Below are 57,671 nucleotides of genomic sequence, written 5' to 3' on the forward strand. Positions count from 1 at the left end.
GTTGTGGTGAGCAACAAACCAAACTCTGGTGCACCTGTAATTTTTGAAGACTTCCCTACCCATTACAATTTACTTGGGCATGTGGAGCAACTCACACAAAACGGAACCATTACCACAGATTTCACGCTGATTCGTCCAGGTTCATTGCACCAAGCCAATGGTGGTTTCTTAATCTTGGAAGCTGAACAACTCTTAGAACAGCCATATGCATGGCAAGGATTAAAACGTGCTTTAAAATCAGGTCAGCTCAAACTGTCATCTTTAGAACATATGCTGACTTTGACAGGAAGTATTTCTATAGAACCTGCTTCAATTCCACTCAACCTTAAAGTAGTTTTACTCGCTGAACCAGAAATATATTATGAAATTTTAGAAGTAGAACCTGAGTTAGGCAGTGTCTTTAAGATTCGTGCAGATTTTACTGATACCTTGCAACGAAATGATGACAATGAACAAGCCTACATGCAGTTGATTGCAGACTATGTTCAACAAGACAAGTTATTACCTTTTGATCGCTCAGCTTTGGCTGCTTTACTTACAGACTCTAGCCGTCAAGCAGAAGACCAAAGTTCTCTGTCATTACATGCATTGACTTTAGGAGATTTGATCCGTGAGTCACACCATCACGCTGCACAATCGGATGAAAAGCTCGTAACCTCACATCACATCAACACGGCACTCAAACATCGTCAGTATCGCTTAGGTTATTTAAGAGAACTATATTGGCAAGACCTTTCCCGTGGCACACAGCTGATTGAAACGCGTGGACATCGTTTAGGTCAAATCAATGCCTTATCTGTGATCCAATATGCGGATGTTGAATTTGGCTTACCATCACGTTTAACTGCTTCAGTATACCAAGGTGGTGGTGATATTCTTGATATTGAGCGTAGTGTTGAGTTAGGCGGCTCTTTACATGCAAAAGGCGTTTTGCTCATGTCCAGCTTCCTTAAAGCGCACTTTGGACGTGAACAAATCCTTCACTTCTCTGCGGCACTTGCCTTTGAGCAAAGTTATGGACAAGTCGATGGTGATAGCGCTACGGTTGCTGAGTTGTCAGCTTTAATCTCTGCAATTTGCCAATTGCCAATTGATCAATCTTGGGCAATTACAGGTTCAATGAACCAATTGGGTCAAGTACAACCTATCGGTGGGGTTAACGCAAAAATCGAAGGTTTCTTTGATGCATGTAAACTGCAAGGTTTGACTGGAAAGCAAGGCGTCATTATTCCACGTCAAAATATGCAACATTTAATGCTACGTCAAGACGTTATAGATGCAGTAAATCAAAATCAATTCCATATTCATGCCATAGACACGATTGATCAGGCATTGGAAATTTTAATGGCTCGTCCAGTCGGCAGTTTGGATAAAAAGGGACGCTATACCAAAGGTTCTATCTATGCTGCTGTGATGGCTCAACTTGAATATTGGCAAGCACTTGAGGATGGTGTTGAAATCGAAGAAAAACCAAAGAAAAAGAAAAAAAAGAAGGATAAAAAAGCCAAGAAAATTGAGATTGATCCTGCATTATTAACTGATGATGCCGCAGACCTTGTAACTCAGCAAAATAAATGCAAGTAAAACCCATACAAGCTAAGCTTGATGAACCCCCTAAATTGGGGCTTCATCTATTATCTTGCAACATTAGGCAATAAAAAAGCACCTTACGGTGCTTTCTTTGCATCAGTGGCTTATTTTGCTTCTGGTGCTGGGCTATATTGTTCAATCAATGGTTTTAATTCACCATTTTGGAACATTTCTAGCATGATATCGCTACCGCCAATCAACTCACCATTGATCCACAATTGTGGGAATGTAGGCCAATTTGCAATTTGTGGCAAAGTTGCACGAATATCTGGATTTTCCAAGATATTTACATAAGCAAATGGACGACCAATTTGGCTAAGTGCCTCTACTGCACGAGCAGAGAAACCACATTGTGGGAATTGTGGTGTACCTTTCATATAAAGAAGTACAGCATGTTTAGCAATTTGGTCGCGAATTAACGCTTCTGTATCACGCGCTTGTTCAGTCATTGATTAAATCCTCAACTCATCTGCCTGCATTATACCTAAATCCACAATAAAGAGTATGTCTAGACGATTATTTCCAATTTTATTTACATTTAGGCTTTAAATCTTCCGCATATTTTGGTTAGATAATCCTTTCTTTTCCCTCCTAACAGATAAGAGTTAGTCATGAACAACATTACCCTTGCTCCGGTACAAACTGATCAACCTTCACATTTGATGCCTGTATTCAGCCGTCAACCGATCAGCTTTGTTCGAGGGCGAGGTTCTTATCTTTATACTGAGGATGGAACTGAATATCTTGATGCATTAACAGGTATCGCTGTCTGTGGTCTTGGTCATGCACATCCTGTATTGGCTGAGGCAATCGCTGAACAAGCTGCAACACTTATCCATACCAGTAATATTTATGAAGTCCCTTGGCAAACAGCAGCTGCACAAAAGCTGGCTGAAGTTTCAGGTATGGAAGAAATCTTTTTCTCAAATAGTGGTGCTGAATCCAATGAAGGTGCAATTAAAATTGCGCGCAAATTTGGTCACTTACAAGGCATCGCCAATCCTAAAATTATTGTAGCAGATCATTCATTCCATGGTCGTACACTTGCCACACTCTCTGCAACAGGCAATAAGAAAGTACAAGAAGGTTTTGCACCTTTGGTTGATGGTTTCATTCGTGTACCTTTTGGAGATGTAGAAGCGATTGAAGAAGCAGCAATTAATCATCCTGATATTGTGGCAATTCTGGTTGAACCGATTCAAGGCGAAGGTGGTGTAAATACTGCCCCTCAAGGCTTTAGTTATCTTGAAGATATTCGTGCTATTTGTAACCAACACAATTGGTTAATGATGTTAGATGAAGTGCAGACTGGTAATGGTCGTACTGGTCAATATTTTGCTTATCAACACACCAATATTGTTCCTGATGTTTTAACTACGGCAAAAGGTCTAGGCAATGGCTTCCCGATTGGTGCAGTAATGACTCAAGGTCGTGGGGTTGGTGTTTTGACTGCTGGAAATCATGGTTCGACTTATAGTGGTACACATTTAGGTTCACGTATTGTGTATACCGTGATTGATTTAATCCAAAAAGAAAATATCATGTCCAATGTGAATGAAATTGGCACTTATTTGGTGGATCAGTTCCGCATTCAGCTTGCAGCACAAAATGTGATTGTCCGTGGTTTCGGTATGATGATTGGGATTGAACTTCCAAAAGACTGTGGTGAATTGGTGAATATTGCCCGTGATGAACATCATTTAATTATCAATGTGACTTCTGGCAATGTAGTTCGCTTATTACCTGCATTAAATATGAATCGCCAACAAGCTGATGACCTCCTACAACGCTTAGTTCCTGCAATTCAGAAATTTCTTGGATAAGACTGTTTTTAAATATCATTTAAGGAGATTAAGTTTATGATCTCCTTAAATCCAAATTTCAAATATAGAAAAGCCGCTTTAAAGCGGCTTTTTTATTCAAACTTATTAGAACTTGGGCTTTTAAGAAGCTTCTTGGAAAATTCTGCCACCAGGTAACTGGCTAAAATATTGTTTTAAAGCATCCAAACAGCGGTGAATTTTCATCGGTTGCTGTTCACGCTTTAAAGTAACTGCACTTAGCGTGAAAGTTGGTAGTTTCCATTCAGGAAGCACTTCAACCAAAGTACCGTTCATCAATTCTTTTTGTACATCTAAATAAAGAATACGTGCAATCCCATGTCCGTGTTGGCACAATGATTTTGCAACAAATACGTTATTTGTTTGAAGACGATGCTTCATTTCTAAATTTACAACTTCACCTGTTGCACTATGCTGAAATGAAAAATGTTGATAATTTTTCATAATATTCACAGGAATCAAATCATGATTCTGTAAATCTTCAGGTCGTGAAATGGGCACAGTCTGATTTAAGTAGCTTGGCGATGCGACTAAGATTTGATCTACTCTCGCAAGTGGCGTACAACTTAAATTATTCGCATCTTCCATTTTAGAAGACATACGAATTGCAATATCTATGCGTTCCTCGATTAAATCGATATATTGGTTATCCGCTTCAAAATGAACCATCAAACCACGATGCGCAGACATCCAATGTGATAATGCAGGCACAACATGTGTGGCACCTATTTCCGGGGTGGTCGCTATGCGCAAATCACCGACTAAATCGTCTCGCAACTCATTAATACGGATTTTTCCACGCTCAGCCGCAGCGAGCATTTCTTGACAGCTGTGGAAAAAAGCTTGACCAGCTTCAGTTAGACTCAGCTTTCGTGTAGAACGATGTAGAAGTGTAACTTCCATCTCTTGTTCTAAAGATCTAATTTGCTGACTAACCGCACTAGTTGTAATGCCAAGATCACGCGCGGCACCACTAAAAGAGCTTTTTTCAACAACACAAGCAAAGACACCCATTGCTCGAAGTTGATCTAACATAAATTTCCCTCTGAAATTATGAGCTGCTTCACATTTTTTATTTAAAGCAACTCATTGTATTATACGAAGAAAATTACATTTTGCATTAAAATATTTAATTTATTGGTAAAATATTTGCAGGATTGATAGGTTTTCCGTCCAAACGCACTTGGAATTCCAGCATTGTGCTTGTCGCACCAGAAGATCCCATCTCTGCAATCTTCTGTCCTGCGGTCACATTTTGACCACTTTTTACCAACATTTTACTATTATGTGCATATGCAGTAATGTAACCATCAATATGTTTCACCAAGACAAGGTTACCATATTCTTTCAATCCATCTGCAGCATAAACTACCTGTCCATCTGCTGCAGCAAAGATAGGATCGCCTTGATTTCCACCAAAACGCAATCCCTTAATATTATTCGCAAGATTATAACTTGCAATCACAGGTCCTGTAGACGGTTTAACCCATCTTAAACGAGTAGATTGTACTGTCGTTGTTGTTTGAGCTGGCACTGTTGTGACAGACGGTACTTTTGTTGTTACAGACGGTGATGTTGTCGTTTGCTGCGTCGGCAACTTAATGGTTTGGCGTTGAATTTGTGGCTCATTGTTTGTCAAAGCTTTGGTTGTTGAACGGTTAGCATTCGCCCCACCCTTTTTCAAACGCAATGACTGTCCAACATAAATTCGATATGGCGCAGCAATATCATTCATTTCAGCCACACTTAAATAACTCAAACCGTAACGCATAGCGATGCCGCTAAGCGTATCACCCGAACGTACAGTATAATAGTCTGGTGCAACTGCATAACGTGTTGGATTATTAATCTGTGGCTTCGATGCACAACCAGTAACAAGTATTGTAGAAGTAATGGCAACTGAGGATAAAATGATTTTTACCCATCGCTTAGGCATTTGAATATAAAGCTTTGATCGAGCCAAAAGCATTGATTTCCCTCTCTACAATCTTAAATTTAAAAATATTTGCTTAAGATTAGCAAAAAACACACTTATTTCACTGTTTCGCAGTGCTTTTTCACAAACTTATAACACTCACACATCAAAATGACTATGTGAGAGCTGAGATTGTAAAGTTTCCAAGATTCCATAGTTGGTCGCATCCATTTGAATCGGTGTGATACTGACAAAACCATTGGCGATAGCAAAAAAATCTGACTGGATATGCTGTAAGTTCTTTTTAGGGTCTGTAACCGCCTCGCCTGCCAACCCAATCCAATACACTTGACGACCACGCGGATCAACCTGACTGGTGATTGGTTTTGACTGTACCCGTCGCCCTTGATAGGTAATCTGAGCGCCCTGAATTTCAGCAACATCTGGGATATTAATATTTAAAATATGTCGCGGTGGTAGCTGTGGTAGTCCTTGAGCAATAAATGTGTAAACCCACTGTGCTGCTTGTGCATAATCATCAGCACGCTCATAAGCCCGAACATTGCTACCTGCTAATGACACCGCGATTGCAGGTAACGTCATCAAACGCCCCTCAAATGCAGCACCTACTGTTCCAGAATAAAGTACGTCATCTCCTAGATTCGCTCCGCTGTTGATACCACTGACCACCAAATCAAACTCAAAATCAAATAAACCATTCATTGATAAATAAACACAATCAGCAGGAGTGCCATTGACTGCCCACATATCTGGAGCAACTTGGATCGGACGTAATGGTCGATCTAAGGTTAAGGCGCTAGAATAACCGCTACGTTCACTTTCAGGTGCAACAATTACAACACGTCCTAGCGGTCTTAATGCTTTTGCTAAAGCTTGGATACCTGGTGCAAATACACCATCGTCATTGGCAATTAAAATATTCACTCAAAAACTTCTCTTAATAACAGTATTGATTCATGATTTCTTTATCTAACAATGTATCAATTCATTTTAAAACATACACTAAATTGTATAACACTCAATGCTTATGACTTAAAGTCTCCATTCCTACAAATCTGTTGTTAAAAAGAAATCCTTCTTGAAATTATAGACCAAGTCATTTGACGCTCTCACTTAAAGCAATTAATTTCTCAATCAGTTCATTTTAAAAATATCAAGTCTCGCCACATTCAGGTTATCAACTTATTCATATACATCTTCTAAAGGTTATCTTGATACCCTTTAATCAATTACCACCCTATTTCACATAAATTATGTCATGACTGTTGAGTAATTTAATACAAATTTATTCAGCAATTATATATAGTTAATCACTCAACTTTAAATTAAATTTGTGACTAAAAAGATGATTACACGTTCTCTTACTCGTACAATTTCTATTGCATTCATCACACTTTGCACACACACTGCATTTGCAGAAGGCTTAACCACTCAAGAGGCTGATCTCTTAGCCAAAGAAGATATTGCAGCTACACAGGTACTTGCTGAAGTCTGCCCGTCACTGATTGGAAATAATGCTACATTCCAAAGTAAGATTGATACATTAACTCAAACTTTATTGAAAGATTTATCTAAAACAACGACTTTAGATCAACTTAAACAAGATCCTGAATATCAATCAGTTTTTAAAGAAGCACAAGCAAATGCCAAAGAAGTAGACCAAGCCGAACACAAAGCTGTCTGTAATGATGTACTTGAACTCAAGCACTAAAAATAAAAATGAGGATAAGAGATGTTAAAAGCATTTTTTTAACATCTTTTTAAAATATTCTTTTGCGAAAAATTCAAATAAATCTACAACATCAATACATTTTATCTATATTTTTGACTGTTTTTACGTTTACTCTATGCCTCTTGTTAAGAGAAATAATTGATTAGGTCCATCATGCGTATGACTTTAAAAATGCTTACATTAAGCCTTGTTTCAGCCAGTGGTTTATTTATGACTCATGCTTTTGCAGCACCTAAAGACGCAGCTTCGCATGAACAGAATATTGAAGTCACACAACAACAAGTCTCTAAAGAAGAACTTGCCGCAATTTATGTACTTTCTGATATTTGCCCGAGCTTGATTAAAACTGATGCTGCATTTGAAAAAGGTTTCAATCACTTATTGAAAGATTACATGCCAAATGACAAGAACCCGAAAGAAACTTTAAAAACTTTAGCCAAACAAAAGGATTTTCAACGTGCTTTGAAAGAAGCCAAAGCTGATGCCAAGAAAGCTGGAGATACTGAAAATACTGCGATTTGTAACGACATTAGTCGCTACGGTGCATAATCGTGGTGCAATTTATTAGACAAATAATGAAATAGTTACAATAAGTAAGAAATAAGCCGACTTTCTGTATAGAAGTCGGCTTTGCTTTGTCCTAAAATGCTAGCCTGTTTGTGCTCATATAACGATTGGAACGACCTAGAATGACCCCAAAAAGCGCCATTGCTGCATTATTACTTTTACCTTCATTTTCTTATGCAGCAACCGTCTTAACAACTCCGCCAGAATTAAATAATAAATCTTACGTCTTAATGGACTATGAGACAGGTCAAATTCTTGCTTCGAAGAATGAAAATGAAAAACTAGCACCTGCTTCGATGACCAAAATGATGACCAGTTACATCATTGAGCAAAAACTCCTCAAAGGTGAACTGACTGAAAATGAAAAAGTTCGCATGAATGAGTCCGCTTGGTGTCGAGGAAGTAGCACTGAATCTTGTATGTATGTTCCGCTCAATGGTACTGCAACAGTTTTAGAAATGTTACGCGGTATTATTATCCAATCGGGTAATGATGCTTCCAAAGCGATGGCTGAACACATTTCTGGCAATGAAGGTTCATTTGCTTATGTCATGAACCAAGAAGCTAAACGTGTCGGCATGACCAATACTCACTTCATCAATGCAACAGGTATGCCTGCTGACGGTCATTACTCCACTGCAAAAGATATGGCTGTTTTAGCCAAACATATCATTCATGACAGCTCAAAATACTACCCAATTTATTCTGAAAAAGAATTTACCTTTAATGGTATCAAACAAGGTAACCGCAATGCCTTACTTTATACCGACCCAAGTGTGGATGGTTTAAAAACAGGTCACACCAATGAAGCTGGTTTCTGTTTAACCACTTCTTCTAAACGTGGTCCAATGCGTTTGATTTCTGTTATTTTTGGTGCCCCATCAATGAATGAGCGTGCCAATCAAACACGCTCACTGCTTTCTTGGGGATATTCAAACTTTGAAACTGTGAGTGTTCATCCTGCAAATCAAGTTCTTGCTAAAGCTAAAGTTTATTTTGGTAAAGAAAATGATGTACAAATTGGTTTAGCTGAAAACTTCAATGTGACTATGCCAAAAGGTCAGGCAAATGCGATCAAAACACAAGTCACAGTTCAACCAAACTTGAATGCACCATTAAAACAAGGTCAGGTTGTCGGTAAACTTACGGCAACATTGGATGGCAAAGTTATTGCTGAAAAACCTTTAGTAGCATTAAAAGCAGTGGAAGAAGCAGGTTTCTTCTCTCGATTGATTGATCACATCAAAATGTTCTTTAGCAACTTATTTTAATTTATTTGTGAAAGTCTAATTCAACTTTACTGATTAGACTAAAGCACAGGCATCCTGATCGAAGATTAGGATGCCTTTTTATTTTATACTGTGATGACGGTTTTTAAGTTTTAAGCTTTGATAAGGACGCCAACATGAAAAAGAATATTCGTACGTATTTACAACATCATCCTAAAATTGACTCGACCTGCTACATTGATGATTTATCTGTGATAATCGGTGAAGTCAGTTTAGCTGAAAATGTTTCGGTATGGCCTTTTGCTGTAATTCGTGGTGATGTTAACCGCATTAAAATTGGTCGAAATTCCAATGTGCAAGACCATTGCATGCTACACGTCAGCCATAAAAATGATGCAAAACCAAATGGCTCTCCATTGATCATTGGTGAAGATGTCACTATTGGACATCATGTAACCTTACATGGCTGTCAAATAGGCAATCGAGTTCTTGTTGGAATCAACAGTATTGTGCTGGATGATGTGATCATCGAAGATGACGTAATGATTGGTGCAGGCTCATTGGTTCCACCACGTAAACGCTTAGAAAGCGGCTATTTATATGTAGGCAGTCCTGTACAAAAAGTGCGCCCATTAACAGACAAAGAAAAAGAATTTTTACCTTATTCTGCAAGGCATTATGTGAAAGTAGCGAACAATTATATTGATGAATTGAATCAAAACTAAACCAAGCCTCATGCTTTATTAAAAGATTTATATTTTTAATAAAGCAAAATTTGAAATTTAATTGAGTGAGTATGATTGCTCTAGGCGTCTATTTAAAAGATTTCAAAATGAAAATAATATTCACAGTTGGATGGGTTATCACAATGATCACAGTAATGTTAAGTTGAGTATAAATAAGTTCTATTTTCTAAATGCTCTTTTAAGTTCCTGAAAACACTTGGCTAAAGTGCCCATCAATGACCTCTATTACTGGACAAAAATCGCTTAGAGACCGAGAACTAAAAATGAGAAAGATAGAAATCTTATTCGAAATAAGATCATACTATTCATCTGTGACTTCAATTTGTTCAAGATTTAAATCATCCCAAATCTGATGTTCAGATAAATAAATCCCAGCATCTTTAAAAAGATTATCCATATCCCTTAAAGCGCTTTGTTTTAAGCTAAGTTGATTCTCTAAAAAGCCAATCATAGTTTGTGTTTGTATGTGTAAAATACCTTATTTTGCCCTAACTATAAGCTCTACTTGCGCTAAAAATACTTCGTTTTCCAATTCACCAAGCCAATACTTTAGATATTTCATTTTTCCAAAAGCAGGAAATTCTTTGATATTTTTATGTGAAAAAGCATTTCCACCAACTCATAATCGGTTTTAAAAAATTTTAATTTATTACAAGTTTCAAATTTGTAAAGATCAAACTAAATGGGTTTTAATTTCAGCTAAATCAAGTGAAATTAAAACCCAATTTGATCAATATAAAGTGCTTATTCATTCACTTTATAGTATTTACTTAACTCTTCAAACACAGGCGCTTTCACATTATCTTTCACGATATAACGTTTAATTACACCCTGATCTGTATGAATTTCCATAAAGACATTTCCTGAGCCTCTGAAATCAACCATCATATTCACAGGAACTAAAACACTGTTACGTGAACGATTGGCTTTAAATGCAAAATCAATTTCAGTAGGTCCAATCACATTAAATGAATGACTTTTCACCCCATCACTAAATACAACTTTTTCAATATTATATTTGGTGTATGCGCTGTTTAAACTCAGTTTAACTTTTAGAATGTCTTTATGTGCTTCGTTCCATGCCACTGTCACAATCGGGCAAATTTCACTTGGCTGACAGATTAATAAGCCTTGAGTACCCACATTTGAATTCGCATTATTAGGATTTGAAGCACATCCTGCGATAAGCAATGCACTCAAAGGAATGTACCAAAGTTTCTTCATCATGTTTTTTATATCCTATTGGATGCCCAGAAATTGGAATGGTTGAGCGACCTTAAAAGAAGAATTAGCCTTACCTGCATACACTTTCGCTTGGTCAGCACCCAACTCAAGCTTTCTGGTTTGACCATCTTTAAAATCAATCTCCTTTAAGTCTACCCAAAAAACATTAGGTGATACAGCAGATTCAAAGAAATATAGTCCTCGTTTATGATCTACAACGGTTCGCCAGCGTGTAGACGAAATATTCGGCTCCTCTTCAGTATTGAGTCCAAAAGGAACTGAGGTATTACGGATCACACTAAATACGCTGGCTAATGAATGTTCCGGAGAGGCATTTTTAGGGATGGCATTGATATAAAACGATGCTCTTGCAAATCGATCTGCAGCACGATTTGTCCCTGGTAACATCGTTGTTCCACCAATCTGTTTCCAGTAAGTATTCAATGCAAGCTGTTGATCAAAGGTAGGAGAGTTCGTCATGACTTGATATTGACGATTATGATGAATGACTTGCTTACCGCCAATATATTCTATAATGGCGCTGTCACCAGTCGAATCAGAAATAGATAAATGTAGCGTTGCTAAACGTTTCTCTCCTGGCACTTGATCTGTGACAATCATGAATGGCTCTTTTTCTAAGGCTTGTATCGCTTCATTAACTGTTGCGTAGTTATCCAATACATACTGCGCCCATAGTGAAATACTGAGCGGTGGTTTTTTATTGTTTTTTACATCTGGATATTCCGACTCCACCAACCACAGCAAATTTGCCACCAACCCTTTTTCATTAACGCCATCAGTTGTAGAAATATCATACCCAGTAGCCACAACACTGCCATATTTCGATGTCCACTGAATTGACTTTGGTCCAGCCATTCCTGTGCGTTTAACATTATTCGGTAAAATCCATAGATTTGTTCCAACATCGCTTTTCCAATCCATCGAACGTGCTGTCATCACATCATTATTGCCAAGATACACAACACGAGTACATGCAGTTGCCACCTCAACAGCGACCAAAAGCCCTGCTGCAAACAACACTTTTTTTATTGCCTTATTCATGATTAAACCCTCTTAGAAAATTGGTAGATTGATCCCTATTACAGGACCTTGCTGACGAACATCCCAGTGAAAATTATTCGATTTATGATCTTGTTCAAAGTAACGATAGCCTGCGCGTAAATTGAAATTTCGATGAAAAACAGGAATCCGATAACCTAGATATGCATGTGCAACAGTGGTGTTTTCAGTGCCAACTGTGAATTCTGCTGCTAAATTCCAAGGCGAGTCAAAATTGTATTTAAATCGTGATCCCCAAAAAAACTCTGTCCACTTTGCATCTGCTGCCAGTGTTTGATTAAACGCTCCAAGTGTTGCTTCAGCCTGAGTTCGATGTAAACCAAGTGTAGGTTCTACAATAAACTTTGCCTGTTGCTGCGATGTTGTTTCGGTTGAGACATAGGCTTGATAATACACCTCATAACTACTTTGATTGAGCTTAGTGCTCAATGCGATGGGGATATTGATTGCGCTTTTTTCCTGAGATGTTTTAACATACTGATGATCTGCATAAAGCCCCCAGTTGCCTTTACTCAAATCCACATGTCCCATAAAGGATTGATCAAGCGCCTTGACTGTTTCTTTAAATGGCTGATCGATATCGTATTTTATTTTACCCTTTTGGATATTCCCATCCACATCAGCAGTAAATACATAGAGATTAAGATTAAGTTTTACAGGTCCTTGAAATGTATCTGAGAAAGTGTCAGCGAGTGTTGCTTGATTTAAAAGCAAACCGATCAAAAAAAATAAGTATTTGTTTGTTTTCATCAATACCCTCTTTATAGATATTTTTTATCATGTGTTTTAATAAGCATTGCGCTTAAATATGAACCTTAATCACATAAAAAATCAAGGGAATTAAGTATTAAAAAATAAATAATCGAATAAAATTTAGTTTATTCCCACTGACAATACTTTAAAATAAAAATATAAATTAACGACTTACAATAAAAAACTCATGAAAAATATTTTTTACCAACTATAACTCCCTAAAAATAAAATAACTTTTTAATTAATTTTTACAGTGAATTTATAAAATTAAACAATACTCTTGATGACATTCAATGTTCAGCTCATCTCGGTGCTTATATTGAAAAAAGTCATACATTACCCATCAATTGATTCGTCCAATTGGGGTGATATACTTTATCCCATTGCTCAAAGAAAAAGCCTTGAACATAGCCACCAAGCTGAAAATTTTGTAGAATAATGCTTTATCTCCCATGGTGCTGATTATGAGCTCTTGGTCTCCACATGTAACTGTCGCAACTGTTGTTGAAAACGATGGAAAATTCCTGTTTGTAGAAGAACATACAGAAGGTGTTAGTCATACTGTTTTTAACCAGCCTGCTGGACATGTAGAGCGCGATGAAACCATTATTCAAGCTGCTATACGTGAAACAATGGAAGAAACAGGATATGCGATTGAAGTTGATTCTCTAGTTGGCATCTATACCTACACTCCGCCCATGTTTCCAGATCGTACTTATTTTAGATTCTGCTTCTTAGCTCATGTCACAGAATACTTCCCTGATGCTCAACTTGATACTGGAATTGTTGGTCCGCAATGGATGAGCCTTGAAGAATTACTTGATTCTGCACGTGCCAGAAGCCCTCTTGTGATTAAAGCTGTACAAGACGCATTATCTGGGCAAAAATACCCACTTTCGCTCATCTATGAGCACCAAAACTCTCCTTTAATTTCAAACTTGGATGCCTAATCCTATGCAACAACGTGTCATCGTCGGTATGTCTGGTGGTGTAGATTCATCTGTTTCTGCTGCGCTTTTACTTCAACAAGGATATCAAGTTGAAGGTCTTTTCATGAAAAATTGGGAAGAAGATGATGGTACGGAATACTGCACAGCTATGGAAGATCTTGCTGATGCACAAGCGGTCTGTGACAAAATTGGCATCAAATTACATACTGCCAACTTTGCCATGGAATATTGGGATCGTGTTTTTGAACACTTTTTAGCGGAATATGCTGCTGGTCGTACCCCGAATCCAGATATTTTATGCAATAAAGAAATTAAATTTCGTGCCTTCCTCGACCACGCTGTAAGCTTAGGCGCTGATTTTATTGCGACTGGACATTATTGTCGTCGTGGAGAAACAGCGACCAACAGTAAAGGCGATCAATATGCACCTTTACTCCGTGGTGTAGATAATAATAAAGACCAAACTTATTTCCTGCATGCTGTTCATGGTCGTGAAATCAATAAAACATTGTTCCCTGTGGGTGAGATTGAAAAGCCTCAAGTCCGCAAGATTGCTGAAGAACTTGGTTTGGCAACTGCAAAGAAAAAAGATTCAACAGGTATTTGTTTCATTGGTGAACGTCGTTTTAATGACTTCTTAAAACAATATTTACCTGCACAACCGGGAAAAATTGTTTTAGATTCTGGAAAAGAGGTTGGTGATCATCACGGCTTAATGTACTATACGCTCGGTCAACGAGGCGGTATTGGTCTTGGTGGATTAAAAGGTGCCGAAGAAGGCGCTTGGTTTGTTCTACATAAGGACCTTGAAGGCAATCGTTTGGTGGTTGGTCAAGGTCATGAACATCCATTGATGCAAAGCACGATTTTATGGTCAGAAGCGATTGACTGGGTTGCTGGTGAGCAAGAGATTTCTGAATTAGGTTTCCGATGCACGGCAAAAACTCGATACCGTCAACCAGATCAAGCATGTACAATTTATAAAGACAGCAATACACCAAGTGGTGTACGTGTCGAATTTGATGAACCACAACGTGCCGTTACCCCGGGACAAAGTGTTGTTTTTTATGTTGATGAAGTTTGTCTAGGTGGTGGGGTGATTCATCATACCAATGCACCAAAACCAGACTTTATCGAGTCATGATTAAACATTATTTAAAGGAATTTAGGCATGGTTGAGTTGCCCTTTCAACAGCCTCAGACTTTGAATCAACGCCAAAATCGAGCTTTGGCGTTAGCGGCTGTGTTTCAAGCAACACAGCTGACCCATATGACGGCTATGACTGGTCGTCAAAGCATCGGGGAAAGTGGCAATTTTTATTTTGAACAATTAATTAAAGCCAGTCTCAATATACGCCCTTCAGACAATCAGTCTGGTCAAACCTTAGATTTTTTTAATCAATTGGCTGATATCTCTTTAGGTTTAAAGGCATTAGAAAGCAGCATCACTCAGCCCTTTTCCACCTCACCCAAATCCAGAATTCCCAAGTTAGCCAGTGCAAAACTGCCAATGTCATATGCAATGTCATTGTTAGCATTAGAAAAAAAAGTCTATAGCAACCCAAAATTCGTAGAAATTATTCATCAATCTCAGCAAAAAATTTTAAAACAGTTGTCCTTCTTCGATAATAACTACTTACACCCGAGTATTATTGCCAACTTAGCACAAGCATATGTCGACACTGCTGGTCAAATTAATCCAAGAATTTTGGTGCGGGGTAATGCAGAAGCATTTAAAGATACTGCACACACCAATCGTATTCGCGCAAGTTTATTTACAGGTTTACAGATGGCTCACCTATGGCGTCAATTAGGTGGTAGTTCATGGAATATGATCTTTAGCAAACGTAAACTTCTTCAAGATATTCAGGATCTTGCTCGATTACAATATCAGGTTGTGTAATTTGATATTGATCGAGTTTCGGTTTTACACAGGGTCATGTTGATATTTTATAGATGGTTTTAACATTGAGTATTTGTAAAATATAAATATGACCTATATTCCAAAGTTTAAGGAATCTTTATGAACGCTTTAACCGCACTTTCTCCATTAGATGGACGCTATGCAAGTAAATGTGATGCTTTGCGCCCTTTCCTCTCTGAGTTTGGTTTAATCCATGCTCGTGTGACTGTTGAAGTGCGTTGGTTGCAAGCGCTTGCAAACCGTCCTGAAATCACCGAAGTGCCTGCTTTCTCAACTGAAACAAACAATGCTTTAGACGCAATTGTGGCACAATTTTCTGAACAAGATGCAAATCGCATTAAAGAAATCGAGCGCACAACCAACCATGATGTAAAAGCAGTTGAATACTTCCTTAAAGAAAAAATTGCACATATTGATGAACTTAAAAATGCGGGCGAATTCATTCACTTTGCATGTACATCAGAAGACATCAACAACCTTTCTCATGCATTAATGCTAAAAAATGGTCGTGATGTTTTAGTGGCTTCAATGCAACAAATTGTTGATTCAATCGTAGATTTGGCTGAGAAACACGCTGAACAACCGATGTTGTCGCGTACCCATGGTCAAACAGCCAGCCCAACAACTTTGGGTAAAGAAATGGCGAATGTCGCATATCGTTTAGCGCGTCAGATCAAACAATTTAATCAAGTTGAATTGCTCGGTAAAATTAACGGTGCTGTAGGTAACTACAATGCACATTACTCTGCATATCCTGAAATCAACTGGCCTGCACATGCTCAAACTTTTGTTGAGTCATTAGGCTTAACATTCAACCCATATACAACCCAAATCGAACCTCACGATTATATTGCTGAATTATTTGATGCTTTACGTCGCTTCAACACAATTTTGATCGACTTTAACCGTGACGTATGGGGTTATATCTCACTCGGTTTCTTCAAACAACGTTTGAAAGAAGGTGAAGTTGGTTCTTCGACTATGCCACACAAAGTAAACCCGATTGATTTTGAAAACTCTGAAGGTAACTTAGGCATTGCAAATGCGGTATTGGCGCATTTGGGTGAAAAACTTCCTATTTCTCGCTGGCAGCGTGACCTTACTGACTCTACAGTGCTGCGTAACATGGGTGTTGGTTTAGCACAAAGCTTAATCGCATTTGAAGCATGCTTAAAAGGTATTGGTAAACTTGAATTAAATGCTGCTCGTTTAAATGAAGATCTTGATCATGCTCAAGAAGTATTGGCTGAACCAATTCAAACAGTTATGCGTCGTTATGCAGTTGAAAAACCTTATGAAAAATTAAAAGCATTGACGCGTGGTCAAGCAATGACACGCGATATGATGGTCAACTTTGTCAATGGTAATGAGCTTGAAGCTGTACCTGCTGCTGACCGTGCGCGTTTAGCTGAAATGACCCCAGCAACTTATACTGGTAATGCTGCTGATCAAGCGAAGCAAATTAAAGATCTCATCGCTAAAATCTAAGATTTGTAATCCTTTTTTTAGTCATAAAAATGCGAAGCTAAAGCTTCGCATTTTTTTGCATTTTGATTACAATGCGCATTAATAATTTTTAGAAAACAATATAATGATCTACCACTCTTTAACCCCAAAACATTGGCTAGTACTGGCAGTTCTAGCAATTGCCATTATTTTGGCAAGTATCAATCCATTAGAATATCCGTCCTACATGTTGCATCAAATTGGTACGGTGCTGATGTTGGTTGCTTTATTCTTCTGTTTAAAGAAAATTGGACTGAGTTTTTCCTCATTTCTACTCTATATCTTATTTCTGATCATTCATGTCATCGCTGCTCATTATCTGTATTCCTATGTACCGTATAATGATTGGTCAATCCAATATTTACACTTTGACCTTAACCAAGCCATGGGATGGTCACGCAATATGTTTGATCGCTTTGTACATTTTTTTTATGGCTTGTTTCTCTACCCATTTTTCTATCGCCTTTTCCAAGTCTGGCTACCAAATTTAAAACCAAGCGTTTTATTCATTCTGGTGATTCAATTTGTCATGGCAACCAGCTTATTTTATGAATGGATTGAATGGTGGTTGGCAATTGGTTTATCCCCAGAAGAAGCTGAAAACTATAATGGGCAACAAGGCGATGTTTGGGATGCACATAAAGACATGTTCTTAGCAACAATCGGTGCAATTATTACAGGATTGCTAAGTCTAAAAACCAACAAACAAAATTAAGATCACTTTTAAGACTGCATATATTCACCAAATGTTAACGGTTTGGTGAATATCAGTTAATCTAAGATTTATTTAGATTTTCTTTATTTGCCAAAATATCTGGCAAGCTTCTCTCGATCCAACCAATCACATAACTTATTTTTTCAGCGGCTTGTGCACCTAAAATCGTCAATTGATACTCAACCTTTGGCGGAACTTCTGGATAAACCGTACGTAAAATAAATCCATCTTGTTCCAATACCCGTAAAGTTTGTGCCAGCATTTTTTCACTAATACCTTCAATACGGTTGCGCAACTCACTAAATCGTTGCACACCATCACTTAAACACCGCAGAACTAACACAGACCACTTACTGGTTAAATGCTCCAATATTTCTCTAGATGGACATTCACTGGATAAAACTTGACCAATTAAATGACTTGAAGCATAGATGCTCATGAATTCTCTCCACACAGTAATTAGCTTACTTTTCGGTATGTACTTACATTTGGTAAGTTTAGTAACTATGATAATAGCATCAAGTTTAAAAAACATCCAACCCAAATCAATCAAAAGGTGAACTTTATGAAAATCGCAATTACAGGTGCTACAGGTCAACTTGGGCAATTGGTCATTCAGAGTTTAGTGAAACGCATCCCGGCAGAAAATATCGTGGCTTTAGTCCGTAACTTAGATAAAGCACAAGCACTTCAACAAATCGGTATCGAACTTCGCCAATTTGATTATGACCAACCAGACACATTGGTTCCTGCATTACAGGGCATTGATAAACTATTACTCATTTCAGCCAATGAAATTGGACGCCGTACACCGCAGCACAAAGCTGTGATTGATGCAGCAGTGATTGCCAAAGTCCCATATATTGCCTATACCAGCTTACTCAATGCAACGCATAGCCCATTGGGTTTAGCAGAAGAACATCGTGAAACTGAAGCGCTTATTTTAGCAAGCGGTTTGAGCTATACCCTGTTACGCAACAACTGGTATAACGAAAATTACTTAGCCAATGTGCAACATACCGCAGAAACAGGCACACTTTATGGCAGCGCTCAAGACGGCAAAATTAGTTCAGCGTCTCGACTCGATTATGCTGAAGCAGCAGCTAAAGTACTGAGTTCAACAGGTCATGAAAACAAAACCTATGAACTTGCTGGCTCAACCAGTTTTACACTTTCCGACTTGGCATCTTATATTGGTCAAGCGTCTGGCAAATCTGTTCAATACCAAAATATCAGTGCTGAGGACTATACACAAGCACTCACTACGGCTGGCTTACCAAGCGAATTAGTCAGTGTAATTGTCGATGCGGATGTCCAAACTGCACATGGTGCTATGTTCAGTACTCGTGAAGATTTAGAACAATTGATTGGTCGCAAAACCACCGATATTCAGTCTCAAGTGAAATCACTTTTTTAGCATCTATGCGTTTGCGATCTATTCGCACCTCCTGAACACGAGACAACCAATGCCACGATATTGAAGTAAATAAATATCGTGGCAAAACAATGCTATGGATGAATATTACGTACAGGTAGATCAATATTCATCTGTAAATCTGCGAATGATTGTCTTTTGGTGTTGTACATAGTTGCATCAAATGTCGCAATTTTTTGCATGGTCATCGGATCATTAATATTGAGCATCGGTTTTAGCTGATGTTTGACATATAAACTAATCAGCTCATTAAATTCCAAATAAACTGGACCATCAAACATGATTTTGATCGGTACTTGATAATGTCGCTTGATGTTGAAAGGTACAGAAAGTTTAATTGGAATGTCCAGTTTTAAAGGAAATTCAGGTAGCAGTTTATTTTGATAAACCAAATCAGTGGTTGTTTCTAATGGCATCACTGTTTCGATTTGGATTTGAGTCGAATAGTCTAAATCAACCTCAATCGGTGTGGTGACCACAAAACTTAAATTGGCTAAATATTTGCCATTTAAAGGTAAAGTTAATTCGCGATTGATATCTAGTGTTGTATCTAAAGCTCCTTTGGCATGAGTTTCTAAATAGTTACCCACATGAATTTTTGTAGGTAAAGATTCAGACAATTGAATTTGTGCCTGCTGAGCAGAAACTTGCATTGAGGTCTGAATGTTTAAATATAACCAGACACCGATTGCAACACATAATACGACAATGAGGAAACTGAATAATAACGTTTTAAGCGATTTAAATAACCACATATTCCAGATCAACCTAATTCAATGCTTCAGATTGAGTATGTTCACGCTCAGCTTGTCCAGCGGTCTGACGTGAAAGTTTTATACTGTTTAGCGGTATTTTTAATTGCCCTTTCTCAATTTTTACTGGCAAAGTATTTTGAACATCCACCGTGGCTTGCAATGCAGATTTGATTGGTACATTGAGGTGACCTTGAATCGGAATATTGGTTTTAAGCGTTGCGTCTAATGGAATATGCAAATTTTCTTTAAGTAAAACTTTAACAGGTGCATCAAATTTTAAATGTATGCTTTGATTCAACGGAACTTGTAAGTTAATGGGCACATCCATCTTCACCGGGATGGTACCTTTCAGAGGTAAAGTAATATCTTTTCCAAGAACCGTGACTTTCACTTTGGTATCAATCGGCATATCCTGATTGATTTTAATCACTTCATTCACAGGAATACTGGTTTCGATTGGTACTTGATTATCAAAGTAAACATGGGGCGTTAAAGTCTGAGTGATCGGTAAATTCAATTTTTCATGGATTGGAATTTCAGCATTCACTTTCCCTTTAACATCAACATTCAGGGCATCATGAATTTGTACTTTAGCTTGTAGCGGTTCTTTTAAATCAATACGGACAGCCTGATTTTCTAAAGGAATATAAATACTAAAATACTTAAACACCCAAATAGCAAGCATAACTCCACAAAGTGTAGCCACACAGATAAAGGCGATTCCTGCCATAATTTGCTTCAACTGCAAAATCCATTCCTTAATTTTTTATCTAATAGTTAGGGGCTGTGAACATTTCATAAATGGCTTGCGTTGTAGGTTAAAATTGAGCAGGCAAGGCATGAAATGAAGAGAATAGCGAGACTATTTTTAAGTTTCATAACGTAGCCTGAGATAATTTTAACCACAACCCGTCGGGACTAGCGTGTTTTTTGTCGCTTCGTCGTTACGAACTACTCATTTAGAATGACTAAATTTCGTATTTCGCGCCTAGAATCGCCTAAAAAACACACCTCGTCGCAAACATAGACGAATTGTCCACAGACCCTAGGGTTTATTTTAAATATTTATGTGAATAAATATGCTTTTTTATGTATAAAAGTCGAAGTAATTTGTTCGTTTAATAAACAAACAATCATTTTTATCTGCCTCTCTTATGCTTAGTTTAGCTCAAGCAACCAATAACATTGAACAATCGCAAGATTTTTCTTATATTCAACGCTGACCTGACTTTTCTGATGATTTTGTTTAAATTTGAGTGTTTTAAATTTCTTTTTAGCCGATTCTGAACTGAGATCAAAATATAAATATTCATTAAATTGCTGCGCTAGCCGCCCAAAACTAAATTCCATTTTGCGTATCGGTATACCAGCATAATTGACATTTTTGACTTGATATACACTGGAATCATAAACATTTTTATCGACATAGCTTGATTTTGTAGTATGACGCTTTAAGGGTTCAGTCAATTCATTATCATCATTATGAAAATCATATTGTTGTCGGATTGCGCAATTTTTCTCAAAGCGATCTTGTAATAAGGGGCGTAATTCTAAAGGCTTAGCATAAGTCACCTCAGTTAACAGCAATATCATGCTGAGTAATATCAGCTTTTTCATATTATTTTCCTTTAATGTAAATGACTGACTATGAAATCGCTTTTATTCAGCTGTATTTTTATCTGCCCAAGTGCAAATCGCGATACCCTTATTTTTGCCTTCTCCAACCATTACAAAATTTGCAGCTTTAGCATTTTGCTGTTTTTTCTTTTTAATTTCATTAAATTGTTGCTGTGCTGAAGCAGTTGGGAGATCGAAATGTAAATACTCCATTAAAGTCAATCCCCGCCCCCATACAAACTCAATTTTTGTGACAATCAGTCCCCGATAAGTCGTATTTTTTAAAGTAAGGATTCTACTCATATAGGCGTTTTGTTCATCAACTTCATCTTTAGCCACCTGATTCATTAATATTGGCAGAATTTCATCATCGCGAACATAATAATCAAATTGCTGGCGAACCTCACAATTTTGTTCAAAACGATCTTGCAATATTGGGGTTAAATCAAGGCTTGTTTGCGGGGTTGCATGGATTATTGTTGATAAATTCAGCAAAACCAAAGCGAAAATTGGTAAATTTTTATTCATTTTTAATATGCTCTAAATTTCGGTTAAAATCGTTTATTAGATTTAAACCAAGATAAATTTAGAATATAAAAAAAGGAGCTTCAGATGAAGCTCCTTTTTACTGAATATTACAAATTATGCATTTGTTTCAGCAGGTGCTTTTGGATAGCTTACACCACACATTTGTTCAGCAATACGTAATACTTGGCAGCTATAACCCACTTCGTTATCGTACCAAACATAAGCTGTTAAACGGTTACCTGATGTAATCGTCGCTTGTGCATCAAATACACCAGCAGTACGAGAACCAATAAAGTCAGAAGATACGACTTCAGTAGAGTTTGTATAGCCAATTTGACCTTGAAGGCTTGAGTTGATCGAGATTTGACGAATATATTCGTTTACTTCTTCACGATCTACTTCTTTCTCAAGTGTTAAGTTAAGAATAGCCAACGAAACGTTTGGTGTAGGTACACGTACTGAATTGCCTGTTAATTTACCTTGCAACTGAGGTAATGCTTTTGCAACAGCTTTTGCAGCACCAGTTTCAGTGATCACCATATTTAATGTTGCAGCACGACCACGACGATCTGCTTTATGGTAGTTATCAATCAAGTTCTGGTCATTAGTGAATGAGTGAACTGTTTCAACATGACCATTGATCACTTTGTATTTGTCTTCTAATACTTTCAAGACAGGTGTAATTGCGTTGGTGGTACAGCTTGCCGCTGAAATGATTTTATCTGAATCGATAATGTCATTTTGGTTCACACCAAATACAACGTTTTTCATATCACCTTTACCTGGAGCAGTAAGTACAACACGACCTACGCCTGGACATTTAAGATGTTGTGATAAACCATCGATATCACGCCATTTACCTGTGTTGTCAATCACAAGTGCATTATCTATACCATAAGCAGTGTAATCTACTTCAGCAGGGCTAGATGCATAGATCACTTTAATGAAGTTACCGTTGGCAATGATTGCTTCATTTTCTTCATCTACAGAAATTGTTCCTGCAAATGGACCATGAATTGAGTCACGGCGTAACAATGAAGCACGTTTTTCTAAATCACCATCAGATGATTTACGTACGACGATTGCTTTCAAGCTTAAACCACGACCAAGACCAGATTGGCTGATGATCAAACGCGCTAAAATACGACCGATACGACCAAAACCGTAAAGCACAACATCTTTCGGTTCAACTTGTGCCGGACGACCTTCTAAAGAGCGAACAGCTTGAGCAACAAATGCATCAACATCGCCACCCTTTTCTTTGTATTCAACAGCAAGTTTACCTAAATCAACTTCTGCTGAACCAATATTATCTAATTTTGCTAAAGCTTCTAAAATAGGAAACGTATGTACAACTGAAAGTTCAACATCCATCATACGCGTACGACGGTGAGCTTTAAGAATTTGAATTACTGAACGGTTCACTAAAGAACGACCGTAAACAGAAGTCACAATATTTTTTTCACGGTATAATTGACCGATTAATGCAATCATACGTTCCGCGATTTCTTCACGGTTTTTCCAGCGACCTTGGTGCTCTGCATGTAGGGCGATGATAGTGTCTTTGCTCACAGATACGTCCTCTATTTATGTATATCTAGACATGGATTTTTAAACCCCACGATTGTAATGGAATTCTCATTTAGTTGAAATCAATTCATGGTAGATTTTTATAATATTTTGTCATGTTAGATATTTTTATAAAAATTAAATATTGATATCTAAACTATAATTGAGATTTCTTTGTTTATAGATCTTTAACATAGTGTTACATGCATTTCATAACACGAATGAAAAACATCCAGCTGCTTCATTTCAAACACGATTAAGCACAGTTTTAACTGCTTTCCTTATCGAGCATTGACAGATCAACAGCCTATATTCAGTCGATATGATGGTTGGATAAACAGCGCTCAAGTATAAAATTAATCCATATACATGGATGCATGAAAAGCGTCAAAATCAAAATCTGCTAGATTCTCAGGAATTTTCATTAAAAAAGGGAAACGGATAATACCATTGTCCCCTGAAGGAAAAGCATAATGTCGTTCTAATTCACTTAAAGAAGTTAAGCTTTCAAATTCAATAAATACACTATATTTCGATAAACCTTTTGGAACGCTCAATACATCTAAGTATGTCTGCTTCTTAATCAGCAGTGCGGCATGTTTAGCTTGCAGAATGTCTTTTTCTACTTTTCCGCCTTTTACAATTTTCTTGAGCAAAGAGCCTTTCACTTGATTCTGTTCATATTTTAACTGTTGGATGTAGAGTTGTAATTCGTTGTAGTCTTTGGCTTGATCAAACATAATCTCTTGAAGCTTTTTTATCGGTTGTTGTGAACGTTCATGCATGACTTGCCATTCCTGTTTACTCATCGGAATAAAGATTTCGTCCTTACGTTTTTCCAAAAGCTTCAAATATGCCAGTAAACGATATTCAAATAACTGCACATGTGCATTAAAAAATAATGCTGGTTGCTCTTTAAAATCACGATAATGAGACAAAATCTCAGATAAAATACGATGAACACTCATAAACAAATATTCAAATTCTTCTAAATGCGATAAATCATTCTTCACTGCATTTCTTAACGGCATCAACACATTGGCAATCAACATTTGTTCAATGGTTTTAATATGATTTTGTGCCACGAGATCACTGTTTTTACCGACCATTCCCAGCGGTTGCATTAAAAATGGCAATAGCTTGGTTTCAGTAAAACTTTCAAACTCTTGTACAATCTCAATGACATCTCGATGAACTTGATGTTGGATCGTCACCATTTTTTGTATCAACTGATCTGTTTGCACGCGATATGCATTCTCACTGATCTGTTTTGGATCAATCACTAATCCTGTTAAATAGATTTGATTGTTATATTCAATATGTTCTTCAAACAAAAATCGACGAATTGAATATGGGTTTTGCTCAAAATGTTGTATTGGTGCTATCAAATAAATAAATTCAGAAGTATTCACAATATCGAATTTACGAATTTTCTGTTCGCTGACAATAAAATATTTAAAGAAGGGATGAGCAAATAAATTTGATGATTTGGTCAGTAAAGGTTTAAACCAATATCCTAATAATTGTTGCTTGATAAACACTTCGATAATAAAGCATTTGATTTGATTTACCGTTAAATCACGTACATTCGGATGAATGTGAATATTGAGATTTCGTACCAGCTTCGCCACATCTTGCAAAAAAACTCGGCGTATTAATAATTTTTCACGTTGCAAGCCAAGATGGTCATCGACTGGAATTAGATCAATCTGATGTAAAGTATTTTCAAGGTAATCTGCAATCTGTACACAATCAGTAATTTGTTCTAACCAATGGAGTGAGTTACTTAATTTATTGGCAATCGAACGCATGCGCTCATTGTCTAAACGATGCTTTAACGTTTCCAATGAGTTTGTAATTTTAAATTCAAAGGTATTTTCAGTTCTATTCCATTGTATCTCTTTAGGCTTTAAGATTTGACGATCAATTTCTTCGCGTACTTCAATATTAGCTTCATCAAAAATTTCGTACAACACCTTTGCCCAGTTCAAATCTGTACTCGGCTCAAGTTGCAAAAGGGTTGCCCGTATTTGATAGGGAATCATTGTTATATTCATCATCAATCAATATTCTTTTCTTTTTAAACATGTTTAAAGCACCAATATTGAGATATATTTAACATTTATTTTAATTTAAGTTCAAGGATTATCGTTTTTATATTTAAAGAATACCTGTTACTTCTTTCTTTTATCAAATTTTTTAATATTCAATTCCAAATTTTTTCGTTTCTTTCCTTGTTGATAAATATGCCAACTGCCTTCTAAAACCAAAACACCTACAGCGCACCAAATCGGGATATAAGTCAACCATTCATCTGCGGAAATAGACTCTCCTAAAGCCAATGAAGCCAATGCCAATAAAACGGGTTCTAAATAACTCAGTAAACCAAACAGCACCATAGCCAAATAACGACTGGCTAAAATATAACTCCCCAGACCAATAGCACTTAATGCACCTAGCCCAGCAACCACCAAAAATAAACTGGGCATTTCAATAAACTGTCCATAAGCATTCACTCCCATTTGAGTAAAATAGATGGCAACAGGTATGCAAATCAGGATGTCCCACCAAAACCCACCAAGATTATCCGTTTTGATTGCTTTTCGGATCAGAAAATACAGTGAATAACCCAAAGCAACACTGATGGTTTCCCATGCAATACTGCCCAAACGCCACAATTCATGACCTACCCCTAACACAGCAAATGCCACGGCAACCATTTGAAATTTTGATAACTTTTCTTTATAAAAAATACTACCCGCGAGAACCAAGACTAGAGGCAAAAGAAAGTATCCCAATGAAACTTGTAATCCTCGTCCATTCATCGGTCCCCATAGAAACAACCAAAGTTGGAAACAAGTCAACGCAGAAGTGATCAGCAGTAAGATCAATAACGCAGGTTGCTTCATCATACGCTGATAAATATTTCTGACGTGGGCAAAATCACCACTGAAAAACATAAATAAGGTTAGAAAAGGTAAGGTTGCAATGATTCGCCAACCAAATGTTTGTTGGCTATCTAAATCGCCTAATAATTTGGTATAAAAATACAATACTCCAAAGGTGACAGATGCCAATATAGACAATGCTACGCCCTTAAACATCTATCGCCTCTCGAAAATTCTCAAATAAATCTTTCAATAGTATAAACTTTTTTTCTTTCAAAATTATTTTGAATATTGCAATATTTTCTCAAATGAAGATTTGAAATAATCAAATATCAACAGACAAATTGCCAGCTTATGGAATTATTGTGAAACGTTCTGCTTGGTTCGAATAATATCTTTTAAATTAAAACCAACCGTTTGTGCATATCGTAGAAATTCAGTTACTTTGGTTTCATCAGGATGTGGATCACGTGACAATAACCATAAATATTTACGTTTAGGCTCTCCGACCAAAGCCATTTGATATTCTGGGTCTATTTTAAGCACCCAATAATCCCCTCTTCCCACGGGCATCCAGCGAATTGCCTCAGGAATAAAACTGACTTTAAACTTAGAGTTAAAGGGTTCATTACTGATAAAAGCTTCACCCAACGCACGCAATTCTTCGCCATTTTGATCAATACAGCGATTATCTACTGCAACATTGCCAAACTCATTGACGGTATAACGTGCAGTGACATCAGACTTACAGGCTTTTTGAAAATACATGGGTTTACGTGCAATTTCATACCATAACCCGAGATACTGACCTAGCTCTAATTTTGGAACAGCTGCCAATGTCGAATAATCCGCATACACTTTAGGATAAAAAAGAGTAGCAGAAATAATGCTGAACCCAATGATCATGTTTTTTAGCGTATAGGATTTGGGTAATATTTTGAATAATTGCACTTTATACCCTCAATCGTGGATTTTTACTATTTATTATAAAATAATCAGAAATGTAAACTTAGATTGTAGCTTTATGTATCCTATGTCCATATTAAAGCAACAATCTAAGTCAAATACAGCAATCACGTCTCAAACGAAATCACTTTAACATTCGCGCTTTTAAACGCACAATTTCGTCTCGTAAGCGTGCTGCTTGTTCAAATTGCAACTCTTTTGATGCTTTTAACATCTCTTTCTCAAGTTTAGTGATATGTTTAGTGAACAGTTTAGGGTCAGACAAAATATGACGTTCGTCCGCAGTTAAAGCATGTTGTTGCTCAACAATCGCATCATCAATTTGATCGTCAGTGAGCACCTCGCCGGTATCGATTTCTTTGATTGCTTGACGAACTGCACTGCGTGGAATAATGCCGTGTTTCTCATTAAATTGAATTTGTTTAGCTCTACGACGTTCAGTTTCATCTATGGCTTTCTGCATAGAGTCCGTCACACGATCTGCATACAAGATCGCTTTACCTTTGACATGTCTTGCTGCACGCCCAATGGTTTGGATCAGTGAACGTTCAGAACGTAAAAAACCTTCCTTATCTGCATCTAAAATCGCCACCAAAGAAACTTCTGGCATGTCCAAACCTTCACGTAGCAAGTTGATCCCCACGATCACATCATGTATGCCTGTACGTAATTCATGGATAATTTTCACTCGCTCAACCGTATCAATATCAGAATGCAAATACGCTACTTTTACGCCATATTCTTTTAGATATGAGGTCAAATCTTCTGCCATACGTTTGGTCAGTGTTGTCACCAACACTCGCTCATTCAGCTCTTTACGAATATTGATTTCGGAGAGTACATCATCGACTTGAGTTAAAACTGGACGTATCTCAATTTCTGGATCGACTAAACCTGTTGGACGAACCACCTGCTCGGCAACTTGGACTGATTTTTCCAGTTCATATTTTGCAGGTGTTGCGCTAACATAAATGGTCGTCGGAACAATACGCTCCCATTCCTCAAACTTCATTGGACGATTATCCAAGGCGCTTGGTAAGCGAAAACCATAATTAACCAAGTTTTCTTTTCGAGAACGGTCACCTTTGTACATCGCACCAATTTGAGGAACTGTCACATGTGACTCATCAATAATCAGTAAAGCATCATCTGGAATATAATCAAACAATGTTGGTGGTGCTTCACCTGCCGGACGACCAGACAAATGTCTTGAATAATTTTCAATCCCATTGGTATAGCCGAGTTGTTGCATCATTTCCAAGTCATAACGCGTACGTTGTTCGATCCGTTGTGCTTCTAACAACTTTTCATGCTCTTTAAAGAAAACCAAACGTTCTGCAAGTTCATCTCGTATCGTTCCAATAGCACGTTCAAGATTATCTTTTGGAGTGACATAGTGGCTTTTTGGATAAATCGTCACACGAGGGGCTTTACGTACCATTTTCCCGGTAATTGGATCAAACCAACGAATCGAATCGACTTCATCGTCAAACAGTTCAACACGGATGGCATGTTGGTCCGATTCGGCAGGGAAAATATCAATAATTTCACCACGAATACGGTAAGTACCTCGTAAAAACTCCAGCTCATTGCGTGTATATTGCATTTCGACAAGACGGCGAATAATGTCATCACGACTGATTCTGTCTCCTTGTACAATATGCAACAACATACTCATATAAGCATTGGGATCACCCAAACCATAGATGGCTGAAACTGAAGCCACAATAATGGCATCCCGTCGCTCTAACAGTGCACGTGTTGCTGAAAGACGCATTTGATCAATATGATCATTAATCGCTGAATCTTTTTCAATAAATGTGTCAGAAGAAGGCACATAAGCTTCGGGTTGATAATAATCATAATAACTGACGAAATATTCGACAGCATTATTGGGAAAAAATGCTTTAAATTCACCGTAAAGCTGGGCTGCAAGGGTCTTATTGTGCGCCATGATAATGGTTGGTCTTTGCGTCTGAGCAATCACATTTGCCATGGTATACGTTTTACCAGAACCAGTCACACCCAATAAAAGCTGATCATGAAAACCTTGATTTATCCCTGCAACTAATTTTTCGATCGCCTGCGGTTGATCACCAGCAGGCTGGTAGTTTGTAACAAGTTCAAAAGGTTGATGATCATTCACAATAATTCACTCTTTTAACCAAGAAGAAAGAAGCTCGTGCAGTTTAACAGAAACCGACTTGAGCAAAAGATTTACCTTAAGCTTAATGGGGTTTTTTACACAATATTCAACAAATACCTTGACCCTTTTTTATTTCGATAGCAACATGGAATTAAGCCGATTAAAGGATTGAAAAACATGACATATCACTACCATGATGAAAGCATTATCAAAACTTTACCTGAAGACACTGTATTTGTTTTCGGAAGTAATTTGGCAGGAACACATCAAGGTGGTGCTGCAAAAACAGCGCATTTATTTTTCGGGGCAACCAAAGGTGTGGGACGTGGTTGGGCAGGTCAGAGTTTTGCAATTCCAACCATGAATGAACATTTACAACAAATGCCGCTTTCACAAATTCAACACTATATTGATGATTTTAAAATATATGCTAAGAATCATCCAAAAATGAAGTATTTCATTACGTCTGTGGGATGTGGTGTTGCAGGTTATAAAGTTGAAGAAATCGCGCCCATGTTTAAGGGAATCGCGCGTAATGTGATTTTTCCAGTCTCATTCCGCCCTTTCGTTGAAAAGACATTACCCAAGCTGACGCAAAAATTGTTGCATAGTTTTATTACAGATCAGGTCATTTTTAGTGCTGATCCTGAGCAAGCAATAAAAAATTTAGATTTAACAGATGCAGAAAAAAGCCTAGCCACGATTATTTTAAACACGCCCATGTACCCAAATGACAGTAATGGACGTGATCGGATTTTTGAAATACAAGACATTCTTCACAATCTGCATGGCAAAATAATTGAATTCCAACCGAACTCTGAAGGTTCAATGATTATTGGTGGTGCGATTTTGGCATTATTAGAGCTTTATCATTTAAATGAAACAGATTTTATTGATGTATGGACAGGTCAACGCGTGATTGCAGCGCCTAAAGCAGAACATCATGCCAAGAAGTAAGTCAAGTATAGTGCATAGGATCACTTTTTCTTCACTTCACAATATATTTAGGTATTGCCATTTTACCGTATTATATTTAAGCTAAATTTATAAATAATAAAATGGAATAAGAATGGAGCAAATCGATTTAACGATTTTTAATTTGTCTCCCATTGCGATGTGGCTACAGGATTTTAGTGGCATCAAAAAGATTTTTGATGCCTGGGCTGCTGAAGGTATATCTGATATACAGCACTATTTAATCGAAGATCCTCAACGTTTAGTCCCCTGTCTAGCTGCAATTAAAACCATTAATGTCAATCAAAGTACACTCAATTTGTATGAAGCCCATAATTTAGAAGAAATTATAGAAAAATTTCCAGAAATGCATACTCAAGACACTGAGATGATGCATATTGAATTTTTTTCAGCATTGTGGAACAAACAAAAAAATTGCTCTATTCCAGTCATCAACTATACTTGTCAAGGTAAAAGAATCGATGTCCAGTTGAGAGCCAACATTTTGTCCGATGACAAGGATTGTTGGGATCGAGTGCTATTGACCACTGAGGATATTTCGCAATCACAAAATGCGCGACGTTTTGCTGAATCTTTATTTTTACATTCTCCAACCGCACTTTGGGTAAAAGACTATAGCAAGATCAAAACAATATTCGATCAACTCAAAGCCAATCATCTTACAGATTTAAAACGCTATATCGAAAAAAATCCTGATTTTTTATTTTTTTGTTTTAAAAACATCCAAACTGTAGGTGTCAATCAAGCTTTGCTTGATCTCTTTTGTGCCTATAATAAACAACAGTTTTGTCTGCATCTACATCGTATTTTTAAAGATCATCTTCAAAATTTTTCTCAACAACTATTATATTTATGGAATGGACAGCATCAAATTAAACGAGAATGTGAATATCAGTCGGTGCATGGTGATTTAATTCATGTTCAAGAACACTTCGTCATTTTCCCTGACTCACAACATAATTGGGATACCGTGCAAATTGCATTTACCGATTTAACTGAACGAAAAAAATTAGAAGATTATTTACACTATGCCAATCAACATGATCAATTGACCCAATTATATAACCGTACGTTTTTTAGTGAAGAAATCCAACGTTTACAATCCACAGCATTTCATTCACTTTCCTGCATTTATTTGGATATTAATGGATTAAAAAAAATCAATGATGTTCAAGGTCATCATATTGGAGACTTATTAATCCAAAGATTTGCAGAACTTTTAAAAACATCAACCATAAAAACCAATTATTCAGTATCTCGTATAGGCGGAGATGAGTTTGTGATTTTAATGCCTGAAGCAAATCAACGTGATATAGATAATCTCATAACCATAATTCAACAAAAATTATTGGCTGATCAATTAGCGTTTCCACACCATCCAATTCGTGTTGCATTTGGTTATGCAAGTATAAATCAGCAAGGTGATATCGCGGATTTATTAAAAAAAGCCGATCAAATGATGTATAAGGATAAACAATATTTTTATTTAAATCAGGTCAGTCGTCAGCATGATTTTAAATATTAAAAATACACTTTTACACTAATTGTCAGTAGATGGACAAAGTGAGTCAGTTATCACTATTTTTTAGAGATAATAAATAAATTACATTTTATTTTTGCTTATTATTTTACATCCTTAAATTTTAGGATATATTCCAAAACAATTAAATGACTTTTATAGCAAACGAGAATCTTGTAATGGCATTTTCCGATTCTTCTATTTTTGATATATCCCCCACACCTATGTGGTTAGAAGATTATAGTGCAATAAAAGAACAATTTAATCAGTGGAAAGATCAAGGGATTACAAATCTTCAAAGCTTTTTAGAAGCACATCCAGAACAAGTGACTCAATGCGCACATAAAATTAAAATTGTTAAAGTGAATCAAAAAACTTTACAGCTTTTTGAAGCAAAAAATCAAAAACATCTCTGTCAAAATTTAAATGTTATTTTCCAAAAAGAAATGTTTGATTCACATATCAAAGAGTTGGTTGCACTTTGGGAAGGTCAGACAGAGTTTTCCAGCACCACTGTAAATTATACGATTTCAGGAAAAAAGCTGGACATCAAACTACGTGGCGCGGTGATGCCTGGTTCAGAAGAGAGTTTAAATCAAGTTCTTATTACCACAGAAGATATTACAGACTATCAAAATGCCCGTCGTCTAGAAGAAAAAAATCGACAACTTGCAGAATCTCGCTTTATCTATTCACCTGCTTCATTATGGGTAGAGGATTTTAGTCGGGTCAAAATGCGTTTAGATCAGTTACGCCAAATCGGTATTGATGATTTTAGAACCTTTTTGGATGTACATACAGACTTTGTGAACCAATGTATTGAAGATATTATTTTACTGGATGTCAATCAAGCAACACTGGACTTATTTAAGGCTCCAGATAAAGAAACCTTATTTAAAAACTTAAACAAAGTCTTTGCCAAAGAAATTTACCAAACATTCCGAGAGCAGTTGATTGAATTGTGGAATGGTAAAATTCACCATCAACGTGAAGCGATCAATTACGCTTTAGATGGCTCGGTACGGAATGTATTGTTGCAATTTACTGTTTTCCCTGGTTATGAGGAAGACTGGAGTTTAGTTCAAGTCGCACTCACCGATATTACGGCGCGTAAAAAAGCAGAAAGTTATTTGGAATACCTAGGTAAACATGATGTATTGACCAAATTATTTAACCGTTCATTCTATACAGAAGAAATTAATCGTTTAGAACGCAATATATTGCGTCCGACCTCTGCAGTTTTCATCGATATGAATGGGTTAAAAGCCATTAATGATCAATTCGGTCATGATATTGGGGATGGTTTGTTACGCCGAATGGGCAATATTCTCAGTCGTACGATTGCCAATACCAGTTATACCGCATCCAGGATTGGCGGAGATGAATTTGTACTGCTCATGCCTGCAGCCAATGAGCAAATGGTTGAATCTATGATTATGACCATAGAGGAATTACTGAATATTGATAATCAGTACTACTCTTCACAGCCGATCAGCATTGCAATTGGTTATGCCACAACCAATGAAAATGAAAGTATTGATAATATGTTGAAGCGTGCGGATTTATTGATGTATCAAAAAAAGAAAAATTATTATGAATACGTCACTGAAATGCTCAATGAACAAAACTTAATATAAAACGGGAAAGCTTAGCCGAACCCCTCAACACCAGCTTGATATATCTAGGGTCTGTGGACAATTCGTCTATGTTTGCGACTAGGTGTGTTTTATAGGCGATTCTAGGCGCGAAATACGAAATTTAGTCATTCTAAGTGAGTAGTTCGTAACGACGAAGTGCCAAAAAACACGCTAGTCCCGAAGGGTTGTGGCTAAAATTATCTCAGGCTACGTTATGAAACTTAAAAATAGTCTCGCTATTCTCTTCATTTCATGCCTTGCCTGCTCAATTTTAACCTACAACGCAAGCCATTTATGAAATGTCCATAGACCCTAAAAATAATGCATAAAAATAGGTGCTTTATGCACCTACCTTTTCTATTCAAACTTTAACGTTTACCCATCGAACGACGTGTACCACGTGGAGGCATCCATGTACGGTCTGCATATTGCTCAGGTTTTGGGCGCACTTGATTGTGGGCAACATCATCTACATTTTCAATAGCTGATGGCATTGGAAAAGGTAAATTCACCAATGGCTTTTTTTTGGGAGTATTTTGGGTGCTCATGTGATTCACTCAATTTTAACTGGCTATATTGTACGTAAATTTTGCCCTTGATGCGAGTGATCTCCATTGCGCTTATTTATTTGTATTCTCTTGATACATTAATTTTTTGTTTTTCGTGAATATTTGGTCAATTTGCATAAATATTAAACGACCAAACCTTAAAATTTAGGCTATGATAATGTGCTTTTTATTTTTTAATCCCTATAAGAAGGAATAATGCCGTGGACGTACGTCTCTCTGATCGTGTAAATGCCATCAAACCGTCTCCAACGCTTGCTGTTACCAATAAAGCTGCTGAATTAAAGGCTGCTGGTAAAAATGTAATCGGATTGGGCGCAGGCGAACCAGATTTTGACACCCCACAACACATCAAAGATGCTGCAATTACAGCAATTAACAACGGTTTTACCAAATACACCGCTGTTGATGGTACCCCAGGCCTTAAAAAAGCGATTATTGCTAAATTAAAACGTGATAATAATCTTGATTATGCAGCAAACCAAATTTTGGTTTCGTGCGGTGGTAAACAGTCTTTCTTTAACTTGGCGCTGGCTTTGTTAAATAAAGGTGATGAAGTGATTATCCCTGCACCATATTGGGTTAGCTATCCTGACATGGTGATTATTGCAGAGGGTGTTCCTGTCATCGTGAAGTGTGGTGAAGAACAGCGCTTCAAGATCACCCCTGCTCAATTAGAAGCAGCGATTACTGATAAAACACGTTTGGTGGTTTTAAACAGTCCTTCAAACCCTACAGGGATGATCTATACTAAAGCTGAACTTGAAGCTTTGGCTGAAGTTTTACGCAAATACCCTGAAGTTTTTGTAGCATCAGATGATATGTATGAACCAATCCGTTGGGATGATGAGTTCTATAATATTGCAACAGTTGCACCTGATCTTTATGACCGTGTCATCGTGTTGAATGGTGTATCTAAAGCTTATGCAATGACTGGATGGCGTATTGGTTATGCTGCTGGTCCAGCAAAATTAATCGGTGCGATGAAGAAGATTCAATCACAATCAACATCTAACCCAACATCGATTTCACAAGTAGCTGCCGAGGCTGCATTAAATGGTCCTCAAGATGTTCTTGAGCCAATGATTGAAGCATTCAAACGTCGTCATGATCTTGTTGTTCAAGGTCTAAACGACATTCACGGCATCACATGTTTACCTGCTGACGGCGCATTCTATGCCTATGCAAACATTCGTCCTTTGATTCGTGCTAAGGGTCTAAAATCTTGCACTGAATTCTCTGCATGGTTACTTGAAGAAACTGGTGTTGCTGTTGTACCTGGCGATGCTTTTGGTTTAGGCGGGTATATGCGTATTTCATACGCAACTGCTGATGAAGTTCTAGTAGATGCGCTTGCACGTATCAAAAAAGCTGCTGATTCAATTGAAGGTATTGATGCTGCAATTGCTTCTATCGAAGCCGAAAAAGCAGCGCAATAGTCGGCTATTATCACTGTGATTTGATGTAAAAATGGGTGTATTGATACACCCATTTTTTTGTCTATTGCTCTATCTGTTGCAAATACCTTGTTGATCCATTAACGCGAATAAAGATTATTCCTGAAGCAGTAGTCCTGTCGTATTATCACCATCGTTACCTGTACCGTAATGTTCAATTCGTCTTTGATCAGGTTGTGGTGTATAGGTATTTGATAAAGCATAAACTTTTTCATGGTCAACCAATAATAAACCTGAAGTATTGTCACCATCGTTACCTGTACCATAATGTTCAATACGCGGTTCTTTGGTTCTTTGTTGCTTTGATGCCGGAACGAGTTTCATCGGCTGTTTCAGCAAAAGACCTGAGCTATTATCACCATCATTACCTGTACCAAAGTGATCAATTTTCATATTTTGCTCATGATGTTGTGATGCAAAACTAGAACTTGCAACACCACATAGACCAATAAAAACAAATTTGATCAAAGTTTTCATGTAATTCTCCTGTGATAATTCAATATTCATTCTAAAGATTGAAGTTATACAAAGAATGGTCATGAAAATTACAATTGCGACATACAAAGCGGGCTGCATACTTCTTGAATAATCATGATGTTGAGTCAAATTGCTGAAGTATGCAGCGTTACTTTTCCTTACTATCTAATCCATCCCCCGCCAAGCGCTTTATATAGCTGGATTTCATTGTTCAATTGTTCCAAACGCGTTTGGATTAACTGCTGCTGGGCAGCATATAAGGTACGCTCTAAATCTAAAACGACAAAGTAATTATCTTGACCTGCTTTAAATCTCAGCTTTGCCAATTGATATGCTTTCTCACTGGCATTCACACTTTGCTGCTGTGTTTTAATTTGCTCATCCAGTGTGGCTTGTCCTGCGAGGTGATCCGAGACTTCGCGAAATGCAGTTTGAATAGCTTTGTTATAATTCACTATTTCGATTCTTTTTAACACTTGAGCATGATTTAAATTAGCTCTATTCGCACCAGCATGAAAAATAGGTAAGCTAATCTTAGGAATAAAATTCCACATACCTGTTCCTGAATCAAACAGATCACTTAAACTTGAACTCGCAATACCGACTGAACCAGTTAACTGAATAGAAGGGAAAAATGCAGCACGTGCCACGCCAATATTGGCATTGGCACCTAAAAGCATATGTTCAGCCGCTCTAATATCTGGACGTCTCATCAATAAATCAGAAGGTAAGCCTGCGGAGATTTGCGAAAGCAATTTGCGGTCTGATAAATCTTTAGCTTGGTCAAGTTCTAACGCTATTGATTGAGACAAAGGCGTGCCCATCAATAAAATTAAAGCATTGCGATCTTGTGCAACCAATCTCACCATTTTTGACTGGTCAAATTGTGCCGCACGTAAGGACATTTCAGCCAAACTTAAATCAAATTGTGTGGCTTGACCATTTTTAACCAAAGCCTTAGTCAGCTCATAGGATTGTTGCTGTGCCTGAACTGTTGCACGTGTCAAACTCAACTGTTCATGGTTTGCCTGTAAGGTCATATATGCACGTGCAACTGCCGAAACTAAACTCATGTGTACCGCAGTTCGTGTTTCGTCTGAGGCTAGATAATTTTGTAATGCCTGTTCATTTAAATTTCTTAATCGTCCCCACAGATCAAGTTCCCATGCCACTGAACTTAACCCCAATTGATATATACGACGATTATAGGCAATATCTGACGGAAGCTTTTGAACTGTTGCATCAGCATTGGTGCTTAAATGTGGAAACAAGTCTGCACGTCGAATACGATATTGTGCTTCAAGTGCAGCAACATTTAGCGCAGCTATCTTCAGATCATGATTGTTCGCCAATGCATGTTCAATCAGTTGCTGTAGTAATGGATCCTTAAAAAAAGCCCGCCAGCCGATATCTAGAACATTCTCAGCATTCTTCGGATGTGTATATGTTTTTGGATACGCATCTCCTTGTGGATATTGCAACGCAATATCCACATTTGGACGTTCATATTTAGGAGCAAAAGAACAACCAGAAATCAGCACGATTAAAAAAGTAACAACCAACTGCTGATGAGGTATAAATCGATAACGTAAATATTGCTGTTGTATATGAAACTTGCTCATTACAATTTCTCCTCATTCGCTAAACGTGCCTTTTGTTCACGCGCTAAAATAAATTTCCGAATGACGACATAAAACACTGGGGTAAATAATAAACCGAATATAGTGACCCCAAGCATTCCAGAAAATACGGCGATTCCCATTGCATGACGCATTTCCGCACCTGCACCTGTGGCTAAAACAAGTGGGATAACGCCCGCGATAAAGGCAATCGAGGTCATTAAAATAGGACGTAATCGTAAGCGTGCCGCTTCCAAAACAGCGTCGAGTGGATCTAATCCCTCCTCTTCTTTGGTTCGGGCAAACTCAACAATCAAGATCGCATTTTTTGCAGCCAATCCTACCAACACAACGAAGCCAATTTGCGTAAAAATATTATTGTCACTGCCAGACAACCACACACCAACTATTGCAGACAATAGCGCCATAGGTGCAATAAGAAGTACTGCAAACGGCATAGACCAACTATTGTACTGAGCCGCCAAGATCAAAAAGGCTAAAATCACGGTTAGAGGGAAAATGTAGAGCGCCGTATTGCCTGCCATTTTTTCTTGATAGGTCAAATCTGTCCACTCATATGTCATGCCTTGCGGAAGTGTTTCCTTAACAATTTTTTCAATTGCATCTGCTGCCTGACCTGAAGAATATCCTGGCGCAGGGCTACCACTAATGTCTGCAGAGCGAAAACTGTTATAGTGCATCACACGGTCTGGTCCTGAGCTTCGGGTAATATTGACAAAAGTTGAAAGCGGAATCATCTCACCAGCACTATTTCTGACTTTAAGCTGTTCAAGATCTTGAGATTGCATACGGAATGGTGCATCTGCCTGTACAATCACTTTATAAGTGCGCCCAAAGCGATTGAAATCATTGACATAGATCGACCCCATATTGACTTGTAAAGTTTCAAAGATTTCATTTAAAGCCACACCTTGTGACTTGGCTTTGACTCGATCAATATCGACTTCAAGTTGTGGAGCATTTGCTTGGAAACTTGCCAACATGCCTACCAATTCAGGTGCTTGCGCAGCTTTTGCCATAATTTGTGCTTGAACCTGAGCCAATGCATTAAAACCATGTCCTGATCGATCTTCAATTTGTAACTTAAATCCGCCTGTAGAACCTAAACCTGGTACAGGTGGTGGTGGGAATATACCAACAAACCCGTCAGGAATTTGGCTAAATTTACCCATTAATTTGCCTGCAATGGCATTGGCAGACAAAGAAGGATCTTGTCGTTGTTCAAACGGGTCTAACATGGCAAACATGAGCGCTGAATTGGGAATATTGACAGGTCCATTCACCGATAATCCGGGGAATGCAACGACACTTTCAACACCAGGTTCATCTAAAGCAATCTGGGTCATTTTTTTCACCACAGCTTCAGTTCGATCAAGTGACGCCCCTGTTGGAAGCTGTGCAATCCCGACCAAGTAATATTTATCTTGCGCAGGGACAAAACCGTTTGGAACCTTATTAAAACCTAGCCAAGTTAGCGCTAAAAATCCTGCATAAAGAAACAGAATAATTGCACTCATACGCACACCCTTGCGTACAGACCAAACATAGCCATCTGATGCTTTATCAAAGAAACGGTTAAATCGCTTAAAGAACCATCCAAATAAAAACTCGATCAATCGTGATAAACGATCGCGTTTTGTTGTATCACCATGAGGTTTGAGCAGTATTCCTGCCAACGCTGGAGAAAGCGTCAACGAGTTAATCGCAGATAAAATGGTTGAAATTGCAATCGTTAAGGCAAATTGTCGATAAAACTCACCTTGTAAGCCTGTTAAAAATGCAGAAGGAATAAACACTGCTGATAAAACTGCAGTAATTGCCAAAATCGGTCCCGTGACTTCAGTCATTGCCTTGCGGGCAGCTTCTTTAGGTGCTTCGCCCCCGACAATATGCCGTTCTACATTTTCCACAACCACAATCGCATCATCGACCACAATACCGATGGACAACACCAAACCAAATAGGGTGAGTGTGTTCAATGTAAAGCCAAAATAATGCATTAATGCGAAAGTACCTACCAGTGAGACAGGGACTGCTACCAATGGAATGATTGAAGCACGCCATGTTTGTAGGAACACGATGACCACGATTACAACTAATGCAATCGCTTCTAAAAGCGTGATGATTACAGATTTTAGAGATGCACGGACAAAAATTGTTGGATCATAGGCAATTTTATATTCCATGCCTTGTGGAAAATTCTTTTGCATTTTTTCCATACTGCGATGAACCGCAGTGGATACATCCAAGGCGTTTGCCCCTGGGCTTTGAAAGATCTGTAAAGCCACCGCAGGTTTGCCATCTAATAGGCTTCGTAAAGAATATGCATCTGCACCCATTTCAATGCGTGCGACATCTTTTAGATAAGTAACCTGACCATTCTCACCTGTTTTTAGGATAATCTCGCCAAACTGCTCGGGTGTTGTCAAACGCCCCAAGGTATTCACGGTAAGCTGAAATGCTGCTGAAGCATGCGGTTGCTGCCCGACAGAACCGGCTGCCACCTGAACGTTTTGTTCCCGAATCGTTTTGACCACATCATTTGCTGTTAAACCACGATATGCAATTTTTTTAGGGTCAATCCAAACCCGCATTGCATATTCTCCCCCCCAAGCCACGACACTTCCCACGCCAGGCAAACGTGAAAGCTCATCACGTACATTTAAATTTGCGTAATTTGAAACATAGAGGTAGTCATGATATTTATTTTTCGATTGAAGATGGACCACCATCAAGATATCAGGAGAAACCTTTTGCGTGATTACTCCAATTCGTTGCACTTCAGGAGGTAGTCGAGGTAAGGCTCTTGATACCCTATTTTGTACCTGAATTTCTGCCAGATTGGGATCAGTTCCTTGCTTGAATGTTACGGTCAGCACCATTCGACCATCTGTAGCGGTTTGAGAATTCATATACAGCATGTTCTCAACACCATTAATTTCCTGTTCCAATGGTGAAGAAACAGTTTCTGCAATCACTTGTGGATTTGCACCTGGAAAACTCGTTGAAACTTGGACTGTAGGCGGCGTAACCGGAGGATATTCACTGAGCGGAAGTTTAAATAATGCTAAAGTTCCGACGATCAACATCAATACAGAAATGACGATTGCAAATATTGGTCTATCTACAAAAAAGTGAGGGAAATTTTTCATTATTTTTCTCCCTGATTCGCAACTTTAGCTTGTTGTGTATTGTCTTGCATAGGAACGATATTGGGGTTTACTTGCATTCCAGGTCCAACCAAACCTTTGAGAATGATTTTTTCACCAGATTTCAAACCTTGATCGATAATGCGAAGCCCATTAAACATTGCACCCAATTTGACAGGTCGATACTCAACTTTATTTCCAGCACCGAGTATCAAGACATAATTTTTATCCTGATCTGAACCGACTGCCTGATCATCTATTAAAATCGCTGGATAATTTGCACCTGTTGTTAACTGAATACGTGCAAACATTCCAGAGCTTAATTCACCTTGTTTGTTTTCTACTGAAGCTCTGACACGAATTGTTCCTGTGCGCTGGTCTACTTGGTTACTGATAAAATTTAATTGACCGAGATAAGGATGATTTTCGGTATTGGCTAATCCCATAGCGATGGGTAAATTAAGCAATCCCTGTTTGTTCTGCTCTTTTAACTTTAATAAGGTGGCTTCATCCAAATCAAAATATACGTACAAAGGGTTTACGGAAACAATGCTGGTCAACAAAGTCGTATTACTGGTATTGCCACCCGTGATTAAATTACCAGCAGTCACTAAAACGCGATCAACACGCCCTGATATGGGCGCTTTGATATTGGTATAAGACAAGTTAAGTTTTGCTTCATCTACAGCCGTATGTGCTTCTTGCACTTGAGCCTGACGATTGTTTTTTGTGGCTAGAGCGTCATCGTATATTTTTTTAGAAACCGCGCCACTGGCAAGCAATTGATTGGCACGATTAAAGTCTGCAATGGCTTGTTTATATTGGACATCAATCGCCTTTAATCGTGCTTGAGCAATGTCCAATGCCAATTGAAAAGGTTCAGGATCAATTTTAAAAAGTGTCTGACCTTTTTGGACATAACTTCCTTCTGGCACACTGACCCTTTCAATTACACCACCGATACGAGAACGTAACTCAACGCTTTGGGGAGCAGACAAATACCCCGTATATTCAGCAGTGGGTCTAAGTTCATGTGTAATCACTTCTGCGACTGGAACTGTAGGTGCTGGTGCTGCGGTTGCTGCCTGTGCTTGAGTTTTACTTTGTTGGTTTTGTGCATTATAAATGAGCCCCCCTGAGATCACAGCAGCGACTGCAATAGAGACTACGATCATTTTAGCTTTCATATTATGCCCCATTTCCTGAGATGCTACGGTGTATTCAAAACGTTGTTGTAGCGATAGCGGTCAGGTTAAAGCTTCCCATTACTGGAAAGTCAATAGGATTATTTAGCTATATTTAATGATTAGATAAGGATAAATAATAAAGAAAAAAATGCTGCAAAATTTTAAAAATTAACACCTATTATTTTTTCTAATTCGAAATTAAAACTTTAAAAATATCAAAATAGCGTTTTTATCAATTAAGTTTTGGTTGATGACTAAAAAGAATCAAGTTTTTTTCGACCATGAGATGTTCTCACGCTGCAAATAAAGCAGTGCTTTGTTTTTGCTTATATCCCCCGCTCAGCATGGCGACTTCCATGTCGTCTCAGGATAGAAAGGTGATCTATGATTCAAAAGTGCAAAACAAATGAAATCATCCAAGTCTTTAAAAACTTGTATAAAAAGCATAAAGTTCATTGCATATAAATGTTTGATATCAAAGCGTATGTATGAGTAATCAGGTGGTTTGATGATATATTAAATGATGGAAATCTAGTCTCAACTCAACCGATATGAATATGCTGTCGTGCTTTGATTTACTCAGAATTTTTTCCCTGTAAATAAAAGCTGGGAGCAAGACCTAATGAGCGTTTAAATGCGGCGGTAAAAGCACTACTGCTGCTATAGCCTAACTCCATTGCAACATGGGTAATGGGTTGACCCAACTCCATACGCATTAATGCATTCAATAAACATGCCTGTTGTCGCCAATGGCTAAAACTCATTCCTGTTTGTAGTCTAAAGATTCGAGTGAAATGGCGTCGACTCATCCCGACTTGTTTTGCAATTTGATCAAGATCTTTATCTAAACTGGGTGCTTTTAAAATCTCTAAACATAATGCGCTCAACCTTGCTTCTTGAGGCAAAGGTGCATTGAGCGGTAATTCAGGCATGATCGCAATTTCTTTAATCATTAATTGCATTAAATAATCATCTCTGCCATCCAGTTCATATTCCACAGGAATATCTATTGCCGCAGATAAAAGTTCATGCAGTAAGGGAGAAACATTAATGACCGCACAGTATTCTAACAACCCTGCTTTCTTAGCCACTTCTGGAACAATATAGGCACTGCGAGTTTTGGTGATGCCACGCATATGGACTTCGTGCTGTATACCATTGGGAATCCATAATGCACGACGGGGAGGAACAACCCAACTTCCAAGATCTGTATTGACCGTTAGTACCCCCGTAATTGCATATAAGCATTGCCCTCTTTTATGGCTATGACTGGGTAATATTGTACCGTCTGGGTAATCATTCCCTGTTGCCATAACAATACGCGCTGTATCTTCAGCATCACGCACCCGAATATTTCGCATGATTTTTCTCTTAAAAATGACCCGAACTCGATAGTTTATGTCCCAAATATGATTGTGGGTCAATGAAGCTTCAGTTTAGGATAAAAACACTCAGAAACAAAGCCTTTTATCGAATGCTGCAAGCATATAGAGCTTGTCGGAGAAATCATGCCAAGTCATAGCAATACCGTTGTCGAAACTCCATTTACCCAAGAAAAAATTCCGTCAGATGATTATCCGCAAAAGTTTGTATTGCGCATTGTCGGTGCCATCGCGATTGCCCATTTATTGAATGATTCTATTCAAGCCGTCGTTACAGCAAGCTACCCGATGTTAAAGGCAGAGTTTTCGCTCAGTTTTGCGCAAATCGGCTGGATTGCTTTGGTTTATCAAATTACTGCATCATTATTACAACCTTGGGTTGGCTTATATACTGACAAACATCCAAAACCGTATTTATTGCCAGCAGGTATGGGAGTCACCTTAGTCGGAATCGGTTTAATTGCTATCGCCAGCAACTTTCAAAGCTTATTGATCGCAGCAGCGCTGATTGGTGTTGGTTCATCAACATTTCACCCTGAAGCCTCACGTATTGCTCGTACTGCTTCAGGTGGTCGTTTTGGTACAGCACAATCGATGTTTCAAGTAGGGGGCAACACAGGATCAGCATTAGGTCCATTAGTGGCAGCAGCCGTGATCATCCCCAATGGTCAAGGAGCCATTGGGCTTTTTGTTGTTGTTGCTGCTTTAGCGATCTTTGTGTTGTTACGTGTGACTAAATGGTTGCTGCAACAAGCACCAGTACAAGGTGTTGCAAGTCAACAAAAAACCTCCAAACTCACCCGCCACCAAGTCATTCAAGCGATGTCGGTGATTTGTATTTTGATGTTTGCCAAATTTATTTATATTGCAGCCATTACCAATTATTTTACTTTCTATTTGATCGAACGCTTTAATGTTTCCATTCAAACCTCTCAACTGTATTTATTTATTTTTCTCGGTGCGGTCGCACTTGGAACATTTGTTGGAGGTCCTGTTGGTGATCGAATCGGAAGAAAATCTGTGGTCTGGGTTTCATTTTTAGGTGTTGCCCCATTTGCGCTCATGCTTCCTTATGTGGGTTTAACAGGAACAGCGGTACTCACCGTAATTATTGGCTTGGTGATGTCCTCTGCTTTTTCGGCTTTGGTGGTATATGCACAGGAAGCCGTTCCAGGGCGTGTCGGCATGATTGCAGGTTTAATGTTTGGTTTGATGTTCGGAATTGGTGGTGTAGGTGCTGCGGGACTGGGTCATTTAGCAGACACACATGGAATTGTCTGGGTCTATAAATTATGCTCATTTCTTCCTTTATTAGGATTTATGACTGCTTTACTGCCAAATACACAACAGAAATAAAGTAAATCTCATGATCAGTAAAGCAATGTCTTTACTGATCTTTTCTAAAAAACTACCCTTTCATCATAAAACTCAAGTTGCTTCTTTGCATTTTTTCATACTTATCAAAACTAAGGCTAACTTAGTTCCAAACTTACAATCGGCATGCTATAAAATATTGGTTTACTTTGCTGATCACAGCGACAAATGTTCAATTAAAAAATCCAGAAAAACACGTGTTTTAGCGGGTAAAGAACGGGTATTTGAATAGAGCAATTGAATATTTTGTACAGGCAAATCAAAATCAGGCAATAAACGAATCAATCGCTTTTGTTGCAAATCATCTTCAACCAACCACGCTGGGCAAATTGCAACGCCCATAGAAGCCAAAGCCATTTGATGAATCGCTTCAGCTGAATTAGATTCGTATTGGTACCTCACAGAGGGTAAAGCGTACTGTTCACCACCACGGTTTTGTAAAACATATTGGGTATCCTGCCAGTTTAATAAACTGTGTCCAATCCAAGGCACATGAGCTAAATCTGCAATCTGATTGACTGGATGATTTGCTAGAAACTCAGCAGTAGCAACTAAATAAATTGAGTATTCACCAATTTTTCGGGTTTTTAACGATGAATCTTTTAAGTTTCCAAGCCGAATGACTAAATCCAATTTTTCAGTCACTAAATCATCCAATGATGAGTTAAAAGTATATTGTAGTTGCAGCTTAGGATACTGTTGGCAAAACTTTCCCAATAGCGGCAAAATATATTTTTGCCCAAACTCGTTGGTCGAAGAAAATCTCAAAACACCTGCTACATTGGTTGCTAAATTTTGGCTACGTTCAAAAGCTTCATTAATCTGTAATTGAATTTGTTTGAAATCATCATAAAAATTTTTACCTATTTCAGTCAAAGCAATATTGCGAGTATTTCGGATTAACAAACTTGCATCTAACGACCGCTCCAAATGTTTGATATCAATACTGACCATTGATCGACTAAGCCCCAAAATTTCAGCAGCCTTGGTAAATGAACCAGAATCTACCACCTGTAAAAAGCTGGTAATTTGTTTGAGATTCTTCTGCATGGAATCAATCATTGTTTGAGATTATTAAACAATGATTTTACTGTGTATGCATCGACATTAAAAGGTTGGCATCGTACGCTCCATCGTCTTGGAGGTCGCTATGTCTTATCGTTATAAAATAGCAACAGTATTTTTACTTGGGTTTTTTATTGATTGCATCAATATTTTTATGTCAGCAATTGCGCTACCCAGTATAGCAACAATATTTTCAGTCACTCCGTCCATGACTGCATGGGTAAGCAATGCCTATATTCTTGGTTTAGTCTTGATCATGCCAATCAGTTTGTGGCTTTCAAGCCTAATGGGATACCGAAAACTACTCTGTTTTTCAATGTTATTGTTTTCGTTCAGTATTTGCTTCATTGGTTTTAGCACTTCCATTTACAGTTTAATTTTTTGGCGTTTCATCCAAGGAGTTTCAGGTGGATTATTGATTCCTGTTGGGCAGGCATTGGTATTTGGCTTATTCCCTAATCATGAACGGCAACGTATCTCAACCCTGATTATGGCGATTGCTTTAATTGCTCCTGCGTTTTCCCCAACACTAGGGGGAATCATTGTAGATACGTTCTCTTGGCGCTGGGTATTTTTTTCAAACCTCCCATTTTCATTACTGACCGCATGCCTAGCTTGGTACTGGGTAAGTGATGAGCAACATCAGTCCGATCAACACCCTGATTTTAAAGGCGTGATTCTCATCAATATCGGACTTTTATGTCTATTGTTGTCATTTTCATTCTATACAGATCTACATCATATTTTCTTTGCGATCACAAGCTTCGCAATTTCAGTCTTGATGCTTATTGTTTATTTGCGGCATTCAGCGCACTGTCATGCTCCCATTCTCAATCTGCAATTATTAAAGAATTGTAATTTACGGACAGCATTTATTGTCTATTATGCAGTACCTGGCATTTTTACTGGCGTGAATTTACTCAATATTTTTAATTTACAATTTAATCTTGGTTTTAATGCCAAACAAACAGGATTGTTTATGTTGCTCTATGCAACAGGTGCACTCGTCTGCATGACAAGTGGTGGGTTTCTCTATCATCGCTTTGGTAAAAAAACGTTGTTTGTCATCGGAATCACCCTGCATAGCTTAGGCATAGGACTGTTATTTTGGGTAAGCCATGCGACTGATTTAATTCTATTATTTTTTGCATATTTGCTGATGGGTATGGGGGGTGGACTAAGTGCCAATATCGCCCAAATCAGTTCACTTGAAGATTTTACTGGTCAAGATTTATTACAAGGAAGTGTGCTGTGGAACATCAATCGCCAAGTGGCTTTTAGCATAGGGACTGTAGTTCTTCTTTCTATCTTTAGTGTCTTGCCCATCTCAAATCGTTTATTGCATTACCAATATACTTTTCTCATCGCAGCACTTTTGTGCGCACTGTCTTTAATTTCAATTTTTAAGGAGAAAACTCATGTTTAAAACAATGAACGATGCGATCCAAAATGTGATTGACTTGCATATCTGGATTGAAGACGTTTTTAGTAATCCCAATGCTCAAGAAAGCTTAAAAAAGCTGTTAGCAAGTTTTGATCAAAATTTTAAAATGATTACGACTCAGGGACATTGTGTTAATTTAACTGAAATCACTGCATTATTTAACGAAAATGTAGGGAAAAAACCGTCTTTAAAAACCACACCCTTAAATATTACCCCATTATTTGAATTTGAAAATCATTACTGGATTCAATACCAAGAACATCAACAGTTTGATCAATTACATACATTAAGGATTTCCACAGTGTGTATCAAAATTGAAGATGATCAATGCTATTGGGTATATCTACATGAAACGCCAGTACAATTAACTTAATCATAAGTGGAGAGAATAACTGCTTATATTGACGATCAGTTTTAGCAAATGGTTTCAAATCAAAAAAATCCAAAACCCCCATTAGCAGACAATGGGACTATATGTCTATATAGTCCCGTTTTTAAAATCAAATCGTCATGCATTTACACATAGTTATAATGACTTTGTGCTTAACACGGCATCAAATAATCTGTGAAAATAACAAGATACAACATTTACCCTGCCGCCACTTCTTCGCTAATCCATTGCTGTAATTTGCGAGGTATATTTTTTGTGTTTTCATCAAAACCAAAATATTGCACACCATCATAAGAGCTCATCAAAGCCATAACTTTTCCTGTTTTGGTATTGACGGCGATCACAGCTTTGCTCGCGCCTGCCCCTTTAGGATCATAACCGCTACCAATTAGCCAATCACCCTCACGTTTCATTGCGCTTGATACCACCAACGATGTTTTAACTTTGCTGTATTCTTTGCCTGTCAGTTGTTGAAACTTCTTTTTCCAAGGTTCTGCCTGAATCACATCATAAGGTAGTTTTCCATCTGGTTTCGCCATACCGGCAGTGGCGACTGGGCGTGTACCACACTGTCTTTTGATTTCAGCTTCATAACCAATATTGCCAACTTCCTGCACATTGACACTGCGACCAGCCTTATCCGCACATTGTTCCCATTGTTGTAAGGTTTTTGCCTCAGCAAATAGTGGGATAGTTAACATGCCTGCAATTAAAAATTTAATCGTTTTCATCATTGATCCTTTATCTAGATTGTATTGTTTAATAACCTGACTTTTTCACAAGTTTTGGTGCTTCTGCTTTCTTGACAGAGATCAGTTTTGCAGTATCAAACCCCTCACTCTCACCCCTATATACGGCATAATCACCAACAGTCACCGTGGCATGCCCCGTGTAACCCTCATAACCTTGTTTAGACTTTTTATTAATTTTAAACGCATTGATGGCTTGACTAGACTGGGTAAAACAGAACCATCGTGAACGCTGATCGTTCGAAGTCCGTGGAATCAATTTATCCGAAGGTGCATAAGGATGAAAACAAACCACATCCCCTAAAACTTCATCTTCAAAATAATATGAATATTCGCCACTGACCGTGATTTGTCCTGTGTATTGATCAAACTCACCTGTACTATTCTTTAACTTTAGACCTTCTGCGTGTGCGATCAGCGGAAAGCTTAAAATAGCTGCCAGTAAAATTTTTTTGATTTTCATCCTGTTGTCCTTGAACAAGTGATTTATTTTCAGCACAAGTAGCTGATCTATCATGAAATTATCTAAAGCATTGTTCCATTTTTTTTGATGCGATGTTTTCTGAATCATTCAGCCCAAATCCAATCATCTAAATGTATAAATCCGAACAAAACTCATCATGTTGAGATTATTGAGCATCTAATCTTTAAAATTATGTGAAACTGTTAAATACATAACTTAAAAAATTGAATGCGTTTTACATAAAAAATTTTCTATATACAGCGAATACTTGATCCTTTTTCTGTTGAAATAAATATCTATATTTTATCCAAGGTTCAAACTTAGCTTAAAACTTCTGCTTATTTTTCAGCAAGTACGCTTTTATTTATATCATTTTTTTGTAAATCTGATTTTGGTATTTCTCATATTGCCAAACATATGTGACATAATTAAAAAAATAAACACATGAAAAATAATTTAAAAAAATAGAATTATTGATCAAAAACTTTATTTCATATTTATTGAAATATTATGCAATACTGACACTAGTCTGTTGTGCAAAAATCAAATTATTTGATGCTATTTTGCTTAAACTTTCTGGGATTATAACAAAGATTCATCTATCAATATGCAAAAGGCTTATACGATGCAATTAGATAAAATCAATATAAAACAAATTCTTGGAATAACCACATTGATGCTACTTTTATCTGCATGTCAATCGAGCAGTGTCAATAAAGTTGTCAAAGACCTCCCCTCACCTCAAGGTCATTATCATGTTCAGGTACTTCAATGCCGCGCAAATGATGCGATGTTTGGTGGTGCAACACAAGTTCAAGTATCGGTACTAAAAAAGGGTGAAACTGAAAGATGTAGAGCTTTTATTCAGTCGATTAACCAGTTTTCAGTGAATACCATCGACTTTGGGCATCCCAATAATGCTTTAGAGTTAGAATGGTTGTCTGAAAATAAATTAAGAGCGTGGCATCGAAGTTTTGCTAAAAATCCAAACAAAAGCTTTATTGGACCTTATGTATATGAAAAAAGTGGTCGCTCATCTGTTGATGTTATTTTTTCACCAAAACCATAATCATATTTTTAAACTTGAAATGCATTAAGAGCACGGTTTTGCTTGATCTCATTTAGAGTAACCTGAGTTCGATAAAAATCCTTGATGAAATATGATACTCGGAAACGTCATCCGCAACTGTTCGAGGCAGGACTACTTTTATAAGATATTGTTTCTGCGACAGATTAAATGTATTACTATTGGTTGACGAGTTTTGCGGTGAGCAGCGATGTCGCTGCGCAAGATGGTTGCCTTGCGGAGCTTCGCTCCTCATGCCAAAACAACGTATGGCTAGCCACAGGCTGATCTAAAAATTGGATGAACACTCAGCAAGACTCCGCTGAGACTTATTTTTTTCAATAAGTTAAAGGTATGTTTGCGTCGAACTCACATTAGAGTATATTTTTCAAAGCTAACAAAGCTTTTTAATCAGTAGATCTTTTGCGAAAATCATTTTTTAATCATCCAATTGATTAATCCGGCTATCAAATTCATTCTTAAACCAAAGCGTTTACACCTATTTCTATACCACTCAGACAATATCCGAAACGTCTTTAATTTTGAATTAAGGGGCTGTACTAGATTAGCAATGTGCTAATCTAGTACAGCCACTTAAATTTTAAATAATAGACCTCTTGCACTAGTCAAAATTTAAGCAGATATGATTTTTGATTTATAAGGTATTAAATAAAACCTAAATGACTAAAAAACCTACTTTCGCAACAAGTCTAATAAAAATAATAAACTCAATTATTTGATTATCATCAGACTTTTAAATCTTTCGCACTTTATGTTTAAATTCACTCCTTATTTAAAAGCTATAACCAATATTTAAATTGATCCGATAACTCCATTGATCGCTTTTATCTGATGAGGCAGAAGTCCAGCCAGTTGCATTACCTGCGCCACCAACAACATTGGCATTTTTACCCCATAAGTAATCCGTCCAAACCAAAAATGGTGAAGCAATAAACATCATTCCCGTAGTATTCATCTGTGATGAAGCCCAATCACTCCGCTTTTTATCAAAATAACTATAGTCGTTATAGAAGCGGATTGCTTTTAATTGTCCAAAATTTTGAATGGGCAAAACATAGGCAAGGTTTAAACTTGCAACGGTTCCTTCTGAAGCAATGAAATAAGCGGGAGTTAAACCATTTCCTCCCATCAAAGTCATATCATTATTCACACCATCAGGATTTTCAGCATCATATTGATAATGAATCACTGAGCTTTGTAAATTAAAGCGTTTGTAATTGTTATCAGTATGCACACCCAACGCATAATACTGACCATTTTTATCCGTCAATTTATTGTGCAATTGCGCGAATGCACCTGAAACGCCAAACTCTTGCTGACCAAATGCTGTTTTTAGCTTGCGAACAATACGCGTATTAAATTGATGACGCTTTTCATTTTGATAATTTTTTTGTGTAGGGAAAGCATTATCGGCGAGATCATCATATGTGGCACTCTCTGGTGAATAACGCAAATTAGTTGCCAACATTTCAGGATAATATCCCAATTTAATATCCCAATCTGTGTTATGAAAATTCCAATTCATCCCTGGCGCACTGTTATTGCCATAACCTAAAAAGAAAGGGATATGGTTGAGCCAACCATTTTGAGTATAAGGATAAATGGTAAAAGGTTTATAGACAAAACCTGCCTCTAAACTCTTATTTTCATCAAAGTTATACCCAACATAAGCTTTCTCAATCGATCGTTTCTCTTGATCTTGAAAGATATAAGATGCATTGAGATAAGCATCATCAAATTTACCCGTAAGTGTAATTTTAAAAATGTCGAAATAGAGCTTACCAAAACCAACATTGGGACCATCCCAACTTTCATAACGATGATTAAAACGTATCACACCATCTAGCTTTAAGGTTTCACTTTGATCTTCGCTTTTCCACTCAAGCGCTGTGTTTTGGGCAAAAGTGTGAGACATATAACCTAAAGATAATACGGCAGATAACGTGACTATAGATGCATTTTTCATAGCTGATTCCTTCAATTTTTTACCAACGATCCTGTTGGTTTTCTTGTTTTACCTGTAAAACATAGTTTTTATTGATTTTTATGCAAAAAAAATAATCCTCCTTGTGAAATCAATGAACATCTGAATCTCTTGTGATAGCTTTTTCAGATGTTCATCTAAAAATTAATACAATTTCTTTTGTGGTGGTCCTGCAAAGTTCAGTGGTCCAATCGACTTCATATCCAGTTCAATCACACTTGGACCTTGAAAATCAACGGCTTGCTGAATGACTGTGTTAAATTCATCAGCACTGCCGACTTTCCAGCTTTTGACTCCCATTGCTTCTCCTAAAGCTTGATAGTCAGGGGTATGTAATTCATTAAAATATTGGCGTCCACCAAAGTAATTATTTTGGATACCTCGCATCACGCCATAACCACCATCATTCATGATCATCAGCACCATATTGGTATTTTCTTGTGCCATGGTGGCAATCTCACCGATACCCAACATCAAGCCGCCATCACCGACTAGACCAATCACTTTCTTGTCTGGATTGGCAATTGAAGCACCTATCGCAGTTGCTAGACCGAGACCAATGGCTCCTGCTAAAGAGTGAATATTGAGATTTGGTGCTTGTACTGGAAATAAACGGCTGCCCCAAGTACTGCCCGACATGGTGATATCTCGGACAAAAATACCATCTTGAGGTAATGCGGCACGTAAGTAATCACAAATCAGGGCATATTGATCTAACTGAGTACGTAAAGCATCTATTGCTGCCTGTTTTGCCTGAACAATGGCTTTATCGTATTCTGCATCTACTTTTGATACATCTGCTAAGCCAGCCACTACGCCTTGCAACACATGTTTAGCATCAGCACAGACAAAGTGACGTACAGTGTAATTACGCTGTTGTGCGACTGGATTAGCATCGATTTGGATAATATTGTCTGGAAACTGTACTGAATAAGTTTTCGTTTCATTACTGCGTAAACGCGAACCGACCACAACCAATAAATCAGCGTCTTTTAACAGTTGTTCAACTGCTGCTGAATTATGAAATGCTCCCAAACTACGAGGATGATCATCTGCCAATACACCACGTGCATGGGTAGACGACACAATAGGTATTCCCAAATCAGCAATGGCTTTAACTTCTTCCACACTTTTCAATGTCCCACCACCAATCCAAAATATCGGACGTTTGGCTTGTTTAACTTCCTGAACAATCAAATCGACCTCAACTTGTTCAGCCTGTGGTAATTCCAGGGCTTTTACTGGACCTAAGTTCAGTGGTAAATCGATTTCAGCCGCTTGTACATCTATAGGCAGTTCAACGCTGACAGGACCCATAGGTACAGTTGTTGCGACACGAATTGCTTCACGAATTACCCCTACAGCATTATCTGGACTGGTAATGCGGAATGCAGCTTTACTGGATGCTCGTAAAAAAGTCAGCTGATCTTTAGTTTCATGAATAAAACTGGCATCACGATCAAGATATTCACGTTCCACTTGCCCAGTAAGATGTAAAACTGGACTACCTGCATTCATTGCTTCGATCAATGATCCTACTGCATTTCCTGCCCCTGCGCCTGTACTGGTTAAGGCAACCCCTAAACCTTTAAAGCGAGCATGTCCATCTGCCATTGTCACCGCACCTGCTTCGCCACGAGCAGCGACAAAACGAATTTTTTCACGGCGTCCAACTGCATCAGCGATCGGTAAGTTGTGAATCGAGATAACACCGTAAATACTCTCGACTTGATGCGCCTCTAAAACTCGCGCGATTGCTTCACCTACATTTACACGTTCTGTCATTATTTGTTCCTCAAAAATTTTTTCATTCCATGAATAGATCAATCACACCAAGGATTTGGCTGTTCGCTTAATCCCATATAAATACTTTTTTGTTGCATATAAGACAAAATGCCTAAACGACCTTTTTCACGACCTATACCACTGTCTTTAAATCCGCCAAACGGTGCCGAAATCGAGAATTTTTTATAAGTATTGATCCAAACTGTCCCCACCTCTAAAGCACGAGCAATTTGCCACGCTTTACGATAATTTTCAGTCCAAATACCTGCGGCCAATCCAAAACAACTTGCATTGGCTTGGGTAATCAAATCAGCCTCATCGTCGTACTTGATGACGACTAACACGGGACCAAAAATCTCTTCCTGACAGGTTTGTGCAGCATTATCCAAACCCGTAATAATGGTCGGTAAGTAATAACTGCCTTTTGCCAACTCACCATCCGTCAACGCTTGACCACCTACTACGACTTGACCACCTTCTTGCTTGGCCAATTGGACATATGCATCCACAGATGCCAAATGCTTTTGATTAATTAAAGAACCGAGATGCACATCTGCAGTCTCAGGATGCCCTACACGTAAAGCTTTGGTAATTTCAATCAAGCGATTGAGAAACTGATCATAGATACTGCGATGAACAAATAACCGTGAACCTGCAATACACGCCTGTCCTGCCGAACTAAAAATACCGTAAGCCACCCCCTTAGCAGCCAATTCAATATCTGCATCTGGCAATACAATGGTCGGTGATTTGCCACCAAGTTCTAAAGAAGTGGTGATTAATTTCTCCGCAGCAAGATGTGCCAAATGACGACCCGTTGTTGTCCCCCCAGTAAATGAAATTTTACGTACCAATGGATGTTTTACGATTGCATCACCAATCACAGAACCACGCCCCACCAAAACGCTTAATAAGCCTTTGGGTAAGCCAGCTTGTTCAAAGATTTTGGCAAGTTCCAAAGCGATTAAAGAGGTTGCCTCTGCGGGTTTAAGAATGACTGCATTTCCAGCCGCTATTGCAGGGGCAAGTTTTTGCACCTCACTGGCGATCGGCGAATTCCACGGTGTGATCGCTGCAACAACACCCACAGGTTCATGCACACTCATGGTCATGAAATCTGCTGCACGTTGTGTTGTTAATTCATCATTTAACGTTTCACAAGCCGCCGCCACATAACGTGCTGTTGCAGCTGCACTCATGACCAAAGCACGCGTTTCAGTTAAAGGTTTACCATTGTCACGGGTTTGTAATTGGGCTAGTTCTTCGACACGTGCTTCAATGATCTCAGCCACTTTATATAAAATTCGTGCACGTTCATGCGGCATACTGTTGCGCCAACTTGGTTGTCGCCATGCTAAATCTGCTTTTTTGATTGCTTCATCAACATCATCCAAACTTGCAGTCGAAATTTCTGCATTTACAGATTGATCAGCTGGAAACACACTTTGGATAATATTGCCTTTGCCTAATCGCCATTCACCTGCGATATAAATTTGCTTTACCATGATCAAATCCTTTTATATCTGAATTGCTTCAACGCTGTTACGACATGCACGAATCACACTCAATGCAGCCAATGTTGAAGTTTTTGGATTACTTGCCAACGGCACACCCATCAATTCAATGGTCATTTCACCAAACATGCCTTCCGCTACAATGGTGTGTTTGTTCTTGTTGATATGCGGATCAACACTTAACTCAACCATAGTTTGATCCATTCCTAAGCCTGCAAGCGCAATCGTAGCTGCAACATTGGCATTGGCTGGAAACTTCAACGCCGCCTCTCTGGCTGTGCCTTTGAAAAACACAGTTGCTTGATTTACATGTTCAAGGTCAACCAACTGTTCTGCATAGCTACCACGCCAACTGTTTGGACTCTTACAGCCCTTATAGGTGACCTTTTCCAGCCCGCCTTCTTTGGCTGCTGAAATTCCATCAATTCCTGCAATTGCGCCTGCTAGTAAATGCAGATGTGCATGATGCTGCTCAGCCGTAAGTTTGAGTTGAGTCAAAAACTCGTTATCTGCCAAAGTTCCCACCGAAATCAAACCAATGGTCCAACCTTTTTCAAGTACTTTTTGTGCATGCTCTTTCACTGCTGCTTGCCCTGCCACTTCGATCACATAATCTGGTGTGCCATGACACTGATCAACTGAACTGATCACCTGTACATTGCTTGAAACAAGTGCCTGAACTTTTTCAACACTCCGTACAGGTACAACAATCCACTTGAGTTGTAATTCTTGAGGTAGATGGGCATACACTTCTGCGGCCATTGCGCCAAAACCAATCATCATCAACTGTTTCATGGAAATACCTTATAAATGTTTGTTAAAACCACCTGATACATCCAAAGCTGCACCTGTGGTATAAGACGCCAAAGGTGATGCCAGAAATACCAAAGCATGTGCAGGTTCTTCTGGCTTACCTAAGCGCTGCATGGGAATACCTCGGTTTTTTGCAATATCGCCTGTCCATTGTTCCCACGTTGCGTTTGCATCCGAACGGTTTTCGAAACGGCGTTTCCATTGCGCAGATTCCACCATGCCCAACAGAATCGAATTGACACGAATGCCGTATTGACTGAATTCATGAGCTAAAGAATGTGTTAGATTTAGTAAAGCTGCACGTGCAGATGAGGTTGCAATCATGTGAGGTTCTGGTTGTAACGCCAATAAGGAATTGACATTGGTAATCGAACCACATTGCGACTGTTTTAAATCATTTAAAAATGCGCGAACTGGATGTAATACACTGAAATATTTCAATTCAATTTCTTTCATCCAATCTTCATCTTGAGTATTCTCAAAAGTTGAAACACGCCCTTGACCCGCATTATTGATCAACATATCAACATTGCCGAGTTGCTGATTGACCTGTTGAGCAAATTGTTGAACATCATTTTTGTCTAGAACATTACAGATTTTGGTAAAAACTTCAGCATCTGGGTATTTTTCTAAAATAGAATTTTGCGAAGCTGTCAAACGTTGTTGGTCTCGACCACACCATGCCACTTTGGCGCCTTCAGCAACTAAAATTTCGACTGCAGCCAAACCAATCCCTGACGAGCCACCTGTGACAACTGCTACTTTTCCTTTTATGTGGAAGCTCATATCCATATCTCTCGTTTAAATCTTAATTGACTGATAAAACAATATTGTTGAACTGTTCAGGTTGATCGACATAACTCAGATGACCTGCATCTGTAATGAGATGGTAACTACCCAATTGCATCTCTAGGTTGAGTTCTTTGATTGCTTTTGCAGGAGTTATTTCATCTTTATCACCGGCAATCACTGCACAAGGAACATTTATTGCTGTTAAATAATTTCTGATTTCATCATAAGCAAGCAAATAAGAGGCTCGAGTGAAACCATCTAAACTGAGATGGCTCATCACTTCATTCACCAAAGCTAAAGCCTGATCATCTTGTTTATAAATCAAATACGGTCCACGACATGCCGCCATACCTGCATTACCCAATGTTTTCAACATATTCGGACGTTTTTGATAAACTTGAGTTTTCACATCTTCACTCGAACGTTGATAGCCTTGCGCTGGATTAGCCAGAATCAAGGCACTCACCCGCTCAGGATAAAGATGAACAAAAGCACTGGCCTGTAAAGCGCCAAGGGAGTGACCA

General features: G+C 38.1%; 53 protein-coding genes and 1 pseudogene (2 of these 54 running past the window's edge). 20 read left to right on the forward strand and 34 right to left on the reverse strand.

Translation table 11 applies throughout. The features are described 5' to 3' along the window. Positions 1 to 1,584, forward strand: the 3' portion of a protein-coding gene (locus tag TOL5_RS13145) for a Lon protease family protein (protein WP_151781090.1). The gene continues 1,041 nt to the left of window position 1, outside the view; only the last 1,584 of its 2,625 coding nucleotides appear in the window; its start codon lies beyond the left edge, outside the window; it ends in the stop codon at positions 1,582 to 1,584. 110 nt (positions 1,585 to 1,694) lie between these two features. On the opposite strand, the gene grxD is transcribed toward TOL5_RS13145, so the two are convergent. Then, complete coding sequence (grxD, locus tag TOL5_RS13150) at positions 1,695 to 2,039, reverse strand: Grx4 family monothiol glutaredoxin (RefSeq protein WP_004831217.1); 345 nt, start codon at positions 2,037 to 2,039, stop codon at positions 1,695 to 1,697. A gap of 162 nt (positions 2,040 to 2,201) precedes the next feature. On the opposite strand from grxD, the gene TOL5_RS13155 reads away from it, so the two are divergent. After that, a complete protein-coding gene (locus TOL5_RS13155) occupies positions 2,202 to 3,413 on the forward strand; it encodes an aspartate aminotransferase family protein (protein ID WP_009587226.1) in 1,212 nt (403 codons plus the stop codon). A gap of 120 nt (positions 3,414 to 3,533) precedes the next feature. Here TOL5_RS13155 and TOL5_RS13160 read toward each other — a convergent pair whose 3' ends face one another. From TOL5_RS13160 to surE, 3 genes are all read right to left on the reverse strand, one after another. After that, positions 3,534 to 4,466, reverse strand: coding sequence for a LysR family transcriptional regulator (locus TOL5_RS13160; RefSeq protein WP_004831219.1), 933 nt, complete (start codon positions 4,464 to 4,466; stop codon positions 3,534 to 3,536). A gap of 94 nt (positions 4,467 to 4,560) precedes the next feature. Then, complete coding sequence (locus TOL5_RS13165) at positions 4,561 to 5,400, reverse strand: peptidoglycan DD-metalloendopeptidase family protein (protein WP_151781091.1); 840 nt, start codon at positions 5,398 to 5,400, stop codon at positions 4,561 to 4,563. Positions 5,401 to 5,505: 105 nt separating this feature from the next. Next, positions 5,506 to 6,291 carry a 5'/3'-nucleotidase SurE gene (gene surE / locus TOL5_RS13170; RefSeq protein ID WP_004831222.1) on the reverse strand — a complete coding sequence of 262 codons (786 nt, stop codon included), beginning with the start codon at positions 6,289 to 6,291 and terminating at the stop codon, positions 5,506 to 5,508. A 421-nt stretch (positions 6,292 to 6,712) separates the two neighbouring features. Between surE and TOL5_RS13175 the strand changes: the two genes are divergently transcribed. The 4 genes from TOL5_RS13175 (at position 6,713) to TOL5_RS13190 (ending at position 9,620) form a co-directional block, all read left to right on the forward strand. Then, complete coding sequence (locus TOL5_RS13175) at positions 6,713 to 7,078, forward strand: MCR_0457 family protein (RefSeq protein ID WP_042089920.1); 366 nt, start codon at positions 6,713 to 6,715, stop codon at positions 7,076 to 7,078. Positions 7,079 to 7,252: 174 nt separating this feature from the next. Continuing rightward, positions 7,253 to 7,648 carry an MCR_0457 family protein gene (locus TOL5_RS13180; protein ID WP_151781092.1) on the forward strand — a complete coding sequence of 132 codons (396 nt, stop codon included), beginning with the start codon at positions 7,253 to 7,255 and terminating at the stop codon, positions 7,646 to 7,648. A 140-nt stretch (positions 7,649 to 7,788) separates the two neighbouring features. Then, on the forward strand, positions 7,789 to 8,937 hold the full coding sequence (dacC, locus tag TOL5_RS13185; protein ID WP_004831225.1) for a D-alanyl-D-alanine carboxypeptidase PBP5/6: 1,149 nt from the start codon (positions 7,789 to 7,791) through the stop codon (positions 8,935 to 8,937). 134 nt (positions 8,938 to 9,071) lie between these two features. Continuing rightward, positions 9,072 to 9,620, forward strand: coding sequence for a gamma carbonic anhydrase family protein (locus TOL5_RS13190; RefSeq protein WP_151781093.1), 549 nt, complete (start codon positions 9,072 to 9,074; stop codon positions 9,618 to 9,620). A 322-nt stretch (positions 9,621 to 9,942) separates the two neighbouring features. Here the strand turns inward: TOL5_RS13190 and TOL5_RS13195 are convergent, their stop codons facing one another. The 4 genes from TOL5_RS13195 to TOL5_RS13210 form a co-directional block, all read right to left on the reverse strand. Further along, the gene (locus tag TOL5_RS13195) at positions 9,943 to 10,092 is read right to left on the reverse strand and encodes a hypothetical protein (protein WP_198114660.1); all 150 of its coding nucleotides are present in this window, start codon (positions 10,090 to 10,092) and stop codon (positions 9,943 to 9,945) included. 293 nt (positions 10,093 to 10,385) lie between these two features. Beyond that, positions 10,386 to 10,868, reverse strand: a complete 483-nt coding sequence (locus TOL5_RS13200) for a hypothetical protein (protein WP_198114661.1) — start codon at positions 10,866 to 10,868, stop codon at positions 10,386 to 10,388. Positions 10,869 to 10,880: 12 nt separating this feature from the next. Next, the gene (locus TOL5_RS13205; RefSeq protein WP_151781094.1) at positions 10,881 to 11,927 is read right to left on the reverse strand and encodes a linear amide C-N hydrolase; all 1,047 of its coding nucleotides are present in this window, start codon (positions 11,925 to 11,927) and stop codon (positions 10,881 to 10,883) included. Between the two features lie 12 nt (positions 11,928 to 11,939). After that, positions 11,940 to 12,695 carry a hypothetical protein gene (locus TOL5_RS13210; protein ID WP_151781095.1) on the reverse strand — a complete coding sequence of 252 codons (756 nt, stop codon included), beginning with the start codon at positions 12,693 to 12,695 and terminating at the stop codon, positions 11,940 to 11,942. Positions 12,696 to 13,162: 467 nt separating this feature from the next. On the opposite strand from TOL5_RS13210, the gene TOL5_RS13215 reads away from it, so the two are divergent. From TOL5_RS13215 to TOL5_RS13235, 5 genes are all read left to right on the forward strand, one after another. Further along, entirely contained in the window at positions 13,163 to 13,648 is a 486-nt protein-coding gene (locus TOL5_RS13215) for an NUDIX hydrolase (protein ID WP_151781096.1), read from the forward strand. A 4-nt stretch (positions 13,649 to 13,652) separates the two neighbouring features. Next, positions 13,653 to 14,792 (forward strand): tRNA 2-thiouridine(34) synthase MnmA, encoded by a 1,140-nt coding sequence (mnmA, locus tag TOL5_RS13220; protein WP_151781097.1) that lies wholly within the window; start codon positions 13,653 to 13,655, stop codon positions 14,790 to 14,792. Between the two features lie 27 nt (positions 14,793 to 14,819). Then, on the forward strand, positions 14,820 to 15,551 hold the full coding sequence (gene hflD / locus TOL5_RS13225) for a high frequency lysogenization protein HflD (protein ID WP_004831235.1): 732 nt from the start codon (positions 14,820 to 14,822) through the stop codon (positions 15,549 to 15,551). 120 nt (positions 15,552 to 15,671) lie between these two features. Continuing rightward, entirely contained in the window at positions 15,672 to 17,060 is a 1,389-nt protein-coding gene (gene purB / locus TOL5_RS13230; protein ID WP_151781098.1) for an adenylosuccinate lyase, read from the forward strand. A 103-nt stretch (positions 17,061 to 17,163) separates the two neighbouring features. Next, positions 17,164 to 17,793: a DUF2238 domain-containing protein gene (locus TOL5_RS13235; RefSeq protein ID WP_004831238.1), complete on the forward strand. Its 630-nt coding sequence runs from the start codon at positions 17,164 to 17,166 to the stop codon at positions 17,791 to 17,793. 61 nt (positions 17,794 to 17,854) lie between these two features. On the opposite strand, the gene TOL5_RS13240 is transcribed toward TOL5_RS13235, so the two are convergent. Then, positions 17,855 to 18,232, reverse strand: a complete 378-nt coding sequence (locus TOL5_RS13240) for a winged helix-turn-helix transcriptional regulator (RefSeq protein WP_004831239.1) — start codon at positions 18,230 to 18,232, stop codon at positions 17,855 to 17,857. Between the two features lie 126 nt (positions 18,233 to 18,358). Here TOL5_RS13240 and TOL5_RS13245 point away from each other — a divergent pair, with 126 nt between their 5' ends. Beyond that, positions 18,359 to 19,210 (forward strand): SDR family oxidoreductase, encoded by an 852-nt coding sequence (locus tag TOL5_RS13245; protein ID WP_151781099.1) that lies wholly within the window; start codon positions 18,359 to 18,361, stop codon positions 19,208 to 19,210. A gap of 92 nt (positions 19,211 to 19,302) precedes the next feature. Here the strand turns inward: TOL5_RS13245 and TOL5_RS13250 are convergent, their stop codons facing one another. The 9 genes from TOL5_RS13250 to uvrB form a co-directional block, all read right to left on the reverse strand. Further along, positions 19,303 to 19,983, reverse strand: a complete 681-nt coding sequence (locus TOL5_RS13250; RefSeq protein WP_004831241.1) for a hypothetical protein — start codon at positions 19,981 to 19,983, stop codon at positions 19,303 to 19,305. A 13-nt stretch (positions 19,984 to 19,996) separates the two neighbouring features. Then, the gene (locus tag TOL5_RS13255; RefSeq protein WP_373866493.1) at positions 19,997 to 20,713 is read right to left on the reverse strand and encodes an MFS transporter; all 717 of its coding nucleotides are present in this window, start codon (positions 20,711 to 20,713) and stop codon (positions 19,997 to 19,999) included. A gap of 428 nt (positions 20,714 to 21,141) precedes the next feature. After that, positions 21,142 to 21,600, reverse strand: a complete 459-nt coding sequence (locus tag TOL5_RS13260; protein ID WP_151959925.1) for a hypothetical protein — start codon at positions 21,598 to 21,600, stop codon at positions 21,142 to 21,144. A 42-nt stretch (positions 21,601 to 21,642) separates the two neighbouring features. Next, positions 21,643 to 22,128, reverse strand: a complete 486-nt coding sequence (locus tag TOL5_RS13265; protein ID WP_198114662.1) for a hypothetical protein — start codon at positions 22,126 to 22,128, stop codon at positions 21,643 to 21,645. A 114-nt stretch (positions 22,129 to 22,242) separates the two neighbouring features. Further along, a complete protein-coding gene (locus TOL5_RS13270) occupies positions 22,243 to 23,700 on the reverse strand; it encodes a glyceraldehyde-3-phosphate dehydrogenase (RefSeq protein WP_005029703.1) in 1,458 nt (485 codons plus the stop codon). A gap of 353 nt (positions 23,701 to 24,053) precedes the next feature. Beyond that, positions 24,054 to 25,757: a hypothetical protein gene (locus TOL5_RS13275; protein ID WP_227560665.1), complete on the reverse strand. Its 1,704-nt coding sequence runs from the start codon at positions 25,755 to 25,757 to the stop codon at positions 24,054 to 24,056. A gap of 114 nt (positions 25,758 to 25,871) precedes the next feature. Beyond that, positions 25,872 to 26,801, reverse strand: a complete 930-nt coding sequence (gene rarD / locus TOL5_RS13280; protein WP_046760097.1) for an EamA family transporter RarD — start codon at positions 26,799 to 26,801, stop codon at positions 25,872 to 25,874. Between the two features lie 144 nt (positions 26,802 to 26,945). After that, the gene (locus TOL5_RS13285; protein WP_004831251.1) at positions 26,946 to 27,536 is read right to left on the reverse strand and encodes a lipocalin family protein; all 591 of its coding nucleotides are present in this window, start codon (positions 27,534 to 27,536) and stop codon (positions 26,946 to 26,948) included. Between the two features lie 139 nt (positions 27,537 to 27,675). Next, on the reverse strand, positions 27,676 to 29,697 hold the full coding sequence (uvrB, locus tag TOL5_RS13290; protein ID WP_121774850.1) for an excinuclease ABC subunit UvrB: 2,022 nt from the start codon (positions 29,695 to 29,697) through the stop codon (positions 27,676 to 27,678). A 177-nt stretch (positions 29,698 to 29,874) separates the two neighbouring features. Between uvrB and TOL5_RS13295 the strand changes: the two genes are divergently transcribed. The 3 genes from TOL5_RS13295 to TOL5_RS13305 all read left to right on the forward strand — a co-directional run bounded on the left by TOL5_RS13295 (position 29,875) and on the right by TOL5_RS13305 (position 33,828). Then, positions 29,875 to 30,654, forward strand: a complete 780-nt coding sequence (locus tag TOL5_RS13295; RefSeq protein WP_009587228.1) for a hypothetical protein — start codon at positions 29,875 to 29,877, stop codon at positions 30,652 to 30,654. A 112-nt stretch (positions 30,655 to 30,766) separates the two neighbouring features. Next, on the forward strand, positions 30,767 to 32,197 hold the full coding sequence (locus tag TOL5_RS13300; protein ID WP_121774849.1) for a GGDEF domain-containing protein: 1,431 nt from the start codon (positions 30,767 to 30,769) through the stop codon (positions 32,195 to 32,197). 173 nt (positions 32,198 to 32,370) lie between these two features. Continuing rightward, positions 32,371 to 33,828 (forward strand): diguanylate cyclase domain-containing protein, encoded by a 1,458-nt coding sequence (locus TOL5_RS13305; protein WP_005029709.1) that lies wholly within the window; start codon positions 32,371 to 32,373, stop codon positions 33,826 to 33,828. A 368-nt stretch (positions 33,829 to 34,196) separates the two neighbouring features. Here the strand turns inward: TOL5_RS13305 and TOL5_RS13310 are convergent, their stop codons facing one another. Then, positions 34,197 to 34,376, reverse strand: coding sequence for a hypothetical protein (locus TOL5_RS13310; RefSeq protein ID WP_004831256.1), 180 nt, complete (start codon positions 34,374 to 34,376; stop codon positions 34,197 to 34,199). Between the two features lie 221 nt (positions 34,377 to 34,597). Here TOL5_RS13310 and TOL5_RS13315 point away from each other — a divergent pair, with 221 nt between their 5' ends. Next, complete coding sequence (locus tag TOL5_RS13315) at positions 34,598 to 35,833, forward strand: pyridoxal phosphate-dependent aminotransferase (protein ID WP_005029711.1); 1,236 nt, start codon at positions 34,598 to 34,600, stop codon at positions 35,831 to 35,833. 114 nt (positions 35,834 to 35,947) lie between these two features. Here TOL5_RS13315 and TOL5_RS13320 read toward each other — a convergent pair whose 3' ends face one another. From TOL5_RS13320 to TOL5_RS13340, 5 genes are all read right to left on the reverse strand, one after another. Further along, entirely contained in the window at positions 35,948 to 36,328 is a 381-nt protein-coding gene (locus TOL5_RS13320) for a hypothetical protein (protein WP_005029715.1), read from the reverse strand. Between the two features lie 161 nt (positions 36,329 to 36,489). Further along, positions 36,490 to 37,950 (reverse strand): efflux transporter outer membrane subunit, encoded by a 1,461-nt coding sequence (locus TOL5_RS13325; RefSeq protein ID WP_005029717.1) that lies wholly within the window; start codon positions 37,948 to 37,950, stop codon positions 36,490 to 36,492. Then, positions 37,950 to 41,120, reverse strand: coding sequence for an efflux RND transporter permease subunit (locus tag TOL5_RS13330; RefSeq protein WP_004831260.1), 3,171 nt, complete (start codon positions 41,118 to 41,120; stop codon positions 37,950 to 37,952). Before TOL5_RS13330 ends, TOL5_RS13325 begins: the two co-directional genes overlap by 1 nt. Next, on the reverse strand, positions 41,120 to 42,304 hold the full coding sequence (locus TOL5_RS13335; protein WP_004831261.1) for an efflux RND transporter periplasmic adaptor subunit: 1,185 nt from the start codon (positions 42,302 to 42,304) through the stop codon (positions 41,120 to 41,122). Before TOL5_RS13335 ends, TOL5_RS13330 begins: the two co-directional genes overlap by 1 nt. A gap of 575 nt (positions 42,305 to 42,879) precedes the next feature. Next, positions 42,880 to 43,665, reverse strand: coding sequence for an AraC family transcriptional regulator (locus TOL5_RS13340; protein ID WP_121774848.1), 786 nt, complete (start codon positions 43,663 to 43,665; stop codon positions 42,880 to 42,882). 147 nt (positions 43,666 to 43,812) lie between these two features. On the opposite strand from TOL5_RS13340, the gene TOL5_RS13345 reads away from it, so the two are divergent. Further along, positions 43,813 to 45,042, forward strand: coding sequence for an MFS transporter (locus TOL5_RS13345; protein WP_151780983.1), 1,230 nt, complete (start codon positions 43,813 to 43,815; stop codon positions 45,040 to 45,042). Positions 45,043 to 45,216: 174 nt separating this feature from the next. Here TOL5_RS13345 and TOL5_RS13350 read toward each other — a convergent pair whose 3' ends face one another. Further along, positions 45,217 to 46,110: a LysR family transcriptional regulator gene (locus TOL5_RS13350; protein ID WP_058970734.1), complete on the reverse strand. Its 894-nt coding sequence runs from the start codon at positions 46,108 to 46,110 to the stop codon at positions 45,217 to 45,219. 100 nt (positions 46,111 to 46,210) lie between these two features. Here TOL5_RS13350 and TOL5_RS13355 point away from each other — a divergent pair, with 100 nt between their 5' ends. Both TOL5_RS13355 and TOL5_RS13360 read left to right on the forward strand, forming a co-directional pair. Beyond that, positions 46,211 to 47,551 (forward strand): MFS transporter, encoded by a 1,341-nt coding sequence (locus TOL5_RS13355; RefSeq protein WP_121774846.1) that lies wholly within the window; start codon positions 46,211 to 46,213, stop codon positions 47,549 to 47,551. Then, positions 47,544 to 47,942, forward strand: a complete 399-nt coding sequence (locus TOL5_RS13360; RefSeq protein ID WP_121774845.1) for a hypothetical protein — start codon at positions 47,544 to 47,546, stop codon at positions 47,940 to 47,942. Before TOL5_RS13355 ends, TOL5_RS13360 begins: the two co-directional genes overlap by 8 nt. A 215-nt stretch (positions 47,943 to 48,157) precedes the next feature. Here the strand turns inward: TOL5_RS13360 and TOL5_RS13365 are convergent, their stop codons facing one another. Beyond that, positions 48,158 to 48,691 carry a hypothetical protein gene (locus TOL5_RS13365; protein WP_046760085.1) on the reverse strand — a complete coding sequence of 178 codons (534 nt, stop codon included), beginning with the start codon at positions 48,689 to 48,691 and terminating at the stop codon, positions 48,158 to 48,160. A gap of 28 nt (positions 48,692 to 48,719) precedes the next feature. Beyond that, positions 48,720 to 49,172, reverse strand: a complete 453-nt coding sequence (locus TOL5_RS13370) for a hypothetical protein (protein ID WP_005029733.1) — start codon at positions 49,170 to 49,172, stop codon at positions 48,720 to 48,722. Positions 49,173 to 49,797: 625 nt separating this feature from the next. On the opposite strand from TOL5_RS13370, the gene TOL5_RS13375 reads away from it, so the two are divergent. After that, positions 49,798 to 50,241: a hypothetical protein gene (locus TOL5_RS13375; RefSeq protein ID WP_121774844.1), complete on the forward strand. Its 444-nt coding sequence runs from the start codon at positions 49,798 to 49,800 to the stop codon at positions 50,239 to 50,241. Positions 50,242 to 50,670: 429 nt separating this feature from the next. Here the strand turns inward: TOL5_RS13375 and TOL5_RS22500 are convergent. The 7 genes and pseudogenes from TOL5_RS22500 to TOL5_RS13405 all read right to left on the reverse strand — a co-directional run. Then, positions 50,671 to 50,787: pseudogene (locus TOL5_RS22500) on the reverse strand (IS5/IS1182 family transposase); the annotation flags it as partial. 244 nt (positions 50,788 to 51,031) lie between these two features. Further along, positions 51,032 to 52,225 carry a hypothetical protein gene (locus tag TOL5_RS13380; RefSeq protein ID WP_121774843.1) on the reverse strand — a complete coding sequence of 398 codons (1,194 nt, stop codon included), beginning with the start codon at positions 52,223 to 52,225 and terminating at the stop codon, positions 51,032 to 51,034. Positions 52,226 to 52,387: 162 nt separating this feature from the next. Further along, positions 52,388 to 54,028, reverse strand: a complete 1,641-nt coding sequence (locus TOL5_RS13385) for a thiamine pyrophosphate-binding protein (protein ID WP_121774842.1) — start codon at positions 54,026 to 54,028, stop codon at positions 52,388 to 52,390. Positions 54,029 to 54,066: 38 nt separating this feature from the next. After that, entirely contained in the window at positions 54,067 to 55,533 is a 1,467-nt protein-coding gene (locus TOL5_RS13390) for an aldehyde dehydrogenase (protein WP_121774841.1), read from the reverse strand. Positions 55,534 to 55,545: 12 nt separating this feature from the next. Next, entirely contained in the window at positions 55,546 to 56,337 is a 792-nt protein-coding gene (locus TOL5_RS13395; RefSeq protein ID WP_009587244.1) for an aspartate dehydrogenase, read from the reverse strand. Positions 56,338 to 56,346: 9 nt separating this feature from the next. Then, on the reverse strand, positions 56,347 to 57,141 hold the full coding sequence (locus tag TOL5_RS13400) for an SDR family oxidoreductase (RefSeq protein WP_121774840.1): 795 nt from the start codon (positions 57,139 to 57,141) through the stop codon (positions 56,347 to 56,349). Positions 57,142 to 57,163: 22 nt separating this feature from the next. Further along, positions 57,164 to 57,671, reverse strand: partial view of an alpha/beta fold hydrolase gene (locus TOL5_RS13405; RefSeq protein ID WP_121774839.1) — the 3' portion only. 308 nt of this gene lie beyond the right edge of the window; 508 of the gene's 816 nt are visible here — the last part of the coding sequence; its start codon lies beyond the right edge, outside the window — the gene reads right to left on this strand; its stop codon occupies positions 57,164 to 57,166.

Source organism: Acinetobacter sp. Tol 5 (assembly GCF_019702905.1).
GTDB lineage: Bacteria > Pseudomonadota > Gammaproteobacteria > Pseudomonadales > Moraxellaceae > Acinetobacter > Acinetobacter bereziniae.

Bases quoted from the DNA above. Each gene is read 5' to 3' on its own strand.
- TOL5_RS13210 (WP_151781095.1), bottom strand. From the start codon at position 12,695: ATGAAAACAAACAAATACTTATTTTTTTTGATCGGTTTGCTTTTAAAT.
- TOL5_RS13370 (WP_005029733.1), bottom strand. From the start codon at position 49,172: ATGAAAATCAAAAAAATTTTACTGGCAGCTATTTTAAGCTTTCCGCTG.
- purB (WP_151781098.1), top strand. From the start codon at position 15,672: ATGAACGCTTTAACCGCACTTTCTCCATTAGATGGACGCTATGCAAGT.
- TOL5_RS13240 (WP_004831239.1), bottom strand. From the start codon at position 18,232: ATGAGCATCTATGCTTCAAGTCATTTAATTGGTCAAGTTTTATCCAGT.
- TOL5_RS13165 (WP_151781091.1), bottom strand. From the start codon at position 5,400: ATGCTTTTGGCTCGATCAAAGCTTTATATTCAAATGCCTAAGCGATGG.
- TOL5_RS13160 (WP_004831219.1), bottom strand. From the start codon at position 4,466: ATGTTAGATCAACTTCGAGCAATGGGTGTCTTTGCTTGTGTTGTTGAA.
- TOL5_RS13400 (WP_121774840.1), bottom strand. From the start codon at position 57,141: ATGAGCTTCCACATAAAAGGAAAAGTAGCAGTTGTCACAGGTGGCTCG.
- TOL5_RS13155 (WP_009587226.1), top strand. From the start codon at position 2,202: ATGAACAACATTACCCTTGCTCCGGTACAAACTGATCAACCTTCACAT.
- dacC (WP_004831225.1), top strand. From the start codon at position 7,789: ATGACCCCAAAAAGCGCCATTGCTGCATTATTACTTTTACCTTCATTT.
- TOL5_RS13395 (WP_009587244.1), bottom strand. From the start codon at position 56,337: ATGAAACAGTTGATGATGATTGGTTTTGGCGCAATGGCCGCAGAAGTG.
- TOL5_RS13215 (WP_151781096.1), top strand. From the start codon at position 13,163: ATGAGCTCTTGGTCTCCACATGTAACTGTCGCAACTGTTGTTGAAAAC.
- TOL5_RS13175 (WP_042089920.1), top strand. From the start codon at position 6,713: ATGATTACACGTTCTCTTACTCGTACAATTTCTATTGCATTCATCACA.
- TOL5_RS13245 (WP_151781099.1), top strand. From the start codon at position 18,359: ATGAAAATCGCAATTACAGGTGCTACAGGTCAACTTGGGCAATTGGTC.
- grxD (WP_004831217.1), bottom strand. From the start codon at position 2,039: ATGACTGAACAAGCGCGTGATACAGAAGCGTTAATTCGCGACCAAATT.
- rarD (WP_046760097.1), bottom strand. From the start codon at position 26,801: ATGTTTAAGGGCGTAGCATTGTCTATATTGGCATCTGTCACCTTTGGA.
- TOL5_RS13260 (WP_151959925.1), bottom strand. From the start codon at position 21,600: ATGAAAAAGCTGATATTACTCAGCATGATATTGCTGTTAACTGAGGTG.
- TOL5_RS13350 (WP_058970734.1), bottom strand. From the start codon at position 46,110: ATGCAGAAGAATCTCAAACAAATTACCAGCTTTTTACAGGTGGTAGAT.
- TOL5_RS13305 (WP_005029709.1), top strand. From the start codon at position 32,371: ATGGCATTTTCCGATTCTTCTATTTTTGATATATCCCCCACACCTATG.
- mnmA (WP_151781097.1), top strand. From the start codon at position 13,653: ATGCAACAACGTGTCATCGTCGGTATGTCTGGTGGTGTAGATTCATCT.
- TOL5_RS13205 (WP_151781094.1), bottom strand. From the start codon at position 11,927: ATGAATAAGGCAATAAAAAAAGTGTTGTTTGCAGCAGGGCTTTTGGTC.
- TOL5_RS13360 (WP_121774845.1), top strand. From the start codon at position 47,544: ATGTTTAAAACAATGAACGATGCGATCCAAAATGTGATTGACTTGCAT.
- TOL5_RS13385 (WP_121774842.1), bottom strand. From the start codon at position 54,028: ATGACAGAACGTGTAAATGTAGGTGAAGCAATCGCGCGAGTTTTAGAG.
- TOL5_RS13310 (WP_004831256.1), bottom strand. From the start codon at position 34,376: ATGAGCACCCAAAATACTCCCAAAAAAAAGCCATTGGTGAATTTACCT.
- TOL5_RS13340 (WP_121774848.1), bottom strand. From the start codon at position 43,665: ATGCGAAATATTCGGGTGCGTGATGCTGAAGATACAGCGCGTATTGTT.
- TOL5_RS13380 (WP_121774843.1), bottom strand. From the start codon at position 52,225: ATGAAAAATGCATCTATAGTCACGTTATCTGCCGTATTATCTTTAGGT.
- TOL5_RS13190 (WP_151781093.1), top strand. From the start codon at position 9,072: ATGAAAAAGAATATTCGTACGTATTTACAACATCATCCTAAAATTGAC.
- TOL5_RS13250 (WP_004831241.1), bottom strand. From the start codon at position 19,983: ATGTGGTTATTTAAATCGCTTAAAACGTTATTATTCAGTTTCCTCATT.
- TOL5_RS13295 (WP_009587228.1), top strand. From the start codon at position 29,875: ATGACATATCACTACCATGATGAAAGCATTATCAAAACTTTACCTGAA.
- TOL5_RS13330 (WP_004831260.1), bottom strand. From the start codon at position 41,120: ATGAAAAATTTCCCTCACTTTTTTGTAGATAGACCAATATTTGCAATC.
- hflD (WP_004831235.1), top strand. From the start codon at position 14,820: ATGGTTGAGTTGCCCTTTCAACAGCCTCAGACTTTGAATCAACGCCAA.
- TOL5_RS13365 (WP_046760085.1), bottom strand. From the start codon at position 48,691: ATGAAAACGATTAAATTTTTAATTGCAGGCATGTTAACTATCCCACTA.
- TOL5_RS13300 (WP_121774849.1), top strand. From the start codon at position 30,767: ATGGAGCAAATCGATTTAACGATTTTTAATTTGTCTCCCATTGCGATG.
- TOL5_RS13195 (WP_198114660.1), bottom strand. From the start codon at position 10,092: ATGATTGGCTTTTTAGAGAATCAACTTAGCTTAAAACAAAGCGCTTTA.
- TOL5_RS13335 (WP_004831261.1), bottom strand. From the start codon at position 42,304: ATGAAAGCTAAAATGATCGTAGTCTCTATTGCAGTCGCTGCTGTGATC.
- TOL5_RS13325 (WP_005029717.1), bottom strand. From the start codon at position 37,950: ATGAGCAAGTTTCATATACAACAGCAATATTTACGTTATCGATTTATA.
- TOL5_RS13255 (WP_373866493.1), bottom strand. From the start codon at position 20,713: ATGGCAGGAATCGCCTTTATCTGTGTGGCTACACTTTGTGGAGTTATG.
- TOL5_RS13235 (WP_004831238.1), top strand. From the start codon at position 17,164: ATGATCTACCACTCTTTAACCCCAAAACATTGGCTAGTACTGGCAGTT.
- TOL5_RS13355 (WP_121774846.1), top strand. From the start codon at position 46,211: ATGTCTTATCGTTATAAAATAGCAACAGTATTTTTACTTGGGTTTTTT.
- TOL5_RS13390 (WP_121774841.1), bottom strand. From the start codon at position 55,533: ATGGTAAAGCAAATTTATATCGCAGGTGAATGGCGATTAGGCAAAGGC.
- TOL5_RS13275 (WP_227560665.1), bottom strand. From the start codon at position 25,757: ATGATGAATATAACAATGATTCCCTATCAAATACGGGCAACCCTTTTG.
- TOL5_RS13345 (WP_151780983.1), top strand. From the start codon at position 43,813: ATGCCAAGTCATAGCAATACCGTTGTCGAAACTCCATTTACCCAAGAA.
- TOL5_RS13265 (WP_198114662.1), bottom strand. From the start codon at position 22,128: ATGAATAAAAATTTACCAATTTTCGCTTTGGTTTTGCTGAATTTATCA.
- TOL5_RS13200 (WP_198114661.1), bottom strand. From the start codon at position 10,868: ATGATGAAGAAACTTTGGTACATTCCTTTGAGTGCATTGCTTATCGCA.
- TOL5_RS13375 (WP_121774844.1), top strand. From the start codon at position 49,798: ATGCAATTAGATAAAATCAATATAAAACAAATTCTTGGAATAACCACA.
- TOL5_RS13320 (WP_005029715.1), bottom strand. From the start codon at position 36,328: ATGAAAACTTTGATCAAATTTGTTTTTATTGGTCTATGTGGTGTTGCA.
- TOL5_RS13180 (WP_151781092.1), top strand. From the start codon at position 7,253: ATGCGTATGACTTTAAAAATGCTTACATTAAGCCTTGTTTCAGCCAGT.